The organism is uncultured Gimesia sp. (assembly GCF_963972345.1).
Classification (GTDB): domain Bacteria; phylum Planctomycetota; class Planctomycetia; order Planctomycetales; family Planctomycetaceae; genus Gimesia.
In genome coordinates this window covers 1-57,671 of record NZ_CAXAVM010000013.1, presented here as the reverse complement: position 1 = coordinate 57,671, position 57,671 = coordinate 1, and the positions used below count along the sequence as shown (strand labels likewise).

Annotated in this window: 38 protein-coding genes (1 of these 38 running past the window's edge); 13 read left to right on the top strand and 25 right to left on the bottom strand. The window is 51.7% G+C overall.

Going from position 1 to position 57,671, the window contains the following annotated elements:
* On the bottom strand, positions 1-258 hold the 5' portion of the coding sequence (gene rnk / locus AACZ40_RS03935; RefSeq protein ID WP_291174653.1) for a nucleoside diphosphate kinase regulator. It extends 156 nt beyond the left edge of the window; the window shows 258 of its 414 coding nt (coding positions 1-258); its start codon is at positions 256-258; the stop codon falls past the left edge of the window.
* A 189-nt stretch (positions 259-447) separates the two neighbouring features.
* Here rnk and AACZ40_RS03930 point away from each other — a divergent pair, with 189 nt between their 5' ends.
* A complete protein-coding gene (locus AACZ40_RS03930) occupies positions 448-576 on the top strand; it encodes a hypothetical protein (protein WP_291174651.1) in 129 nt (42 codons plus the stop codon).
* A gap of 49 nt (positions 577-625) precedes the next feature.
* Here AACZ40_RS03930 and AACZ40_RS03925 read toward each other — a convergent pair whose 3' ends face one another.
* The 4 genes from AACZ40_RS03925 to AACZ40_RS03910 all read right to left on the bottom strand — a co-directional run bounded on the left by AACZ40_RS03925 (position 626) and on the right by AACZ40_RS03910 (position 3,500).
* Positions 626-2,026 carry a sigma-54 dependent transcriptional regulator gene (locus AACZ40_RS03925; RefSeq protein ID WP_291174649.1) on the bottom strand — a complete coding sequence of 467 codons (1,401 nt, stop codon included), beginning with the start codon at positions 2,024-2,026 and terminating at the stop codon, positions 626-628.
* Between the two features lie 17 nt (positions 2,027-2,043).
* Complete coding sequence (locus AACZ40_RS03920) at positions 2,044-2,688, bottom strand: HAMP domain-containing sensor histidine kinase (RefSeq protein WP_339673356.1); 645 nt, start codon at positions 2,686-2,688, stop codon at positions 2,044-2,046.
* 9 nt (positions 2,689-2,697) lie between these two features.
* Positions 2,698-3,219: a PAS domain-containing protein gene (locus AACZ40_RS03915; RefSeq protein WP_339673354.1), complete on the bottom strand. Its 522-nt coding sequence runs from the start codon at positions 3,217-3,219 to the stop codon at positions 2,698-2,700.
* A gap of 134 nt (positions 3,220-3,353) precedes the next feature.
* Complete coding sequence (locus AACZ40_RS03910) at positions 3,354-3,500, bottom strand: hypothetical protein (protein ID WP_291174645.1); 147 nt, start codon at positions 3,498-3,500, stop codon at positions 3,354-3,356.
* A gap of 523 nt (positions 3,501-4,023) precedes the next feature.
* Here AACZ40_RS03910 and AACZ40_RS03905 point away from each other — a divergent pair.
* From AACZ40_RS03905 to AACZ40_RS03895, 3 genes are all read left to right on the top strand, one after another.
* Positions 4,024-4,326 carry a hypothetical protein gene (locus tag AACZ40_RS03905; RefSeq protein ID WP_291174643.1) on the top strand — a complete coding sequence of 101 codons (303 nt, stop codon included), beginning with the start codon at positions 4,024-4,026 and terminating at the stop codon, positions 4,324-4,326.
* The gene (locus AACZ40_RS03900) at positions 4,323-4,841 is read left to right on the top strand and encodes a hemerythrin domain-containing protein (RefSeq protein WP_291174641.1); all 519 of its coding nucleotides are present in this window, start codon (positions 4,323-4,325) and stop codon (positions 4,839-4,841) included. The genes AACZ40_RS03905 and AACZ40_RS03900 overlap by 4 nt, the downstream gene beginning before the upstream one ends.
* Before the next feature lie 205 nt (positions 4,842-5,046).
* Positions 5,047-5,421, top strand: a complete 375-nt coding sequence (locus AACZ40_RS03895) for an HPF/RaiA family ribosome-associated protein (protein ID WP_291174639.1) — start codon at positions 5,047-5,049, stop codon at positions 5,419-5,421.
* A gap of 204 nt (positions 5,422-5,625) precedes the next feature.
* On the opposite strand, the gene AACZ40_RS03890 is transcribed toward AACZ40_RS03895, so the two are convergent.
* Positions 5,626-6,543 carry a DUF1559 domain-containing protein gene (locus tag AACZ40_RS03890; protein ID WP_291174637.1) on the bottom strand — a complete coding sequence of 306 codons (918 nt, stop codon included), beginning with the start codon at positions 6,541-6,543 and terminating at the stop codon, positions 5,626-5,628.
* A 253-nt stretch (positions 6,544-6,796) separates the two neighbouring features.
* Between AACZ40_RS03890 and AACZ40_RS03885 the strand changes: the two genes are divergently transcribed.
* Positions 6,797-6,919 carry a hypothetical protein gene (locus tag AACZ40_RS03885; protein ID WP_291174636.1) on the top strand — a complete coding sequence of 41 codons (123 nt, stop codon included), beginning with the start codon at positions 6,797-6,799 and terminating at the stop codon, positions 6,917-6,919.
* 354 nt (positions 6,920-7,273) lie between these two features.
* A complete protein-coding gene (locus tag AACZ40_RS03880) occupies positions 7,274-7,576 on the top strand; it encodes a hypothetical protein (protein ID WP_291174634.1) in 303 nt (100 codons plus the stop codon).
* Between the two features lie 93 nt (positions 7,577-7,669).
* On the opposite strand, the gene AACZ40_RS03875 is transcribed toward AACZ40_RS03880, so the two are convergent.
* The 3 genes from AACZ40_RS03875 to AACZ40_RS03865 form a co-directional block, all read right to left on the bottom strand.
* On the bottom strand, positions 7,670-13,282 hold the full coding sequence (locus AACZ40_RS03875) for a protein kinase (RefSeq protein ID WP_291174632.1): 5,613 nt from the start codon (positions 13,280-13,282) through the stop codon (positions 7,670-7,672).
* A gap of 334 nt (positions 13,283-13,616) precedes the next feature.
* The gene (locus tag AACZ40_RS03870; protein WP_291174630.1) at positions 13,617-14,048 is read right to left on the bottom strand and encodes a hypothetical protein; all 432 of its coding nucleotides are present in this window, start codon (positions 14,046-14,048) and stop codon (positions 13,617-13,619) included.
* A gap of 159 nt (positions 14,049-14,207) precedes the next feature.
* Positions 14,208-15,221 carry a DUF1559 domain-containing protein gene (locus AACZ40_RS03865; RefSeq protein ID WP_291174628.1) on the bottom strand — a complete coding sequence of 338 codons (1,014 nt, stop codon included), beginning with the start codon at positions 15,219-15,221 and terminating at the stop codon, positions 14,208-14,210.
* Positions 15,222-16,715: 1,494 nt separating this feature from the next.
* Between AACZ40_RS03865 and AACZ40_RS03860 the strand changes: the two genes are divergently transcribed.
* A complete protein-coding gene (locus AACZ40_RS03860; protein ID WP_291174626.1) occupies positions 16,716-22,043 on the top strand; it encodes a CheR family methyltransferase in 5,328 nt (1,775 codons plus the stop codon).
* Here AACZ40_RS03860 and AACZ40_RS03855 read toward each other — a convergent pair.
* From AACZ40_RS03855 to AACZ40_RS03840, 4 genes are all read right to left on the bottom strand, one after another.
* Positions 22,040-22,303, bottom strand: a complete 264-nt coding sequence (locus AACZ40_RS03855) for a BON domain-containing protein (RefSeq protein WP_291174624.1) — start codon at positions 22,301-22,303, stop codon at positions 22,040-22,042. The two genes, AACZ40_RS03860 and AACZ40_RS03855, sit on opposite strands and share 4 nt — an antisense overlap.
* A 420-nt stretch (positions 22,304-22,723) precedes the next feature.
* Positions 22,724-26,356 (bottom strand): EF-hand domain-containing protein, encoded by a 3,633-nt coding sequence (locus AACZ40_RS03850; RefSeq protein ID WP_339673346.1) that lies wholly within the window; start codon positions 26,354-26,356, stop codon positions 22,724-22,726.
* A 34-nt stretch (positions 26,357-26,390) separates the two neighbouring features.
* Positions 26,391-27,467, bottom strand: a complete 1,077-nt coding sequence (locus AACZ40_RS03845; RefSeq protein ID WP_291174620.1) for a DUF1559 domain-containing protein — start codon at positions 27,465-27,467, stop codon at positions 26,391-26,393.
* Complete coding sequence (locus tag AACZ40_RS03840) at positions 27,457-28,548, bottom strand: DUF4339 domain-containing protein (protein ID WP_291174618.1); 1,092 nt, start codon at positions 28,546-28,548, stop codon at positions 27,457-27,459. Before AACZ40_RS03840 ends, AACZ40_RS03845 begins: the two co-directional genes overlap by 11 nt.
* Positions 28,549-28,925: 377 nt before the next feature.
* Between AACZ40_RS03840 and AACZ40_RS03835 the strand changes: the two genes are divergently transcribed.
* Together AACZ40_RS03835 and AACZ40_RS03830 are read left to right on the top strand one after the other, a co-directional pair.
* Positions 28,926-31,346 (top strand): DUF1549 domain-containing protein, encoded by a 2,421-nt coding sequence (locus AACZ40_RS03835; protein ID WP_291174616.1) that lies wholly within the window; start codon positions 28,926-28,928, stop codon positions 31,344-31,346.
* Positions 31,347-31,410: 64 nt separating this feature from the next.
* Positions 31,411-32,868, top strand: coding sequence for a DUF1501 domain-containing protein (locus AACZ40_RS03830; RefSeq protein WP_291174614.1), 1,458 nt, complete (start codon positions 31,411-31,413; stop codon positions 32,866-32,868).
* Positions 32,869-32,974: 106 nt separating this feature from the next.
* On the opposite strand, the gene AACZ40_RS03825 is transcribed toward AACZ40_RS03830, so the two are convergent.
* Together AACZ40_RS03825 and AACZ40_RS03820 are read right to left on the bottom strand one after the other, a co-directional pair.
* Positions 32,975-40,336: a PAS domain S-box protein gene (locus AACZ40_RS03825; protein WP_291174612.1), complete on the bottom strand. Its 7,362-nt coding sequence runs from the start codon at positions 40,334-40,336 to the stop codon at positions 32,975-32,977.
* Between the two features lie 456 nt (positions 40,337-40,792).
* Complete coding sequence (locus tag AACZ40_RS03820) at positions 40,793-42,154, bottom strand: hypothetical protein (protein ID WP_291174610.1); 1,362 nt, start codon at positions 42,152-42,154, stop codon at positions 40,793-40,795.
* Positions 42,155-42,637: 483 nt separating this feature from the next.
* Between AACZ40_RS03820 and AACZ40_RS03815 the strand changes: the two genes are divergently transcribed.
* From AACZ40_RS03815 to AACZ40_RS03805, 3 genes are all read left to right on the top strand, one after another.
* Positions 42,638-43,888, top strand: coding sequence for a mandelate racemase/muconate lactonizing enzyme family protein (locus AACZ40_RS03815; RefSeq protein ID WP_291174608.1), 1,251 nt, complete (start codon positions 42,638-42,640; stop codon positions 43,886-43,888).
* Positions 43,889-44,280: 392 nt separating this feature from the next.
* The gene (locus AACZ40_RS03810; protein WP_291174606.1) at positions 44,281-45,243 is read left to right on the top strand and encodes a DUF1559 domain-containing protein; all 963 of its coding nucleotides are present in this window, start codon (positions 44,281-44,283) and stop codon (positions 45,241-45,243) included.
* Between the two features lie 56 nt (positions 45,244-45,299).
* Positions 45,300-45,758 (top strand): hypothetical protein, encoded by a 459-nt coding sequence (locus AACZ40_RS03805; RefSeq protein WP_291174604.1) that lies wholly within the window; start codon positions 45,300-45,302, stop codon positions 45,756-45,758.
* A 94-nt stretch (positions 45,759-45,852) separates the two neighbouring features.
* Here the strand turns inward: AACZ40_RS03805 and AACZ40_RS03800 are convergent, their stop codons facing one another.
* Positions 45,853-46,326: a HEAT repeat domain-containing protein gene (locus tag AACZ40_RS03800; protein WP_291174602.1), complete on the bottom strand. Its 474-nt coding sequence runs from the start codon at positions 46,324-46,326 to the stop codon at positions 45,853-45,855.
* A gap of 123 nt (positions 46,327-46,449) precedes the next feature.
* Entirely contained in the window at positions 46,450-47,385 is a 936-nt protein-coding gene (locus AACZ40_RS03795) for an SMP-30/gluconolactonase/LRE family protein (RefSeq protein WP_291174601.1), read from the bottom strand.
* Between the two features lie 330 nt (positions 47,386-47,715).
* Here AACZ40_RS03795 and AACZ40_RS03790 point away from each other — a divergent pair, with 330 nt between their 5' ends.
* Positions 47,716-50,337 carry a right-handed parallel beta-helix repeat-containing protein gene (locus AACZ40_RS03790; protein WP_291174599.1) on the top strand — a complete coding sequence of 874 codons (2,622 nt, stop codon included), beginning with the start codon at positions 47,716-47,718 and terminating at the stop codon, positions 50,335-50,337.
* A 158-nt stretch (positions 50,338-50,495) separates the two neighbouring features.
* Here AACZ40_RS03790 and AACZ40_RS03785 read toward each other — a convergent pair whose 3' ends face one another.
* The 8 genes from AACZ40_RS03785 to AACZ40_RS03750 all read right to left on the bottom strand — a co-directional run bounded on the left by AACZ40_RS03785 (position 50,496) and on the right by AACZ40_RS03750 (position 56,250).
* Positions 50,496-51,458, bottom strand: a complete 963-nt coding sequence (locus AACZ40_RS03785; RefSeq protein ID WP_291174597.1) for a cation diffusion facilitator family transporter — start codon at positions 51,456-51,458, stop codon at positions 50,496-50,498.
* Positions 51,455-51,874 carry a transporter substrate-binding domain-containing protein gene (locus AACZ40_RS03780; protein WP_291174595.1) on the bottom strand — a complete coding sequence of 140 codons (420 nt, stop codon included), beginning with the start codon at positions 51,872-51,874 and terminating at the stop codon, positions 51,455-51,457. The genes AACZ40_RS03785 and AACZ40_RS03780 overlap by 4 nt, the downstream gene beginning before the upstream one ends.
* A 373-nt stretch (positions 51,875-52,247) precedes the next feature.
* Entirely contained in the window at positions 52,248-52,805 is a 558-nt protein-coding gene (locus tag AACZ40_RS03775) for a YeeE/YedE thiosulfate transporter family protein (protein WP_291174593.1), read from the bottom strand.
* Entirely contained in the window at positions 52,798-53,331 is a 534-nt protein-coding gene (locus tag AACZ40_RS03770) for a YeeE/YedE thiosulfate transporter family protein (protein WP_291174591.1), read from the bottom strand. Before AACZ40_RS03770 ends, AACZ40_RS03775 begins: the two co-directional genes overlap by 8 nt.
* A 46-nt stretch (positions 53,332-53,377) precedes the next feature.
* Positions 53,378-53,887 carry a DUF2243 domain-containing protein gene (locus AACZ40_RS03765; protein WP_291174589.1) on the bottom strand — a complete coding sequence of 170 codons (510 nt, stop codon included), beginning with the start codon at positions 53,885-53,887 and terminating at the stop codon, positions 53,378-53,380.
* A complete protein-coding gene (locus AACZ40_RS03760) occupies positions 53,880-54,176 on the bottom strand; it encodes a hypothetical protein (RefSeq protein ID WP_291174588.1) in 297 nt (98 codons plus the stop codon). The genes AACZ40_RS03765 and AACZ40_RS03760 overlap by 8 nt, the downstream gene beginning before the upstream one ends.
* A gap of 40 nt (positions 54,177-54,216) precedes the next feature.
* Positions 54,217-55,623 carry an MBL fold metallo-hydrolase gene (locus AACZ40_RS03755; protein WP_291174586.1) on the bottom strand — a complete coding sequence of 469 codons (1,407 nt, stop codon included), beginning with the start codon at positions 55,621-55,623 and terminating at the stop codon, positions 54,217-54,219.
* Positions 55,624-55,656: 33 nt separating this feature from the next.
* Entirely contained in the window at positions 55,657-56,250 is a 594-nt protein-coding gene (locus AACZ40_RS03750; protein WP_291174584.1) for a protein tyrosine phosphatase family protein, read from the bottom strand.
* Positions 56,251-57,671 lie beyond the last annotated feature (1,421 nt).

The window sequence follows — 57,671 nt, the reverse complement described above, 5'->3', positions numbered from 1 at the left end:
GATATTTGCATCATCCGGATACACGAGCGTGTACGTTTCCAGTTCGTCGGTCTCCAGATCGCGCAGACGCACGGTTGAGTTCATGGTGACGACATCGGGGGGGATCTCTTCGGATTCGACAATTTGGGCCACAGCAAGTTCCGCATGCAGACCACTTAAATAGGGTTTGTTTCCGATCGCCTGTGTGAAGTCGCTGAGCAGCAGATTCTGCAGCCGCTGGTAATCATGTCTGGTGATGAATATTTTCTGCTGATTCATCGCTGGTCTCCTCTAATAATAGGGATCGTCGAATTGACGTGTATTGTTGACGTGTGCTGGGTCGGGATCTTCAGACTGTGTCCAGTTTTACAGTAGCGTCTCCAAGGCCTTTTGGATCGAGTATCATAGATCGGGAGACGCTATGGTTAAATGTGACGCGCTCTAGAATCTGTCTGTAGAAGCTGACAGATGACATTGCAAATAGCAGACCATTTTGGCAGCAATCGACAGAATCTTTCAGTCGGAGAGAAAGATGCTGCTTACAGCGGGAATGCAGGGACAGCCAGGGAAGGAATGGCTCTGAAGAAAGTCGTGTGATGAGGCGTGACTGTGAACTGTCGTTGACGGTCAGTGGAAACGAGAGGTGTCAGTTGCGATAGTCGGCGGCTGAGAGACCATGTTTTTTTAACAGTTTATGCATTCCCTGGCGGGAGAGACCGGCCTGCTGCGCTGCCTGCGAAATATTGCCGCCATGTTTTTCCAGCAGGGAAGCAAGGTAAGAATGCTCAGCCGTTTCGACGGCTTGGTTGCGTGAGGCATCCTGTAAATCCATGGACGGGGATTCCCCGTCGTGCTGAGTCCGCCTGAGTTGTTCCGGCAGGTCGGCGAGTTCAATACAGTCAGAACGCGAGAGGGTGGCGGCTCGCTCAATCACATTTCGCAGTTCGCGGATGTTCCCCGGCCAGCCATACTGTTGAAAACACTCTTTTGTCTCAGCAGAGAAGCCATTCACCGGCGACCTGGCGGGTTTGAGTTGGGGGAGAAAGTGTTCGGCCAGCAACAGGACATCGGCGCCCCGTTCACGCAGGGGCGGCAGTTCAATGTGGATCACGCCCAGTCGATAAAACAGGTCCTGTCGAAATCGGCCCTCTTTGACTTCGGTTTCCAGATCACGGTTCGTGGCGCTGATGAAGCGGGTATCGACTTCGACCTGGGTATTCTTTCCGACCGGAGTAAACTTTGATTCCTGTATTGCCCGCAGGAGTTTTGCCTGGGAGGTCAGGGGGAGTTCCCCCAGTTCATCAAAAAACGCGGTCCCCTGGTGGCAGAGACTGAGCAGCCCGGCCTGATCTTTCACCGCGCCGGTAAAGGAGCCTTTGACATGGCCGTACAGGACAGACTCGAACAGCGACTCGGGAATTGCCGTACAGTCGATGACCTGGAAGTTGTGTTTTCGTCGATGACTGTGTTGGTGAATGGCGCGGGCGACAACTTCTTTCCCGGTGCCGCTTTCCCCCGTGATCAGAACATTGGCATCACTTTCGGCCAGGCGATCAATGATTTCGAGCAGTTCCATGACCGGGGCGCTGCGTCCGAGGATTTCCGGGTACCGTTCGGAGAGTTCGCTTTGTTCAAGGCTCTCAGAAGCGGGGGTAGGGGCGGTCTTCACCGGGCTGGAAATAGCGCGGCGGACACTGCTGAGTAAGTCTTCAAATTTGACCGGTTTCAGCAGGTAGTCGGTAATACCCAGGCGGATGCTCTCTATGGCAGAAGGAATCGATGGGACTCCGGTAACGACGATCAGCGGTATGTGAGACCAGTTGCGTCGCCCTGCACGCAGCAATTCGAGCTTTAAATTTCCGGGCATATTCAAATCAGAGAGAATCAGATCGAAAGGCTGGGTCTGCAGTGCTTCGAGTGCCTGTTGCGCATCGGGAACGCAGACGCATTCATAACCGGATTTGCGCAGGAGTTCGCCCGTCGTTCTCAGGTAGAGCGGTTCATCGTCGGCGATTAAAATGCGGCGGGCGGGGGTGTTTGTCGTCATGGTTCTGTTCTGCTACCTCAGGAAGCCTGGATCGATCTGGGAAAACTGGCTGTAAAGCGGGTCCCTGATCCGGGGGAACTTACGACATCAATGCTGCCTCCCAGCGCTTCGATCAGGCTGCGCGAAACAGAGAGTCCCAGCCCCATGCCCTGGCGGGGCATACCCGTTTTGGTGCTGAAAAACGGATCGAAAATGCGGGGAAGATGTTCTTCAGCGATCCCCGATCCCTGATCGACGACCTGCACTTTGACTGTTTCGCCGTGCAGGCTGAGCTGGAGGGAAACGGTGTCGCCGGCTGCGGAGGCCTGGATTGCATTCTGAATCAGGTTCAGCAGGATCTGTTTGACTTCGCCTTCCGGCAATGTGACCTGGATGTCGGTTTCAGCGGCTTCCCGTTCCACATGCACCTGTGCCTTGCGCGCTGCCGGTTCCAGCAGGCGGATGACCTCCTCCACGATGTTGCCGATCGAGAAGGAAGTAGAACGTTGTGCGGTCGGACGATATAGTTGATACATCAGATGGGTGATCGAACTGATTCTTTCAATCTCCCGGTCGATTAATTCCAGCAGTTCGAAGTGCTCGTGATCGGCCGGCACGTCTGCCTTGAACAGGGCGAATGCATTCCGAATGCCAGCCAGCGGATTATTGACCTCATGCGCCACGCCGGCTGCCTATTGTCCGAGTGCCGCTAGTTTTTCCATTTTGCGTCGGTTTTTTTCCAGCTGGGTGATTTGCGCGGTCCGTTCCTGCACCAGCTGTTCGAGGTGGGCTGCATGCAGACGTAACTGCTCGCGCAGCTGATTGCGTTCGGTGATGTCGCGAATACTGGTCCGAAAGCCGAGGTGTTTTCCGTTTCCGTGAAACATCGGCTGCCAGGAGACGGCCATCCAGAGTTCGTGGCCAGCGCGGTGCAGCACGCGGAACTCGACATCGTTTCCGATTTCATCTGCCTGTGCCCGCTGCAGAACCTGGGTGATTTTCTCCTGATCTTCCGGCGCTACCAGGGGCAGCGGGTAATCGGGCATCTCCAGGCATTCCTCCGGGGAATAGCCGGTCATCCGTTCTACCGCGGCGTTGACCCATAACAGTCGGCCGGCGCTGGTATGCCAGCTCTCCCAGTCATACGTACAATTGGCAATCGCACGAAAGCAGTCGTTGTTGAATACATCATCGGTGGAAAGAGTTGTTTTCATGATATTGATTATACGCGCCCCGCATCGTTCCTGATAGAAAATATGAGGAAAAACAGAAGCCAGCCTGCAGTCTGCGGATCTGGATGCCGCCTGCAGACTGGCTTGAACGGGTTACGTTGAATGGGAAACAAGGATCAGAGTAACGATCGCATCAGGAGTGCGATGATCGTAACCAGGATCAGGATGAATTGTCCCAGCAGAATTTCTCGGCTGGTCATGAGATTGACGACTGGTTCACGGTGCTGATCTGGCTTGAACGAGAAGTGAGATTTGTGTGTCATTGCTGGGGTCCTTTCTAAGGAGATTGATTCTGGTATCCCCGCTGAAGTGCGTGATACCTGGCCCCGAGTCCTGCAGCATCTTACTCCTCCCCGGGATTCGCAGGAAGCTGCAGCGAATCGAGGCACAGGTCAGGAGACTATAATGCAATCGCTGTGCCACTTGCAGGACGATCGGCTCGCTTTCCGGTTCTGAAACGGTAGCGCGGGTTGCGGAGTTAAGCCTCTGCGCAGCTACCAGGAACTGATTGTGTGGCTGCTAAGCCGGTTCGGCACATGGTTTGCGAATCCAGTCAGGTGGCCCGCTCACTGTTGAGGTCAGAAGGGCTTATTGGCGCGAGCCTGATTGTTCTGCTGGAAGCATTATTTTGATTTTTTCAGCAGAACGGCGACAGTTTTTTCAGGTTGCTATCAATCAGGGTGTCAACGTGAGTTGCCTGTCCTGATTGAAGACCGTCAACCACGGTTGACAGCAACGGGCAGTATTTAAGGAATCCAATTCAGCTCATTGAGGAGCCACGTTCTCATGTCGAAAATCTCTCAGAACTTTCAGCAGGAGTTTTTCAAACTTTTCCTTTCCCGGCTCGTTTCGACGAACCAGAAAATGCAGTTCCAGGAGTTGAAGCTTGAACTGGAAGGGGGGCGATTATGTGTGCGGGGCAGAACGCAAACCTATTCCGCGTTACAGCGGTTGTTATGCATGGTGCGGCAAATGATTGCGGGACAAAGCAGCAGCATGACCTGTCCGGTTCATCTCTGGATTCAGGTTGGTAAAGAACAGAGGTTATTCGAAGCTCACTTCAAGCAAAGGGAAGGAACAATATCATGATCAGTGCGCATCCGAAGCTGACAATCAATGCCGCCTTTCTGCAGGAGATCAAAGATGACAATCTGAGATTGTACGGACTGCTGGATCAGCTGCGTGCCTGCTGGCTGGTGAATGATCCCGATGTCTTTCGGCCGGAATGGTTCACGGAACTCATCTGTGATTTACGGGATCAGATCGCGATGCATTTTGCGCTGGAAAACGCGTTTGGATATTTTGAAAAACCGTTGACTTCCGATCCACTGCTCTCAGCCGAAGCACAGCGTCTGCTTGATCAGCATGAGGAACTGTATCTGCAAATCTGTTCAATCGCAGAAGGAGCCGAAGCACTGTTGTATCCTGAAATTGATGAAGCAGGCTATTCCAGACAAGTGGATCTGTTTAGAGAATTCTACAAAGCCTTTCAGGCACACGAATCGGCGGAATTTGATTTGATGATGAATGTGTGTTTAAAGCAGCAGAAAGAGAACCGTCCCCTGGTTTCTTCGGATCAGGAAGCCGGGTTTTGCGGGAGGTGAACAGAAAATTAGAAGATATTTCCCGGATCCGTTATTTCCAATTATCTTATTGTCTGCTCATCCGCGTTAGATAAAATGGATTTAGACCGTGTCCAGTTTGGCTGTCACGTCTGCAGGTTCCCTGGGACCGACAATTGAGATGCGATAGTTGAATGCGATACGCTCTATGACCCGAGTGACTTAATTTTTCACAGAGGAGAGTTAGATGCGAAACTATGACTTCGAATGTGTGGCTTTGCAGACCGATTGCAGTGCTCAAACAAAAGAATTTGTCGAAACACAGTGGGATCAGGCAATCGACCGGATTGATAACTGGATACGCACTGTCAGCATTTATCTAACCGACATCAACGGCCCGCGCGGTGGGATCAGTAAACGCTGCCGTATCGTCGTGCATACGCAATCGGGTGCCCCTGTGATTGTGCAGGATACCCAGGAGCGGATCTCCACGGCGATTACCCATGCCATCAAACGTGCCGCTCATACTCTGAAAAGACAGGTGGCGAAAAAACGAAGCAAAAAACGTCAACCATTACATTCCGTGATCGAAACGTTGCCAGAACTTGAAGCGGAAGTGTAACCGGTAATCTCTCAACAAGTCAGATTCTTCGGGTGCGTCAGTCTGTTGTGGGCTGGCGCACTTTTTTTGTCCCGGCATTGCTTCAAGACGTGGTTGCCGGATCGCCGTTGTTTTCTTCCGGGCGTAAAAAAACGGCTGCTCACAGGGAACAGCCGTTTTGTCATTTGCAGGAATCCGATTCGACGAACCGGAACTCGCTGTTGTTTAATATTCGCCAATGACTTTGCCGTCATTGATCAGTCCCAGGTACTCGTAGGTTTCTGAGCTGATGTTTTCACTCAGGAAGCTGACGCGTCCATCGCCGAACAGGAAGTGGCAACCGCCGACGTGAGTACTGCTGGCGGCTCCATCGGTCGCGCCTGCATTGTTGATCAGGAAGTTACCAGCAGCGGATGTTCGCAGACCATTGTCAGAGCGGGTTCCGCGGGCACCAATCCAGATACCCCCGTTGGCAGCGCCTTCGGTGGTGCGTTCTCCGGCGAGAAACGAGTTGCTGGCACCGTCGGTAAAATCGCGGAGACTGTTGCGTGAGTTTCCGTAGAAGGCACCTTCGTAGGTTGGTGTTGTCGTGCCGGTGATGAGGCCATCGCCGTCCCAGTCGGTACCGACTGTCGCCAGGTAGTTTGATTTTCCGTACGAACCGCGGTCAGTGTTGACGCCGCCCATCGGGTCAGAAGGACAGATGAAAGCGGGCAGAATGGTTTTTGCCAGGGTGGTTGTGCCCACGGTGGCGGTGGTGTCGTCCAGCCAGTGCAGGCCGGCACCGTTGCCGGTGGCTCCGAACATGCGGGTCGAAATGTTGTTGTATAAGTTAGCCTGATCCATGAAGGGCAGGATATAGGTTCCCCAGGCGATGCCCAGGCCGTTAGTGGCTCCCGCGTTGGGGGCACCACTGCGTACTCCCTGGTACATAAGGGGGAAGACACGGTGCGTATCATGGTAGTTATGCAGCGCCAGGCCGAGCTGTTTCATGTTGTTTTTGCAGGTGCTGCGACGTGCTGCTTCACGTGCCTGCTGCACTGCGGGTAGAAGTAATGCGATGAGGATGGCAATAATGGCGATCACTACTAAAAGTTCGATCAAAGTAAAACCGCGTTTCTCGTTCCGTTGAGTCGTTCTCATAATAAGTACACGTTCCTTTAAAATGGAGGTTAGACAGCACAACCCTGGTGCTCAAACTGTGCTCAGAATGGGTTAAAAAAAGGGGGCTGAATCATCGGCCGTGCTTCTGACGTACCCCGGAAATGTGTAATGCTAAAACGATATCAGTCTGAAATAATCAACAAAACTCTCAGCGGCTGTGGGAATGCAACCCGTGCGACTTGAACCTGGGGGCCTCCCCACCTGACCAGAACAGCCCGCAGGATTTTGCACGATGGCAGATCAGTTCCTGGTGGCAGCCTGTAGTGGCTGGCAGACATCGCCCTGTGCCGAATACTGTTTCCAGCAGGGCAAGAAAGACAATCGCTCCGGCTCTCAACGAGCCGTAGTAAAATAAAGTGTTGTTAAGTACATGTCAGAGAGGAGGTTAGCTCTCTGCATTAATAAGAAATCGTACAGAAAGGAGATTACTTACCGATAAATTAATATTTTGATCAAAATATCTTAAAGATAGTATGAAGGAAGGGGAAAGGCGTGGCAACGGGTTCAGTGGTGGGGCAGTGTAGATGCTGGGTGTGGCGGGTTTGGGGGGTGTGACTTTAGCTGGTGCGGAGAGGAAGCAGAGGGGAAAATTGATAAACTGGACGCCTCATCAGTTCTCTGATAGTCTAGTTTGGTAAAGTATGACTAAATTTGTGAAACTCCTGACGTTCCAATCAGAGCGAGTTTCTATTATTGGGGAGTTCCTTCAATGCAATTTTCCATTGATGCAGGTCACGACAAACAGATCTCTGTAGAATTCAGGCGAAACAGCTTTACCGGTAGGACCACAATCACAATTAATGGAAATGAACAAACATTAAAAAGTCCGTATCGCCTGTCTACTCATTTTGATCTTGAATTCACCAAACGATGGGAGTTTTTTACAGATCCACCACAACAGTCAAAAGTGGTGGTCGAAGAAATTCGCCCTTTCTGGTTTGGAGGATTCCGCCCACACCAGTACAACCTGTATGTTGACGATTTACTGGTCTTGGAAAATTGTGGCTACTAATCACTACCTTGCTATGATTTCCAATTCAGCAATTTCCGCCAATTAAAAATGCCTGCATCCACTTGATGAAAGCAGTCTTGCTGCAGTTCGACGCTACGGGGCTTCTGTAGCTGTTGGCTTCGTTTCGAAATCGCTTAGGATTTTGCAGTTCGGCAGGGCCTTTTGCAGTTCGGCGATGCCCTGGGGGGTGACTTTTGTCTCCTGGAGTTCAAGTGATTCCAACTGCTTCATGCTGTGCAGATGTTGTAAACTGAGATCAGTGACGGGGGTCAGTTGAAGCCCCAATTTCTTTAGATTCTTCAAGTCTTTCAAATGCTCAACCCCAGAGTCAGTTATCTTGCAGTTGGTAATGTCCAGGCTTTTGAGGTTCTCATGCTTCGCCAGTTGTGCCAGCCCCGCATCCGTGATTCCTGTGCTTCCTAATCCCAGAGTTTCTAATTGCTTCATTCCTTGCAGGTGCTTCAGTCCTGAATCTGTTATTCGTGTTAAGTAAATCAAAAGAGTTTTGAGGTTTGTCAAATTGGCCAGGTATCCGAGGCTAAGATCATCGATTTGTGTTGTACCTAGATTTAAAACCACAAGCTGTTTCATGCCTTTTAATCGCTCTACACCGGAATTGGAAATTGCGGGGTTGTTAACATAAAGATGTGTCAAACCTGGCATGTTTGTGAGGTACTCGAGTCCTTCATCCGTAATTTTGGTATTCCCTAAAACAAGAAAATAGAGCGGGATGTCTTTCAGGTATTGAAGACCCGTATCACTGACGAGAGTTTTTTGAAGGTCCACGCTCGTTAGACTGTTCAATCCAGCCAGGCGTTTCAGATCGTCGTCTTTCACGCTTGTACCCGCCAGTTTTATATTATTGATCACAAACGGTAATGACGGTAATTGTTTGGTATTAGTGAATTCCCTGACACCGATATTTACCAAACCACCCATCCCAATCACCCACTCTGCAACCTCACGGTCAGTCATGGGTGAGTCGCCTGTCGTGGCTGGCTTAATCACCTGCAAGTCATCATCCACTTTCACCCATCTGGCTCCGACAATCTTGCCGTCATGTCCGTTGCCGGAAGAGTCTTTCAGCACATCGCCGCTGCCTTCATCGAAGTGGTACAGGGCCATTGTGTGCTCATCGCTTTCAAAGCGACTGGCGGGAGTGAATTCTTTAGAGTAGCGTGCGGTATTAGAGATGCGGACTTCGTCGATGATGCCGTGAAAGAAGCCGCTAATCTTTTCTTTTATGAGTTTTTCTTTTACATAGTATTTAGAAGAACTTGCACCAATGGAGAACGGTGCTGTCAAAACGTCACTTTCTGCAAGTGATACCGATGGATCACCAAATGTCAACGGCGTACTGCACTCCTTCCCATCAACATAGAGACGCAACTTGTCGCTATTTCGAACACCTGCAATATGAACTCGTTGAAGGAGTGTGATTTTTTTATCGCAATAACTAAGGTATCCCTTTGCAATTTTATCTCCTATCTGGCTGGTCGTTGCGTGAAGTTGCCAGTATTGAATATTGTTGCGATTTTGAAACTGCAAGCCATAGTATAATGTCCCTAAAGGTCTGCTCTCTGATGTCGGAAACGAATATGGTCTGATATAAAATTCGTACGTAATGGGCAGTTTTCCACCATAAGAGACGGGCAAATCAACGTAGCTCGTCTTTCCATCAAACTCCAAAGCATGGTTTCCATGTACCTGCTCCTCGACCACCTGTAACTTATCATCCATTTTCACCCATCTGGCTCCGACAATCTTGCCGTCATGCCCGTTGCCGGAAGAGTCTTTCAGCACATCGCCGCTGCCTTCATCGAAGTGATACAACGCCATTGTGTGTTCGTCGTTTACAAAGCGACTGGCGGGAGTGAAGTCTTTAGAGTAGCGGGCGATGTTGGAGATGCGGACTTCGTCGATGGTGCCTTTGAAGAAACGTTTGTAATTCAGTTTTGCAGACAGATCGTTACCTGCACCAATTCCCGTTGGTTGCTTTATCCGATTTGCGTCTGTAGATAATGATATCTTTTCGGTTGTTTTGGATGTTGATCCGTTTTGAGTTTTATAAAGCAGGTGTTCCTGTTTTTTTCCATTGATATAAATCTCCTGCACTCCATCCGAAAACAAGAGTGCTATATGGTAACTTCTTCCTTCAGTCAGTTGAGTGTGACTGCCTGATCCATAAGCAATCACACTTTTAGCATCTCCCCCATGAATAGCAGTATTCACTTTATTTCCACCCAGACCGACCGTGAAAGGAAACGAGGCAACACAATAGCTGACAGGGTTAGAACTGTCAGGCAGGTCTGGAGTGATCGAAAATTCAATTGTGAATTGATCCGTTTTTTGCTTTAAATATGTTTCACCAGTTAATGACTTAATTTCAACAAAAGAAGATTCACCATTGAATTCAAGTGCATGGTTTACTGAGGAGTGTTGCTTTGTTTCGAAATCGCTCACAATCTTGCAGTGCGGCAGGGCCTTTTGCAGTTCGCTAATGCCCTGGGGGGTGACTTTTGTCTCCTGGAGATCGAGACTTTCCAAATTCTTCAAACCATGAAGATGTTGCAAGCCGAGATCAGTGACGGGGGTGAGTCCTAGCCCCAATTTCTTTAGATTCTTCAAGTCTTTCAAATGCAAAAGCCCGGAGTCGGTTATCTTACAGTTGATAATATCCAGCTCACTAAGATTCTCAAACGCAGCTAGTTGTTCCAGCCCTGCATCCGTGATGCCTGTGCTTGATAATGTGAGAGTTTCTAATTGCTTCATGCCTTGCAGGTGTTTCAATCCCTCGTCCGTGATTTTGGGGACAAGATGAGCATAAAGTTCCTCCAGTTTTGACAGTCCTGCGATGTATCCCAGACCTGTATCATCGATTTGTGAATTGAAAGATATATTCAGTGAGGTTACCTGTTTCAAATCACCAATGGCTTTCATGCCCGAATTGGTAATTGCCGCACGGTTCATATCAAGGGTTTTCAGACTCGGCAGATCCTTAAGGTGACCAAGTTCTTCTCCCTTGATCTTTGTGCGCTGCAAACTTACAGTTCTTAACTGCTGAAGCTCCCTGAGATGCACAAGTCCCTCATCCGTGATCTTTGTTCGATCCAGATATACTGAATTTAAATTTGGCATCTCCCTGAGATATTGAAGTCCTGCATTACTAATTGAGGCAGAGTCAAGTTTTAAAGACACAAGAGTTTTCAGTTTTGCCAGACGCTGCAGATCGTGGTCTTCGAAACTCGCAGTTTTCAAGTTTATTATAATGAATTTGACAGGCTTGGTTGGCAACTCGTCAATCCTGGAATAGAAAGTTTTACCGTCGACGCTAATGTCTCCCCCCATCCCGATTACCCACTCGGCAATCTCACGGTCAGTCATGGGCTTTTCGCCTGTCGTGGCTGGCTCAATCACCTGCAACTCATCATCCACCTTTACCCACTTCGCACCGACAATCTTGCCGTCATGTCCGTTACCGGAAGCGTCTTTCAGCAGATCGCCGCTGCCCTCATCGAAGTGATAGAGGACGATGGTATTTTCGTCAGACTGAAAACGTTTAGCAGGTGTGAAGTCTGTAGTGTACCGGGCGACATTGGAAATGCGGACTTCGTCGACGATGCCTTTCATAGTTTTATTAGACGAGGACGACATGTGAGGTGAACTACCGAAACACATGTAGCTTTTAGCTCGATTTCGACCTTTCTCCACTTTTAACCTGATTGGCTCATTACCTGTCAGCCGAGAAATACCGTCTTCCACTTTGGAAATGCCACCGTCCTGTAGACGTCCGTTAACAAAAAATAACAGCGACGTCGTGTCGTAGACAATCGCGATGTGCATTTGACGGCTGCTGTTAACCTTTAGATTCTTGTAGTAATAAGAGTCCAGAGTGTCTTGTGAAGTGAATGTGAGAGTATCGGGTAGATTAGGATGCCAGTTCAGCCTGAATGTATCGCCATAGCCGGTAATAACGTTCATTTTTTCTTTATGCGGTTGGGAATTGAGTTTCAATTCAACAGTAAATGACTTCTTCAAATCAATAATATTCAGCGACGAAATAATAAGGTAACTCGTATTTCCATCAAGCTCCAACGCATAGTTCTCTTTTTTAGGGGGTGGTATCTTCTCAGCCACTTCCAATGGCACCAAGCGAACTTTGATCACCTCTTTGCCACCGGCTTTCACTGTGAACTGTTTCGTGAATGTCTCAAAACCACCTTTGGTCACTTGTAATGTATGTGTCTTTTCATCAGCCACCACTTCAATCGGCTCTTTGCCTTCACCCGTTTTGATGGTGATTTTTTTTTGTTCATCGACAGAAACCACAGCACCCGCCAGTTCAGGCTGGTCGACTTCCAGAATGATTGTCCCTGCGGGAGTGTCTATCTTGAAAACAATTCCAGCCATGAAAATGAGTGGAGCTAACACAGCCCCCATAAGAACCCAGCCTCGTTTCCCGATGGACTTCTTTCGCTTTGCTAACGGTTGATAGCTGGTGCCGCCCAGCGTGTGATTCAGAAAACCAGAAGTGAGGCTCTCATTTTGAGTATCAGTCAACGGTTTTTCTGCCGTCATGGCATCCGCTGACATGACAACGGTCGGACTGGATGCGATCTTTTGTGACTGCAGGAACTTTTGCAACTCTGGATCTGACGAGACGCTGGTTACAGTCGAGGAAGTTTTCATCTGAATACAATTTTCAAGAGCGACGATGACTTCACTCATCGACTGAAATCGGTCTTCAGGCTTCTTGGCAACCATCTTCTGAAACACGGCGTCGACATCCTGGGAAATGAGAATGTGCTTGCCTGTCAGTGAAGGAATGGGGTCGTTCTGGTGAGCCATGATCCGATTGACCATGGTGCTGCCACGGTAAACCGATTCCCCGGTGAGCAGATAATACAGCGAACACCCCAGACTGTAGATATCGGAACGGGCATCGGCGGTATGCGTGTCTTTGGCCTGTTCCGGTGCCATGTAGTCGACGGTGCCCATCACGGAGCCATCTTGTGTCAGCTGTGTGGCCGGGATCTCGTGGGCTTCGTCTTCGATTCGAGCCAGCCCCATGTCCAGAATTTTGATCGTGCCTGCGTTGTCCAGCAACAGATTAGCGGGTTTGATGTCACGGTGAATGACACCTTTGTTGTGGGCAAACTCCAGGCCCTTCGCCGCCTGCAGAATATAATCGACGGCGACATCAACATTCAGCACACCCCGTTTTTTTACAACCGCGGAAAGATCAATGCCTTCCACATACTCCATCACAAAGTAATGGACGCCATTGGCTTCATCGGCATCGTAGGCTGTCACGATATTTGGGTGGGTCAGCTTGGCGGCTGCTTTGACCTCTCGCTGAAATCGCAGGATAGACTGTGTGTCTCTGGTCATCGCAGCGGGCAGAGTTTTGAGAGCCACCCGCCTTTCCATCCGGCGGTGTTCGGCCAGATAAACATCGCCCATTCCGCCCGCACCGATTTTATCCAGAATGAGATAGTTGCCCAGCAGCAGCCGGTCTCCTTTGCCCTGATAAACCAGCTGGGCTTGAAGTTTGGTGACTTTTTTATGCTTCACCAGCAGCTTACCCAGATCTTCGGCAGACTCCGCAGGTGGAGATAGAGAATTCTGAAATGCAGCGATATCCGCAGCTGAGATGACTCCGCTATCCTCAAGCTGGGATGCAAATTGTTCCAGGGTCATTGCCATGAGTGGTGTATCAGCCTGATAGTAATCTGAACAAATGAGGACAGCGTTCCCACTTTACAGAACTTGTTGATTAAAACAAAGCTCTATTTGCGGCATTATTGGGGAGTTAAGGGACCCGATACGCGATACCGGGAGGGTTACGTATGTATATACGTGCCGGGTTACCGTATTGTCTATCATAACCTGAGGATGAGTGCTCGAATCCAGTTGTCGCTGGTCGGGCCTCTCACCAGACACTGCGAAACAAAAAACGCCTGAGTCCTCCTGGTAGAAGGATTCAGGCGTTTGTTAGTTTAACACTTACCGCACAATCGGTAATGCGAAGGTGCCCGTCTCACTCTTTCGACTTAAGCAGGAAATCAATCGTATTGGAACCGGGTTTGACTTCTGCGGTGAGGGTGGTCTGGGCGTTGTATTTCGCGGGCAGGATTTCGGGGCGGGCTTCGCGGTCGTTGCCGCCGCCGGTTTCGTCGGAGAAGGCTTCGACGGCGGTGGTGATGATGACCTGGTGCGGGCCGATCAGGGCGCCGTTTTCATTGACGGTGTAGGCCAGCGTGTAGTTTCCCTCGCTGTCGGTTTTTCCCAGCGACGGGCGGCCCTTTTCCGGCTGGAAGGTGACTTCCGCGTCCGCCAGTGGTTTCTCATCCAGCGTCACGACTCCGGAGACCGTGCCCAGCGGGGGGGTATCACTGCCTCCGCCACAACCTGACAGGAATACGAATGAGAGGCTGAGGAGAGTCATATTTAAAAGGGCAACGGGTTTCATCAATCTGCTTTCTTCAATGGATGTGTGACAGTGATATGTGTGACAGGTAATACAGGACAGGGCAAACAGAGCGGGGATCTGCTGCGGCTGCATGCGAGAGTGAATCAATCTCCGCCGCGATTCGGTGTGAGGTGAATCGCGGGGAGATGCTGGCGTACTTTAATACTCGCCGATGACGTCACCGTCCTGGATGGAGGCGAGGCGTTCGAAGGTACTGTCGACCACGCCGCCAGAGGCGATGCTGTTGTCGATGTTTTCGCTGATGAACTGCACGCGACCGTCACCCATTAAGAAGTGGGCACCGCCGGTATGCAGACTGCTGTAGCCGCCGTTGGCCTGGTCTGCCGTCGAAGTCGGGTTGATTCCGAAATGAGTCGTGCCCGAGACGCTCAGCAGTCCCTGGTTTGCTGCGGTGTTGCCGGTGCAGTTGGCGCAGGTGGGGCCCTGTCCGAGGTTGTCCCTGACGGCGAACAGCATGCCGGCAATCATTTTATTGCCGGGAATCTGGTAGGCCCGCTCGCCCATGAGAATGGTATTGCTCAGTCCGTCGGTGATATCGCGGATGCGGCAGTTGCTGTTGCCCCAGAAAGCGCCGGTGCCGCCGGTCGTTCCATCCTTGTAGTTGCTGGCCTTGTTGGCGCGATGATAGGCATTGTTATTGGATGCGACATAGTTGGTGAGGGCGACACCCACGTTGGAAGTTCGGCCTCCCGAGGAATCGAAGTAGTCGATCGTGTAACCGGCGTCGGTGTGTTTGGCGGGACCGGTATCGGAGGGGCAGCGGAACACGGCGTAGGTCTGCTGCATGGCTTGAATGTTACGACCGAAGGCATAGCTGGCGGGCGTGTTTCCCACATCGAAACTGTTGTAGACCGTACCCAGTTCGACGTAAGGCGCGATGAAGGCGGACCAGGTCCAGTGGCCTTCGTCATCGCCGACATTGGGATCGATGACGTAGACGGGGGGCAGCATGCCGAACGTGGAATTGTAATTGTGAACGGCCAGGCCGATCTGCTTGAGGTTGTTTTTGCAACTGCTGCGACGGGCGGCTTCACGCGCCTGTTGCACAGCCGGGAGCAGGAGCGCAATCAGGATGGCGATGATGGCGATAACGACGAGCAGTTCGATCAGGGTGAATCCCCGCTGACGCAGTGAGCGCGATCTGGATGTCATGATTTTCACACTTTCTAATTAACAAAATGAATCAGGATAAAAATGAATGGATGAAATCAATTGAGAGGGATCACGGTGTGACCACACACGTTGCCGGGGGACGGCTCCATTCAAACTGTTATCAGCAGCAGATTCCGGTCTGCTGTGCGAAAAATTGCCGAGGCAATCCAAACGACGATCAAAATAACCTTGCTCTAATGTTCATGTGTTGATGGGTTTAGCCCACCACTTAGTAGACGTATAGAAACGAATTCATTTACCGGGTCAAAATTCAAATAAATCAAAATATCTGGATGTTTGCATTAATGATGCAGGAATCGGTGCGGGAACGCAGTTTGGGCATGACTTTATGTTCATGTTTGTTGTGGCTGTTCATTTGGGTGTGGACTGGTGGAATCTGATAGGATGCGGGAGCCGTTGATGTAGCTCTGGGGATGTAATTACTCCCGTCTTTCAGGGGGCGTTCTGCATTCGAAATTTATGAATCATTGCTGGCATTCACCGAGACCTTCTGCTCGCTGTGCCTGGCTTAAATGTCATCCGGACCTGCCCGATATTTTGTGGTCTGGTTAGGCTGGCACTGTCGCGCCAGCCGACCGATGGTACCCGGAGTGATTGATGATAATCGAAGGAAAAGAATTCCTGTTTTATTTCTGCGATCCATTTCATAGTGCATATTGTGGAGAGGGGCGTGGGGGCGTCAAGGGGGGAGGAACAGAATCGTGTGGCGATGCGTGTTGATGTGTGCTGGTGCTGGTCCGAACCCGGGTGAGAGCCGGGCGAGAGTGAGGCGATGTGTGGCGATCCACAGAACTCGTTTGAGCAGGCTTTCAGAAAAACGATGGGAAATGAGGGCGTTTCATAGTGCCGGTCTCTGTAGTGGTTCCCATTGTTCAACTGAAAAAATACTGGATCGCGCGCGACTTTGTTAGACGCATATTCGCTGGCGGCGCGGCGGGGTCAAGTCGAACTTGATCAGGGAAGATGCGGATCTGCTGATCACTCAGAGGGTGAAAAAACAGAATGACTCAGCAGCGGTTGAGTTTGTTCTGACGGGATACCATCAACGGAGTGCGTCAGAGTGTCAGAGTTGTTGGAATGTCTGATTGATGGCAGGACGAGCTGAATTCATTCTGAGCGGATTCATACATCAATAATGTTGCCTGTTTTCATGAAGAAACTACCCTTTGCCGTTGAAACTGCGGGTTGTTGTTGTGCCATTTCAACGGGATGCATTTTATGATTGAGCGGAGAAAATCGGCTCTTCATTCTGTCTTGGTGAGCAGAGAATTCCTTGTATATTTCGCAATACGAATGTAGAGTAGGACGAGATGAAGTTCTACAGAGCATATCTGGCATTTCTCTTGCGGCCTTCCTCGATGACAGATTCAAAATTCCTGCAGGATCTTCAGGTTACCTGCTCACAGGTAAAAATTTCGTTTTATGGATAGCTGAATCATGTGTGAAGTCACTGCTAATTGAGGCGGGCCATGTATGCCAAAATCTGCGGACAAAAAACACATTCAGAACTCTTCGGCGTTAATCGTTGTAGGAATCGGCGCTTCTGCTGGAGGACTGGATGCTGTTAAGAATTTCTTTTCGACGATCAAAGCCAAACCGGGCTATGCGATCATTATCATTCAGCACATGCTGCCGGAAGGCGCAGAGGTTTTACTGAAAACGATGGAACAAGTCTGTCCGTTGCCTGTCTCAGGCATCGATCAGAATACGCGGCTCAAAAAGAATCACGTTTATATTGTTCCCCCGCACTGCAGCGTCCGGTTTGACGACGATCCTCATTTTTCCGCAAGTGCAGTGACGCAGGAAGGGCAGGGAACCCCGGTGATCAATCCCTCCTTTCGTTCCCTGGCTGAGATTGTCGGCCCGAATGCAGTCGGTATTGTATTGTCGGGAATGGGCAGTGATGGCAGCCACGGTTTGAATGCGATCCGGGAAGCCGGCGGAATGACGATGGTCCAGGATCCGGAATCGTCTGAGTATGACAACATGCCTGAGAATGCGATTCGAACCGATCACGTCGACTATACCCTGCAGCCAGAGCAGATGCCTGCAGAACTGGATGCTTACCTGTTGTTTCTGAAACAGACCAGTGAGCAGAAGGACGATGAGCGGGACTTATTGATCGAGGTTGAAAACCATCTGCCGCGCATCTGCGATAAATTGCTGGAAGTGACCGGCCACGATTTCCGACATTACAAAACGGGGACGTTAATTCGCCGGATAATGCGCCGCATGCAGGTATTGCGGCTGAGCGATGTGCAGGAATACCTGTCGCAGCTTGCAACCAATCTGGAAGAAACACAGTGTCTGTTTCGCGAACTGTTGATCAGCGTGACAGCCTTTTTTCGCGATCCGGAGACCTTCGCGATCCTGGCAGAGCAATATCTTCCCAGACTGTTTGAGGACCGGGCGCGGGATCAACCGATACGAATCTGGGTTCCCGCTTGTGCCAGTGGAGAAGAAGCTTATTCACTGGCGATGTTGCTGTATGAAGCCCGGGAACAGGCTGGACTTGAAGTGGAAATGCATGTTTTTGCGACCGACATTGATGAGCGGGCGCTGGCGATCGCGCGGGAAGCCGTCTATCCTCCTTCCCTTGAAGAGCATGTTTCGCAGGAGAGGCTAAAACGTTTTTTCGTCAAAAAAGGGAAGCAGTACCGTGTGAGCAAAGAGATTCGGGAGCTGTGTGTTTTCTCGACCCATAATCTCATCAGCGATCCGCCTTTCTCTCAACAGGATCTGATTTCGTGCCGCAACCTGCTGATTTATCTGGATGCGCCATTGCAGCAGCGCATTGTGCCCGTACTTCACTTTGCCTTGAAGCAGAACGGCTTTCTGCTGCTGGGGCCTTCTGAAAATATGATGATGCACACGGAAATGTTTCGTCCCCTGGATAAGAAACATTGTATTTCCCAGCGTAAATCAGTTCCCATTCAAACCTCTGCATTGCGTTACCCTTCGAATCGATCACGAAATCAACTGGCTGGTATAGAGAGTCCGGAAATGCAGACGGCAGATATTCCCGGGATTGCCGAACGCATCCTGCTGACAGAGTATGCTCCCCGTTATGCTGTTGTCAGCGAGGAAGCACATATTCTGATTACGTCAGCCGGGATTGAGCGGTTCCTGGAATTTCCAGAAGGGAGTTTTCATAATAATCTCATTAAAATGACGCGCACCGGTCTGCGGAACGGCTTACGGACTGCATTAACCGAAGCCTGTAAGACGAAAGAGAAGGTGGAAGCCGAGGATCTGTCCTATAAGACAGGTGACTACCTGCGCCGCGCACGAATGGTGGTTCAGCCGCTGCCCGAAATCAGTCAGGATGCCGAATTGTTCCTGGTGATTTTTGAAGATCAGGGACCGATCGTGCATCATGCTGCGGTTTCAGAAAGGTCGAACGCCGATACGACAGAAACCGACACTGTCATTGAACAACTGGAATCAGAACTGGAGCGGGCTCGCACGGAACTGGAAAACAGCGTACAGGAACTGGAAGGTTCCAATGAAGAGTTGAAATCCTCAAATGAAGAACTGTTATCCATCAATGAGGAACTGCAGTCGGCCAATGAAGAACTGGAAACGTCCAAAGAGGAAATTCAGTCAAGTATGGAAGCGCTGACCCGCGCCCAGTCTGATCTGGAAAACCTGTTGAACGGGACGAAAATTGCAACGATCTATCTGGATCGGCAGATGCAGATCAAAAGTTTCACATCCTCTGCGAAAGAGATCTACAATCTGAATGCGACTGATGTGGGCCGTCCGCTTTCGGATATCACTCATAACGTCAAACGAATGCCGAGGATCCCCTCGCTTGAAAACACCAGGAGACAAAACGGTCAGTTCGAAGATGAGATGCAGCTGAAAAACGGGACCTGGCTGTTGCGACGCATTCTGCCTTATGAAAGGGATGGTGCATTTGACGGCATGATTCTGACTTTCATGGATGTCACGGAATTCAAACTGGCAGAGATTCGCCTGGAGACCGAACACGCGATTACTCAAGTCCTGGCCGAAGCGAACTCATTAAAAGAAATTGATCAGACAATTCTGCAGACCATTCGCAAATGTCTACAGGCCAGTGTGGGTCTGCTCTGGCTCCCCGACAAAACACATGAGCGACTTGTTCTGGAAACCAGTGTGGCAACCAATGTCGCTAAGAACCGTAAATTTCTGAAGAGTAATGCCTCCATTCAGTTTGCCCGTGGTGAAGGTCTGCCGGGAAGAACCTGGGAGACCAGGCAGATCGAGTGGTGCGAGGATGTTCAATCGCTCGTCTGGTATAATCGCGCTGAAGCAGCCAGAAAGAGTGGGCTGGTCAGTGGAATTGCGATCCCCATTATTTCCGACAGGCAATGCCAGGGGATCATGGAGTTTTATACCAGGGAAGAATTGACGCGGGATCCTCTGCTGGCGAACATGTTCTCGTCCATCGGGCATGAGATCGGTTCCTTTCTCATTCGCTGCCGGATCCAGGATCAGTTGTACGAAGAAGTCGCCCGGAAAAATGCCATCCTGTCGTCAGCCATCGATTGCATCATTACCACCGATGCCGCCGGGAAAATCATCGATTTCAACCCGGCAGCAGAACAGACTTTTGGATACATCGGGCAGGAGGTCATCGGGAAGTCACTTTATAATCTGATCCTTCTGGAGGAATACCATCAGCTTTACCACAACGCACTGGAAAAGTTTCTGGAAACCGGTGAATCTGATTTAATCGGACGGCACATTGAATTGCCGGTAATGCACAAGGATGGCAGTCACTTTCCTGTAGAACTGGCAATCAGTGTCACTCATCTGGACGATGGTCTGCCGTTTTTCACTCTCTGTTTGAGAGACATCAGCTTACGCAAAGAGCAGGAAGCGGCGCTCCGGGACAGTGAAGGTCGCGCCAAGGCGCTGGTGGAAGCTTCCGCGCACATGGTCTGGACGATGACTCCCGATGCACGGACCGTAGAAGATTCTCCCACCTGGCGCGAATTTACCGGCCAGACATATGAAGAGTGGAAAGACAAAGGCTGGATGGATGCGATCCATCCCGATGATCGTGAGCAGACACTGCGGAACTGGCAGAAAGCATTTGAATCTGTAACCCCGCTTGATTGTGAGTACCGCCTGCGAAACCGAGAAGGGGAATGGTGCTGGACGTCGGTACGTGCGGTGCCCCAGCTCAATTCGGAAGGGGCTGTGTTGCGCTGGGTGGGCATGAACCTGGATATCTCCCGACAGAAACAGCTTCAGCAGGAAGTCGAAGCAAATGAAAAACGACTGTTCATGGCATTGAAAGCCGGGGGGATGGCAGCCTGGGAGTGGCAGCCTCACGCCAGTTTCTGGTCCAATGAATTATATGAACTGCTGGGAATTCCGAATACAACGCCAGCTTCACCCGAGACATTCTTTTCCTGTGTTCACCAGGAAGATCTTCCCGGCCTGGCCAAAGCATGGGAAAAGGCGATTCAGGGGGAGAACGAATACGATCAGATCTTTCGTGTCGTGCGTGCGGATGGAGAAATCCGCTGGTTAGCCGGCGTTGGCGAAATCGTACGTGATCAGCAGGGCAATGTGACCCAGATTTTCGGACTGAACTGGGATTTTACCCAGGAACGGGAAGGGGAAGAAGCACTTCGAAAAAGCGAGAAACAGGCACAGCAGGCCAATATTGCCAAGAGCGCGTTTTTAGCGAATATGAGCCATGAAATTCGTACGCCGATGACAGCAGTTCTGGGGTATACCGATCTGTTGATTGGAATGGAACAGCAGCAGGAGAAGGCTGAGTATCTCCAGAATATCAAACGCAATGGCAATTTCCTGCTGGACATCATAAATGACATTCTGGACTTATCAAAAATTGAAGCGGGTAAGCTGGAGATCAACCAGGAATCATTTTCGCTGAACGAGATGCTTGCGGATTTACGATCCATGATGCGTGTGCGTGCCGAAGAAAAGAACCTGGAATTTGGGATTGAATTTATCAGCGAACTACCGGAATGGATTGAAACGGATCCCAAACGCTTACGCCAGATCCTCTTGAATCTGATCAGTAATGCGATCAAATTCACGGAGACGGGCAGCGTGCGAGTCGTGATTAATTATCTCAGGGAGAAAACAGAAGCCACTTTGAAATTTGATGTCATTGATACCGGAATCGGAATCACCCCAAAGCAGCAGTCTCGATTATTTCAGACGTTTTCGCAGGGAGATGTCTCCGTTACCCGCAATTACGGCGGGACAGGACTGGGGCTGGCCATCAGTCAACGGCTGGCGCATATGTTGAATGGAAACATCTCTGTTTTCAGCAAGCCGGGAGCAGGCAGTACATTCAGCTGCTCCATTAAGCTACCAGTCAGAGAAAATGTCAAAATGACAAATCCCGTTCTGGAAGCAGTACCGATGAAAACCGAAACCAGCATGCAGGAGTATCAGCTGCAATGTCGTGTGCTGATTGTCGATGATCAACGGGATGTCCGCCATCTGACGAATCTCCTGCTGCAACGGGCAGGAGTCGAAACCGAATTCGCAGAAGACGGCATCCAGGCAGTGGAACTGATTGAGAACCAGATCCAGAGCGGCTCCCCTGTCGATTTAATCTTGCTCGACATGCAAATGCCGCGGATGGACGGATATCAGACGGCGGCCCGCCTGCGCGAAATCGGATTTCGCCGGGCGATTATCGCACTGACCGCTGATGCGATGCAGGGTGATATGAACCGCTGTCTGGAACTGGGCTGCGATGACTACCTGAGCAAGCCAATCGACTCCAGCGAACTGCTGGAGATGGTCTCCCGCTATACCAGTTAGTAAACCAGATTCATGTCGGGGCAATCTGGGACGATGCGGATGTGGTTGTCCACCTGGTCGATCCAGGGCTCTTTGACAGCAACTCTCAATGCCAGTTGCATCTGGTAATAAGAAGGCAACTCCCCTCTGAGAATCAGCGTGGAACCGTTGGATTCGCAGCTTATGTTCTTCAACTGAGGGTATCCTGACTGATGAATGGAGCTTTCGATTCGACGGCTGATAAAGTCATTCGACAGTGTCGCTTCTTGCAGGTTCTGCATGGGGTCGTCCTGGATCTAATTGAGGGTAAATAGAGATCGTAATCCTGAATGGAGAGACCTCGCAGTTTCGCATTTGTTGTGCCAATTCATGGGAGATTCACTGCGAAAAATGTCCAGTTCCGGCTGGAAATGGGGATCGGAAATTCGCTGTACATAGGCAAGGTTCTGGAGCCCACTGCCCGGCGTGAAAAACAGCAGAGGCCCGGCGCAGTATGACTGTCTCGAAAGCAACCAGGGGGGAGGTCGCTGAGCGATCTTTCTGGTTTCTCAGCGATCAGGCAGCGACCAGGAAAGCGCGGGATCTTTCCTTTGAACGACCTGGATTTAGGACAAAATGACCGACAGGAAGAGGTGGTCTTCCTTGTACTTAGGAACGCTATTCCAGGACCGCTGTGAGAGACAAAGTCAGAATGTCGCAGCTTACCTGCTGAATTTACGACGGACGACGAAGGAGATCACTCCCAGCAGCAGGACTCCATTCAAAGAGACGATCAGCGGGAACAACCAGGTAATATTGTCAGCCGGCGCCAGGCCTTTATCTCGACGTAGTTGTTCAGCCGCCTGCTGTTCTGCCTGATGAAACAGCTGGTATTCTTCCCGGTCCAGCAGCTGGTCCTGATTCCGATCGCTTTGCTGAAAATGCCTGTCTGCCTGCGTATAACGAATTTCGTAGTCGCGGGATTTGACGACATTGCTTTCCTCGGGTTTTTCTTCGGAAAAGATTTCAGAGAAGCTGATCGCTTTATTCTGGTCGAGGTCGATGACTGTGAAGTATTTATCTGCAGGGATTCTGGTCGCGTCGTAGCGAAATTCAATTTCCTCGAATTCCAGCCAGCCATTTTGGTTTCGATCAAATCTCTGAAACAGTTCCCAGGCCAGGCCGATGAGCGGAGGGGATTCTTCCAGGTAAAACTCTTCCCAGGAAATCTGACCATCATGGTCTTCATCCTGCCTGCCATACACGCGCATGGTGACATAGTTACAGCCCATGGGGGACAGACGGAATTCCTGCAGTGAGAAATAGCCGTCTCCGTCGCTGTCAAAGGCAGCCATCCCCTGGGGAACTCGTTCCTTTGTGGAATCGTTTGAGTTGACCTTTGCCAGTTCTTCCTTACTCAAGCGACCATCCAGGCTGGTATCGCTACGTTGAAAGAATTTCAGCTCATCAATATTAGACAGCGGTGACTTTGCCAGTTCCCGATAGCTCAGGTTCTGGCTTTGGTCCGTATCCAGTTCGCGAAAAATGGTAAAGACTTCCTGTGGAGGCTTATGGATCGAACGCAGGAATTCATTGACTGACAGCTGGTGGTCTCCATCCTTGTCTGCATGTGAAATATAGGAATGATACATCACGCGACCATTCGAACTCCGCAGCGGTGCCCCGGTGATGTGCCGCATTCCATAAGCAATCTCGATCAGTCTGTCTGCTTCTTTGCGATTCACTTTGCCGTTCTGATCGGCATCCCATACTCGGAATGCCACTTTTGACAGGGGAGGAAGTTTTTGTTCGAGTTCATCGTCGGGCCATTCCCAGTAGGTGAGCTGGCCGTCGGAATTGGAATCGGCGGTTTTGAAGATCTGCTGCCAGGTCCGCTGTGCTGTTGCAGCCAGGTCCGCGACAGGATCGGGGACAGGCCCTCTCTGCTCGATCGGTAATAAATCGGGGAGGGCGCGATATTCTTGCTTCGAGAGTTTGCCGTTCTGATCAAAATCAACAAGGTGGAAGTCGCGCCGCGCGGCTGCGGTGGAGGCAGGAGCCACTTTGGCGAGGTATTCTTTTTCCGTCAGTGATCCGTCCCGATCCAGGTCATTCATAGCAAAGGCTGCTGTGGGTTTCATTTTCGAAAAATCGGTCTGAAATTCAAATTCATCCGGCTCCAGCAGGCCATTCTGATTGCGGTCATATCGCTGAAACATTTCCCAGGCGATACCGATCAGCTGGGGTGAGGGTTCGGCATAAAATTCCTGCCAGGTAAGACTCGCATCATGCTCCTGCTCTTCGCGGTCAAAGACCCGCAGAGTGATATAGCTTGAGCCGATCGGGGCCAGTCGGAATTCCCGCAGCGATAACTTGCCATCGCTGTTGTCGTCAAATTCTGCCATTCCCTGGGGCAGCCGTCCTTTTGTGGAGTCATTGGAATTGATTTTTCCCAGTTCTTCCGCATCCAGGAAACCATCCAGGTTACGGTCTCGACTCAGAAATAAATTGAATTCGTCAATATTCGTTGAGGAAGCGGTGGACATTTCCCGGTAGGTCAAAAACCCATCCTGGTCGGCATCCATCTGTTGAAAGTTTTTCAGAACCTGTTCGGCAGGCAGTCTGATGGAAGGCAGGTATTCCGCCTGCGAGAGTCGATGATCTCCATCTTTGTCGGTCCGTTCGATATAAAAACGATAGAGCACCTTCCCATTGGAGGCTCGCAGGGGAAAACCATCAACGTGTTTCATGCCGTAGGCAATATCGATCAGCAGGCTGGCTTCAGCAGAAGAGACGAAACCATCCCGGTTGGCATCCCAGCTGGAAAAATCGAGTTTTGCCAGAGAGGGAATCTGCTTCTGTAGCGCAGAGTCAGGCCACTCGTTTTTTGTAATCTGACCATCGGCGTTCGTATCGGCGGCCTGTTGGATGTTTTCCCATGCCCGGTGCGCAGCTTGCGCCAGGTCCGCGAACGGGTCAGGTATCGTTCCGCGATCCCGGGGGGCGAACAGGTCGGGCAACGTCTGATATTCCTGCAGTGAGAGTGTCCCGTTTCCATCAAAATCCACAACCTGGAAGTTTCGTTTAGCCAGCTGAGGTTTCACGCTGGCAACCTGTGGCAGATGCTCTTCCCAGGTCAGTTGACCATCATTATTTTTATCATACGCCGTGAAAGCGTGTTCGGGTTTGATCTGCGACATGTCGATCTGAAATTCGTATTCATTCAACTCCAGCTGGCCACTCTTGTCACGGTCAAAACGTGTAAACAGCTCCCAGACCAGTCCGATTAACTGGGGGGCGGGTTCCGTATAAAATTCCTGCCAGGAAAGGCGTGCGTCGTGGTCCTGATCTTTCTGGTTATACATTCGCAGCGTGACATAAAAGCAGCCTACCGGCGCCAGTCGAAATTCACTCAACGAAAATTTGCCGTCCCCATCTTGATCAAACGCAGGGAACGCATGATTCAAGCGTGCTTCGGAGGCGCTGTTTAAACCGATCTTTAACAGTTCTTCTCTGCTGAGGAAGCCATCAAAGTCTTTGTCACTCCTGAGAAAAAATGTCACTTCATCAATATAGGATGTCGTCGATTTTGTCAGTTCGGAAACACTCAGCGAATCGTTCTGATCAACATCCAGCTCCTCAAACAGGGCGAGTACTTTTTCTTCGGGCCAGCGGATGGAAGGCAGGTATTCTGCTTTTGAAAGTTGGTTATCGTTGTTTTTATCCGTACGGGTCAGATAGGAACGATAGACGACCCAGCCATTGTCTGCCCGCAGGAGCGAGCCATCACTGTGTTTCATACCGTAGGCAATGTCGAGCAGGAGTTCTGCCTCTTCGGTGGTGACCTGTCCGTTCTGATCCTGATCCCAGACTGCGAATTTGAGATCGGCCAGCGGAGGAAGCTGTTGTTTGAGTTCGACTGTCGGCCATTCTGCCTGTGAGAGCTGTCCGTCCTGGCTGGCATCCGCGGCTTTCTGAATGACGGTCCATTTGCGTTTTGCAGCTTCAGCGAACAGGGCAACCGGGTCAGGGACGGCACCCCGGTTTGCTGGGGTGGTTATCCCGTTGACTGTCTGGAATTCTGCCAGCGTGAGTTTCCCGTTTCTGTCAAAATCACTTACTGTGAATGCCTGTCGGGCCAACTCCGGCTTGCTGAATGATTTGGCTTCCATGAACTCTGCTAACGTCAGACTTGCATCCGCATTGGTGTCCAGTTTTTGAAACTGTTCGTCTATTGTGTCGGCTGCCGCTGTGGGGGTAGCAGTCAGGATCAGCAGCAGGATCGGGTAGAAACAGCAGCAGAGCGTACGGTAGTTGACTTCAAACCGGACAGATGGAAACGAAGAGAAATTCATAGAAAAGTCACTATTTCAAATGGTTTTCAAATGGTTATTGTTCCAGCAGGGTTCCCGCCAGTGCCTGGCCCTGGGGGCTGGCGAGCGCCGCGTAGACTTTGCCGTCAATCTTTTCTGACAGGAAGGCAAAATGTCCGTCGCAATAACCGACGTTGACGCCCCCCGCATGCAGTGAACTGGGGAAGGGGGCTCTACCTTCGGCTTGTTTGATGCCGGCATTGATCGCAGAGGTTCCCGAATTAGCGAGGTTGTAGTCCACGTTGCCTGTCGTACATCGACCGTTCAGGCAGGGATCGCCGATATAAAAACTGGTGAGAAACGGGCTGGGCGACGACCAGTTCGCAGTCCAGCTTTCCGGGTCATATCCCGTGCGGAGATTTTCAGAAATCAACAGGGTGTTGGAGGCTCCGTCGGTAATTCCAGCCATCGTGTAGTGGCGATCCGCGCGGGTTTCTCCTTTCCAGGTCTCGTTATAAAAGAGACCCATGTAAAAAAAGAGGTCCCGGTCGGAGGGAACACCTTCATCAGCGGTAGAGGAATGGCAGATGATTCCATTGCCGTTCAGGTCTAGACGCCTGCCACGACCATCCACGGGACAGTTATGGACGCCGCCGATCTGGGCTGTGAATCCGATGCCACCATTGAGCACATACGAGAGATTTCCCTGTCCCGGTGTGACACTGAGATCATCGGGACAGGTAATGATGGGAATATGCTGACCGGCGAGGGGGATGTTGACCGGGTCCTTGCAGGATTTCTCAAAGTCCCAGTTGTTATAGATCTGGGCCTGGTCGAGGTAGGGAAGCAGATCGACGACCCAACTGCGATACTGACCAAAGGTGGCTGGTGTGCCATCCCCGAAATAGCCACATGCCGGAAACCGCTGGGCCGTGTCCGTGTTCTGCAGCAAGGCGATACCGACATTTCGCATATTGTTTAAGCATTGTAACTGCCGCGCTGAATTGCGGGCCGTCTGAATTGCCGGCAGCGTCAGTCCGATCAGCAGACCAATGACGGCAGTCGCGACGACCAGTTCAATAATCGTAAAACCCGCCGGAGAGACTGCTGCACGCTTCGTATTAGAATCTGAAATGATCCGCTTAGACTTCATCAGCACGAGACTCCAGAAACCAGGCCGTTAGATAGGTCAATACTGCAACAAAAATGACGACATCCGCAAAGTACATCCAGTAGGAGAATTCAGAACATTCTCCGATCAGGGGAAACAACAGTTTGGCTTCGGTCGGTTCCCGCGAGGGAAAGATCTGATTGTGCTGTTCTTTCCAGTTGAGCAGGAACCAGGCGGCCGCTGTGGTCATGACACCGGCGGTCAGCAGTTTATATCCCAGTCGCAGGTAAGATGCTGAGATCAAAAACAGCAGAGGTGTGATGATGGCAATCGTCAGCAGCGCACCGCTTGTATATAAGAGGAATAGAAGTGGTGAAACAGGGCCCACAAAGGGAAAATAGAATTGCCCCTCTCCCAGCCAGTTGACAACTCCCACAGTTCCCGCACTGACACACAGAATCAGTACCAACACAAACAGGGCTCGTTTCACCAGCGCGCCGGACAGAAAAGAGAAGCGGATATTCAGTACGTTCTGGCGGGGCGGCGGTAGCTCTTCCTGTTGGGGAGCCCGCTCATCAACCCGATCCACGGCAGCCTTGACGGTCGTGCTCCAGACTTCGTCAGAGTAGGCCCCCGTCTCGGCTTCGTCAGACTGTTCCTCTGCGGTTTCACCTGGGGGAAGATTCGGGTTTTCGGCCAGCACCGAGTCAGTTGCAGAAGCGGACATGCCGGCTTCCTGTTCGGAATGGATGGGAACCGGCGGGATTTTACTGTTTCGTAAGGAGAGGAGACGTCGTAACCAGCCTGGCTGGTCCGTACGTGGCTCGGAATCAGTGCCTGGCTCAACAGAATCAGACAGAAACGCATCCAGGTCTTCCAGGTCGGCTGTATCGCCGGGCGGTTCTGCATTGATCCCGGCAGAGACAGGGATGGTATCAGGATCACGCCGCGCCATGTAGTACAGGCCGACGACCGAGTCCGCTCGCTGCCAGTCATCCAGGTAGTGAGGACGCACCTGCGTTTCCGGAGCGAGCTGTTCCTCGCGGATCATTTCCACCAGTTCACGAAATGTATAAGGCCCCAGTTCTTCGTCGGACCGCTTGCAATACCACTCAGTTGCCATATGTCATCAATGTCAGCCGTGAGAAACTCAGGCTGCTGTTCTGTTATCGTAAATATTGTTAAAAAACTGTGACAGAGAAAGGGGCCAGTGTACAACAGGCATCTCCCGATAGTTAATATAAGTTCACAGGAAATGCAGAAAAAATGATAATTTTGTCTGCGCTGACTGGTGGATGGGGGGATCGCAGCCATTCCGTGTGCGGACAGGAAATGAGGCTGCTATGTTAGTCAGTCGCCTGAACCTGCTTCCGGATTTTGTGGGAGCCTGCCTGAAACGCATTTGAGAACCTCGAAAAGCAATTTGCGATTGCCGGTTGAGGTGTGATATAGTGAAGGCCTTGCCGAACATCTATTTCCGATCCTGCAACAGACTCGCCCATGATATCACGCTATATAATACCTGTTGTGATTGTCCTGCTGATCGACGTCACCTCATTCGTTCTCGCCAGCCCGGTTGACTTCGCTCACGAGGTCGTACCGATTCTGAAGAAACACTGCGCCGGATGTCACGGCGGTCGCGAGGCGAAAGGTTCCTTTTCCCTGAATACCCGCAAATTGTGGCTGGAATCCGGCTTTGTCGATCCCCAGAAGCCCGAGGCTTCTTATGTGCTCGAATTGGTCCAGTCCCGCGATCCAGAAATGCAGATGCCCCCCCGAGACAAGCCGCGTCTTTCAGCCAAAGAAGTAGCGACACTCAAACAGTGGATCTCCGCAGACCTGCCCTGGGAAGCCGGTTATTCATTTGGCATTGTTGCTTACGAACCACCTTTGAAACCGCGTCGCCCTGATCTTCCGCTGGCTGAAGACTGTCGCAACCATCCGATTGACCGGCTGATCGATCGATATCTGTCGCAGCATGAACTGCCGCGTCCTGCTCCCATAGATGATGCGACTTTTCTGCGGCGGGTGCATCTCGACCTGGTGGGGTTGCTTCCCACTCCGGAAGAGTTGAAAGCCTTTCTGGCAGACTGCTCTGTTGACAAACGGACGCTGAAAATCCGGGAGTTACTCGCAGATGATACGGCTTACGCTGATCACTGGCTGTCGTTCTTTAACGATCTGTTGAGAAACGATTACAGCGGGACGGGCTTCATTACCGGCGGGCGAAAACAGGTTTCCGGCTGGTTGTATGAATCGCTGTTATACAACAAACCATTCGATCAGCTGACCCAGGAATTAATTGCGCCCCCTTCGAAAGACAGTCGCGGGTTCATAGACGGGATCAAGTGGCGCGGCAATGTGTCTGCAGGACAGACCGTTGAGATTCAATTCGCCCAGAGCCTGGGGCAGGCGTTTCTGGGGATCAATCTGAAATGTGCTTCGTGCCACGACAGTTTTATTGACCGCTGGACACTGGAAGAGTCGTACGGACTGGCGGCGATCTATGCGGAACGCGACCTGGAGATTCATCGCTGCGACAAACCCATCGGCAAGACGGCACAGGCCAGCTGGCTCTTTCCGGAACTCGGTAAGATCGATGCCAGCGCCTCACGTGAGATCCGCCTGCAGCGACTGGCAGATCTGATGACTCATCCGGATAATGGGCGATTTACGCGTACGATTGTGAATCGGCTCTGGCATCGTCTACTGGGACGGGGCATCGTCCATCCGCTGGATGCGATGCAGACCAGGCCCTGGGACGAGGATCTGCTGGACTACCTGGCTGTGTCGTTAAGGGATCAAAAATACAATTTGAAGCAGATCCTGGAACTGATCGCCACTTCGGAAGCATATCAGTCTCAAGTGGAAGTCGTGGAAGGAGCGGAAAGCTCAGACTACCTGTACCGGGGACCTCGTGCCCGGCGCCTGACAGCAGAGCAGTTTCTGGATGGCGTCTGGCAGATGACGGGAGCCGCGCCTGACAAGTTTGATGCCCCGATCTTTCGCACAAAAGTGGAGCAGGCAGAGGTACCGGAACTTGAACTCCATGCCAGGTGGATCTGGGGCGATTCGGCTAAAGAAACGCCACCTCCCGACGAAACGATTGTCGTCAGGAGAATGATTGATCTGTCTGCTGGAGTCAAATGGGGGGGGGCGGTTCTGACCTGTGATAATTCCCATGTTCTGTATATTAATGGGCAGGAAGTCGACCGGGGGCAGAATCTGGCACAGATACGAAAATTGTCGCTGCACAAGTTTTTAAAGCCAGGCATTAATGAGATTACTGCCGTTATACAAAATGGGGGAACAAAACCGAATCCGGCGGGTTTCTTGTTTGAGGCCCGGATCGAACTGGAGAATGGTCAACAGTATTGGATTGCTTCGAATGAATCATGGGAATGGAACCCTGATGTACCTGCTGAGCGAAAAGGGCGTCTGGGTCGCATTTCAGAAAACTGGAAACCCGTGACAATAGTGAAACCGGCAGACAAGTGGACTGAGATCGTTGATGACCAGGTCCGAGAACGACTTGCTGAAGTCGCAACGGGAAAACAGCCAATGATCCGCGCGTCGCTCCTGAAAAATACGCCTTTAATGAAGTCTCTCGGGCGCCCGATGCGCGAGCAGATTGTCTCAATGCGTCCCAGCCAGTTAACGACCCTGGAAGCGATTGATCTTTCCAATGAAGCCTCCCTGGCGGAAGCTTTTACCGAGGGAGCGAAACGACTGATCGAGCATTCGGACGGTGATCCGCAACGTCTGACGGAGTACCTGTTTCTGTATGCCCTGTCGCGACCACCGACGCCAGAAGAATCTGATCTGGTGAGTCAGCTTCTGGGCGACTCACCGCAGCCCGCTGATGTGGAAGATCTGTTGTGGTCGGTCTGCATGTTGCCCGAGTTTTTTCTGATACGCTGATCTGTGGTATAATGGTTGAATGAATTCACCAGAGAACAATTTTCAAACTCTGTGAGAACAAGTGATGACATTTGAAATCGATCCCGAGGCCCCCGCACAAATTGTCCGACGTGAATTTCTCAGGCAGTTAAGTGCCGCCGGTGCTGCCGCTTTAATGGCGGGAACGCCGCGTTTGCTGAATGCCAGTGAACCCGGTTCCGTGAAACATCCGCAGGCGAGCGCCGACAGCTGCATACTGCTGTGGATGGCAGGAGGGATGGCGGCACCGGACACCTTCGATCCGAAACGCTATCTGCCGTTCAAGCAGGGGCTCAAAGTCGCCGACATGCTGAGCACCTTTCCCGCGATCCCGACAGCCGTCGATGGTTTACAGATTTGTGAAGGGCTGGAAGGAATTGCCTCAGTAATGGATCGCGCAACTCTGATTCGTTCCGCCGTCCAACCCGATCTCGGCAGTATCCTGCATTCCCGCCATCAATACCACTGGCATACCGGTTACGTCCCGCCCCAGACCGTGGCAACCCCGCATCTGGGATCGTGGATGGCACGGGTGGCAGGTCCCCGTAACCCGGTCATGCCGGCCTTCATCAATATCGGCCAACGACTGGAAGGGGTGGGTGAGAGTGAAGAACTCAAGGCTTTCACCACGGCCGGTTTTTTCGGCAGCGAATTCGGACCGCTGAATCTGCCTTATCCTGAAGAGGCTGCCCGCTCGGTGCGTCCGCCGCAGGGCATGACGGGACAGCGGTTCGTTAACCGTAACAAGCTGTATCGTCGTTTGATTGACAAAAGCCCGCAGCGCGAACTGATGAGTGACTATCAGCAGGAATCGATGTTGCGATCGATGGACAAGGCTTACCGCCTGCTCAGTTCCCAGGAACGGGATGCGTTTGACATTACTCTGGAGCCGGAAGCGAAACGTCAGAAATATGACACTGGTCGGTTCGGACGCGGTTGTCTGCTGGCGCGGCGACTGGTGGAATCGGGAGCCCGGTTTGTGGAAGTCACGACAGAGTACGTACCTTTTCTGCATTGGGATACGCACGCCGAGGGGCATACCACGGTGGATCGGATGCATAAAGAAATCGATGCACCGATAACCCAGTTGATTCTCGATCTTGAAGAACGCGGATTACTCGACCGGACGCTGGTGATTATCGCCTCAGAATTCAGTCGGGATGCGTTGATGGAAGGACAGCCGGGATCCAATGCGAAGGACCAGGCGCGCGAGAAGGTGGATGAAGTTTCCGAGATGAAGCATTACGGTCTGCATCGTCATTTCACCGGGGGAACGAGTGTGGTGATGTTCGGCGGTGGCATGAAACGCGGCTTTGTCTACGGCAAAACAGCCGAAGAACGACCGCTGATGGCAATTGAAAATCCCGTCTCCATTGAAAATCTGCACGCCACGATCATGACTGCCATGGGGATCAGCCCCCAAACCGGATTCGATATCGAAGGTCGCCCGTTTTATGTCACGAAGGATGCCAAAGGGGAAGCAGTTCAGGAACTCTTTGCCTGATCGAATTCCTTTCAGCCAGTGACGGCAGGCCCAGTGATGACAGACCCAGTGATGACAGGCCGATCGAACAGCGTCATCGTGATATGAAAGCGGGAATCGCGAGTAACTATGCGAGACCCGCATCAGAACCGACGTAGCGCTGAATCGTCTGGAGCAGCAGGTTTTTGTCGATGGGTTTACTTAAATAGTCGTTGCAGCCACATTCAATGCAGCGGCTCATATCTCCCTGCATGGCATCGGCGGTCAGTGCAATGATCGGACCGGTAAAACCCTGGTTGCGAAGTTGCCTGGCGGTTTCATATCCGTCCAGTTTTGGCATCTGCATATCAAGCAGGATCAGATCGAACTGTTCGCCTTGCTGCATGGTTTCGGTAACGATTGTCAGTGCCTGTTCTCCATCTACGGCCTCGGTAACGCTGGCACCCGCGAGTGTGAGAAAGCGTTTACTGAGAAATCGAATTTCACGCCGGTCATCGACTACCAGCACATGACAGTCGAGAGTGATTGCTTCTTCCTCGGGCGGTGGTTCATTGGATTCGGCAGTTGCCTGGGGTTGAATCATCTGGACTTTTGAAATGTCACCCGTGGCGATGGTCACCGTGAATCTGCTGCCTTTGCCTTTCGCACTTTCTACGCAGATTTCTCCACCAAGCATATTGGCCAGACGCTGGCTGATGGCCAGTCCCAGACCTGTACCGCCAAACTCACGATTGACAGTATGGTCTCCCTGCGAAAAAGGATGAAATAATCGTTTCTGCTGACGTTTTGTGATACCGATTCCGGTATCGACAATGACAAACTGCAAAATCCGGTTATTGCAGGAAACGAAGATTTTGACGCTGCCCTGCATCGTAAATTTGATCGCATTTCCGACGAGGTTAATCAGTATCTGTTTCAGCCGTTTCGGATCTGATTCGATTTCAGCAGGGATGGTTCCTTCATAGAAGATGTCCAGGTCCAGACGGCTTTCAGCCGCCCTGACATCCATGATGGAGCAGACATCTTCCAGCAGCAGATGCGGAGAAAAGCGTTCCCGGTTGATATCCAGTTTGCCCGCCTCAATCTTTGATAAATCCAGGATGTCATTAATGATATCCAGCAGGAAATCACCATTGCGGCGCACCGTATTCAGATAGGTGCTGGCAATTTTATGGTCGATCAGTTCATCGATCAGATCAATATAACCCATGATGGCGGTCATCGGTGTGCGGATTTCATGGCTCATATTCGCCAGGAATGCACTCTTGGATTCATTGGCTGCCTCGGCCATCTCCCGCGCTTCTTTGAGTGACTGCTCGAACTGTCGCTGACTGGTGATATCGAGCAGTGTGCCAATCAACTGAGTCGGTTTTCGACGAGAACCTTTGCCTGTATAAACAGGCCGGGCATGCAGACGCACCCAGCGTGTCTCTCCATCCGGACGGATGATGCGATGATCCAGGCTTTGATTCTGACCTTCCGGAAGGACGGCCGATTCCCGTAGATGTCTCTGGTAGGCACCGCGGTCTCTGGGATGAATCCAGTCCGGAACTCCTCCAAAGGGGATGTCTTTATCAGCGTCTTCCGGCAGTGCCAGCATGCGCTTCATTTCCGGTGAGTAGGATGTGGTTTCTTCCACCAGATCGATATGCAGCATGCCGAAGCCTGCAGATTCCGCTGCATTTCTTAATCGTTCTTCACTCAGTTTTATCGCCAGTTCCGATTTTTTCCGCTCGGTAATATCGAGATTGACTCCCACCATGAGAGTGGAATTATCTGCCGGGCCGGTCGTCAGATGGGCGGTGGAAAGCACCCAGGCATAATCATCGTTGGCTCGCCTGATGCGAAATTCCGAGCGAAACGGTTTTCCGTCTGAGAGACAGCTGCGCAGGTGGCTTTCCACATTCTGCCGGTCAGTCCTGTGGATCAGATCCAGGAACTGTTGCAATCCGCCTGCCGAATCCTCTGGTTCTCTGTTTGAGAATTCGTGTCTGTCGTGCGACCAGAAAAACTGATCGTTCACGATATCCCATTGCCAGATTGACAGATCTGCTGCCTGCATTGCCAGACGCAGTCGCGCTTCATTGGCACGGATGCGCTGTTCCTGTTCCCGGGTGCTGGTGATATCGGTATTGGTACCAAACCATCTCAGAATGTTGCCGTCGGTATCGCGAATCGGGACGGCACGGGAGAGGAACCAGCGGTATTCCCCGTGGCGGGAGCGAAGGGGGAAGGTGTCTTCCCAGGTTTCACCGGTATCCCAGGAATATTGGACACGCTTGACGACTCGATCCACATGGTCGGGGTGCTGCACTTTCATCCAACCCCAGCCCTGCATCTCTTCCAGTGTGGTACCCGTGTACTCAAACCAGCGTTGATTGTACCAGGTAATATAGCCTTTTTCGTCCGCCATCCATGCGAACTGCGACATGTTATCAGCCAGGTCCCGGAAGCGGGATTCGCTTTCCCGTAATGCTTCTTCCACACGCGCCCGTTCGAGACGGACTAAAATGCGTGGCGCGAGTTCCTGCAGCAGTTCCATTTCCCCGGTCTGCCAGTGAGAGGGTTCCTGTTTACTGACGGTAAATGCAAATTTCAATCGTTTCTCACTGATAAACGGGATCGAGAGCAATGATCCAATTTTCAGCGTGGCAAAGTTCTTTGCTGTTTTTTGTCTTCTGTGTGGATTCTGCGTGTCTTCGATTTGAACAGGCTGGCCTGCCAGGAACGCCTGCCGTTCTTCCTTTTCCAGGAAATTGACGATGGTATGTCTGCCTGAGATACTGGATAAACTCGATTCATGATATTCGTAGACCACTTTTGCGATCTCCGTTTTTTTATCCAGTTCGATCAGCAGGCACCGTGATAAGCCCAGGAAATCAGCGATGCTGGCACAGGTCTGCTGCATGATCGCTTCCACTTTCAAGGGACCACTGAGCAACTGCTGCAGTTGATCAATGAACGCCAGGTTCTGTTCCCGTTGTTTGCGCTCAGAGATATCACGCACCGTTCCCACAAACATGATTTCGCCGCGCAATGCTGCTTCACTCACTGCCAGTTCCATGGCAAACGTGCTGCCATCTTTGCGCAGCCCGCGGACTTCTCGCTTACTTCCTATGATTTTTGCATCTCCTGTGGCCAGGTATGCCTTGAGATACGAATCATGTGCGGAATGCCAGGGCTCGGGCATCAACATCCTGACATTCTGCCCGCGCAGTTCCTCCAGGTTATATCCAAACAGCTCCCGGGCTGCTGGATTAATGGAATCCATCTTTCCTGCTGCATCAATGGTAATCATTCCATCCACGGCGGAATTGAACATCGATTCCAGGCGTGCCGCTGTTTCTTTATGCAGGTTTTCCACGGCGACACGTTCACTGATATCAACGCCAGAAGGAATCAGGTACTCGACCTCGCCCTGTTGATTAAACACGGGGGCAATCATGAAATCGATCATCAGTCTGCGTTCCGGTCCACCCAGTCCGGCAGCGAACAGGGGCACATCGTAGCGGACGACCTCGCCGGCAAAACCTTTTGCCATTGATTCACGCATCTTCTGCGAGACGGCTGCATCGTAAGTCCACCAGGCACATTCCGCGAAATGTTTACCGATGACATCCTGGCGTGTCAAACCGGCAATCTTCAAGGAATCTTCGTCGACCTCCAGCAAGATGCCCTCCCGGTCAATCACGCCGACGAGTCCCAACTGGTTATTAATCACACGTCGCAGATGGGCTTCCCGGTCGGCCAGTTCCGCTTCAGCCCGAGCCCGTTCAATCCGGACGCAGAGCCGATTGGTGATTTCCTGCAACAGGTTTAATTCGTCGGGACGCCACTGGTATGCTTCACTCTTCAATGCGGAAACAGCAAATTTGATTCCCCTGGGAGTGATGTAGATTGAATTACAATAAGCGCCTACTCCGATCGACTGGAATATTTCGGCGATCTGATTTTCCTGCTCCGGATGTTGCGTGTCTGAGAGGGAGAATTGCTGGCCGTCCAACAGCTTTTGTATTTCCTTTTCTGTATGAAAATCGCGAACGCGATGTTTTCCTACAATTGACTGCAGTGGTTTGTCATGATGCTCAAACAGGATATCTGCAAATTCGGCAGTTTCATCGAACTCCACAATCAGGCAGCGGAATAATCCGAGATAATCGGCTGTTTCCCTGGTGGCCACATCCATCAGATCGTCCACGCTCGACAGCGGGATTAATTGGGCCTGTAGATCCGACAGGAAGGACAGATTCAATTCTTCCCGCTTGCTGACCGTAATATCCTGGGCGACCTGCGTCGCATAGACGGGAACTGCCGGCTCGACACTGCGATCAAAATAGATTTGCTTGCGGGTGCTGATCCAGCGGATTTCCCCTGAAGGTAAAATCAGCCGATGTTCCAGATCGCAGCGGCCATCCCCGCATGCCTCAATACATGCCTGAATCTGCTTCGCTGCAGGCTCTCGATCTTCCGGATGGTACAAGTCGAGCATTTCTTCCCGGGTGATCGAGATTTCTCCGTACCCCAGACCATAGATGGCAGCCGCTTCGGGGGTCAGCGTAATCCTGTCATCGGTATAATCCACACGGGCCAATCCCAGATTCGCAATTTCGACACCCAGTTGCAATTGACGGCTGGATTCCAGGATGACACGCTGAGCTTCTTTTTGCTCGTGGATATCGGTATTCATTCCGACCCAGCGTAAGATTGAACCATCGCGGTTCTTCTGGGGCACACCCCGCGCGTGGACCCAACGCCATTCTCCCTGCCGATGCCAGAGTCGATATTCCACGGAAAACGTCTCGACATTCGAAACCGCCTGCTGCCAGATCTGGATGGTTGCCTGCTGATCCTCTTCGTGCACGACATTCAGCCAGCCTTTGCCTTTCCATTCCTCGAAGGTCTGCCCGGTGAAGCTCCGCCAGCTGGGGGAGTCATCGACGACCATGCCTGTTGCATCAGTCATCCAGACAATCTGGGACGAGGCTTCGATGAGGATCTGGAATAACTCCTGGCTGTTATGCAGCTCTGAAACATCAATGAACGTAACGACGATTCCTTCATTCTCCCCCGAGTGGGACTGGTAAGGCAGTACCCGGCGGATAAAGATTTTCCCGGAATCAGAGATGACTGTGTGTTCTACAGGTTTGCCCTGCTGCAGCTGACGCGGATGGGGCAGGGGAGGCATTTCTTCGACGAGGGGCACAAACCGTTCCAGTGGCCTGCCGATATCTGTCTGGATGAGCCCATAAATTTCGGTGATCGCAGGTGTAAAGCTGCGGATGAGTAACTCATCATCCAGAAAAACGGTGGCAATCTGCGTGCTCCGCAGCAGGTTTTCCAGATCGCTGTTCGTCCGCGCCACGGAATTACTGACGGCGGTAATTTCTTCCTTGGATGTTTCCAGCTCTTCATTGGTCGACTGCAGCTCCTCATTCATCGACAGCAGTTCTTCGTTCGTCGACTTCAACTCCTCATGAGCCACATCCATTTCCTGCAGCGACTTTTCCAGCTCATCGCGAGTGTTCTGTAATTCGTGTTCCAGCTGAGCGATGATCAGGTCTGCATTCGGGACAGATCCAGGGGAAGACGCTTCACCGGACTCTCTTTTGACCGGCAGACCCACGTCATGAAAAACCACCATAAACAGGCCTTCGTCTTCACCCAGACTTGGCAGAGGCTGAACGGTTATCATCACCTGCTGAATCAGATCTCCTTTTCGGATCGTCAGATGTTCCTGCTGTACCTTGCGGCGGGATTTGATGGATTCATTGAGGGCGGAACGCAAGCCAACACGTAATCCCCGGGCTGCCATTTTCACGATGTTGTTCTGAAAATCTCCTTCGCCCAGTGTCAGGTATTTCTCCATGTCGGCATCGGCGTTGAGGATTTGTCCTGATTCATCGATCACACAGGATTTTGGCGCAAATTCATCCAGAAGAATCCGCTGCCTGAGATTCCGCAGATCAACTTTGGCATCGGGCTCCCGTTGCTCGCTGGATTTTAACTGTAACCGGTTCTGAATTTCAGGCAGAGACATGCCCGAGCCTACGGCGGTCGCTTTTCGTTGTGAAATACGGGATTTGCTGTCGACAGTGCGAAATAATTCGCCGTGAGAGGTGATGTTTTCACTGGGACCTAAAAACAGATATCCGGAAGGCCGCAGGGAATAGTGAAACAGGGGGATGAGTTTTTTCTGCAGATGCGGTCCCAGGTAAATGAGGAGGTTACGGCACGAAATCAGGTCCAGACGCGAAAAGGGGGGATCACTGATCAGATTATGTACCGAAAACAGAACCAGTTCACGGATTTCGCTGGTGACTTCATAGCGTTTTCCCCGCCTGATAAAAAACCGTTTCAGACGCTCGGGGGAAATCTGCTCTTCGATGCCCACCGGATAGATGCCCGCGCGTCCCAACTGGAGTGCGCGCTCATCAATGTCTGTGGCAAAGATCTGCAGTTGCGGCGGTGATTTTAACTGGTCCATGACTTCGCGGCACAAGATCGCCAGCGTGTAAGCTTCTGAGCCATTGGCGCAGCCTGCGACCCAGATCCGCACACAATCGTCGGTGTCGCGATTTTCAAACAGTCGGGGCAGTACTTCACGGGCCAGTCGTTCAAATGCCTGGGGATCGCGAAAAAACTCGGTCACTCCAATCAGCAGTTCACGAAATAAGGTCTGTGCTTCCTCTTCATTCTCCTGCAGGTAAGCGACATAATCATTGGCCTGACTGCATTTCAAGATTTGCATTCGCCGCTGAATTCGCCGCGTCAGCGTACTGATTTTGTAGTGCTGGAAATTATGACTGGTCTTTTTCAGCAGGGTCGCCGTGATATCGGGAATGGCATCCGCAATCTGATCCTGAATGCGTGATTGAGTTTCCGAGGTGTTCACTTTTTGCAGATGCTGTCCATATTGCAGCAGTTCCCGTGCGATGGCAGCAGGGGGAAGCGTATGATCCGCCACTCCCGTTGTGGCAGCACTTCGCGGCATACTGTCGTACCTGGCCGAACTGGGATCTTGTGCAAACGTCAGACCACCACTGTCGCTGATGGCTTTTAGTCCCAGGGTGCCATCACTGCCCGCTCCTGAGAGAATGATTCCTACGGCACGCTCCCCCTGATCGTCGGCAAGCGAATGAAAAAAGTGGTCGATGGTGTGAGAGGTATGTGTGTCTGTCTTCTCAGCTGCCAGGCTTACAAAACCATTTGTGATTTCCAGCAGTCCCTGCGGGGGACAAAGATAGAGTCGGCCTGCTTCCAGTTTCGTACGGGCTTTCAGTTCGGATACTTCCAGTGAAGTATATTTCTTGAGGAGATCCGGCAGCACCAGTCTGCTGTTTGGCTCGCGATGCTGGATGTAGACCAAAGCCAGATCTGGTGTATCACCAAGTGACTCCAGCAGCATTCCGAATGCATCCAGGCCTCCGGCGGACGCGCCCACACCAACAATAATCGGATGATTGTTGTTCTGTTGACGGTTCTGGTTCATCAAAATCCTTCGGCCCTGTAATTTCTAGTGACATGTATGGCAGGGAAGCACTAAAGATTCACTGAGGGGGTCAGCCTCGGCTGGTGGTTCGCCTGTTGAAGCGAGCAGCCAGTCTGCTGCACTCGTGTTTTTTTACCTGTTCAGGACTTAGTGCCATCAAGTCCGCAGCCCGGAACGTCTCACATTTATTGATTCAAGTCTGATTATTTCAAAAAGTATCCTATAGTCAATTGGATTAGAGAAACAATCATACCAAATCAGCATCGCAATAACAGAGATAAAGACCTGAATCAATCATCCAACATGCGACCTCAGGTATCATAATCATGATAATGAGGAAATGAAGAGTCATGCGGTACTTTTTGAGAATGACAACATTGATCAAAAGCAACCCACGCGGACAAATTGTCGGGCTGAGATCGCAGGAGACGATTGTTAGTCCGGGACAGACAAGCCTTACTGATTTTCTGCCCGGGCTTTTTCGATCTGTTCTCGTTTTTTGATGTCTTTGGGATGCTTGGAGAACGATTCGAAGACATCGCCGATAACACGGTCTGCCAGCAGACTCAATTCGGTGAGAATGATGGGTTCTGCTTCCGGCAGCAGTTTGGAGGTGTTGGGCTCGTATCCGCCGACACTGTAGGAATCCGTCGTGGCAATGTAACCGACGTGTCCGTTAGCGTAACCCACGATGATGGGAATGGCGCGATCGGCGATATCGTTTTCCAGTTTCAGCCCGTATTCCACCATGGGCTCGCCAGGCATCGTCAGCAGCAGGTAGGGACCGATCTTCATGGCCTGCAGTTCAGCTTCAATCCGACCTGCTTTACCGGGCAGCGAGATGACTGAGTTCGCGACGCGGATCGGATAGTATTCGGCCCGGGTGGCAAGTTGTTCCCGCGTCATGCTGTGGGCGAGGGTCCGCACAACGGCGCTGCCCAGATCCCGTCCGGCCCACTGGATGTCGGCTTCATCAGCACAGCGGTAAGGATAACCCGGCAGATTCGGACGAATGTCCCCCGCACAACCCTGCAGGAACAGTGAACTGGTCTGATTTCCATAACACATTTCCACAAACGTCTGGGCTTCGCCTGGAAAGTCCGCGCTCATCTTCGGAAAACCGTCAGGGTAGGGCAGCGAGCCTTTGTCGCCCCAGGTGAAAAAACAGGGGTGACAGACCGCGTGCATCAGGACGGCTACGGGCGTCAGTGATTTCCCGTCGTCGAAACGCAGCACTTTCACGCGGGGATCATTGGGTCCGTCTTCATTCAGCCGCACCACGGCTCGTCCATTGATGACTTTCCGTCGATTGACGCTGAACCCGATTTTGTCTTCTCCATAGCCGACGGTGACGGGCGTCATTTTCGAGGCGGCCTGTTTCGCTGCTGCGCCGAGTTTATTGATCAGTTCTTTCCCCCAACGGGAATCAGCATCAAAGCCCGGTCCGGAGTGATTATGCGAGGCTGCTACCATAATGTTGGCGGCCGGGATACCTGTTTCTTTTTCGATCTGTGCTCGAGCCGGTGTGACGATTTCCGAATACGCGCCAATCAGGTCCAGTGTCACAATGGCAACTTTGGTCTGACCATCATCCAGAACGAGCACACCCGCTCGCAGGGGATCTCGTACGCCGGTGACCTTGCGACGGTGGCCGACGACTTCCAACTGCTTGACTTCAGCCGGCGTAATATCAACTTTGGCAACCCCCGCCCGCAGGTTCGATTTCACGGCAGACTGGCCTTCTGCAACATTAGTGACAGAAGACAGGCAGGGAGTCAGCAGCAGGACAAGACAAAGATTTCGGAATATCTGGTGCATGGTACAGGTTTCATTTCATGATGAATGTTCTGGCAAGCCAACCGACAATGAACGCAGGGGGGCGGTTACTGTATTTGATTTTAATGTCTGGGGAAAACAGGCTGGTGATGGTGCAGGGCGCAACATCAGTATTTTCTCAATTCAGTTTAGACACCGCGATCACAAGTAGCAAGCAATTTCGCTGTGTTACGGGTCGGCAGTGGACCTCCCAATATCTTCCAGGGCTGAATTACAGGTAGCGCTGGATTACAGGGGAGCGCTTTTGTTAGAATGCCTGCTTCCACTCTTGTCTCTGATCGCTTCCAGATGCATACCTGCTGGTGCCAGTCGATGTCGCTAGACTGTGTCCAGTTTTAATGTAGCGTCTCCAGGTCCATTTGGATCGAGTATATTAGATTGACAGACGCTATCGTTAAATGTGATGCGCTCTAGATATTACTGTGGACCAGGAAATCTGAGAGTCAGCCAATAAGGAGTTGTGTGATGTCCGTTTTGCATACGAATCGGCGGGAATTGCTGCAGAAGGGGGCGCTGCTGGCGGCCGGTTGTCTGGCCGGGGGGTCTGCTGTCGTGCAGGCAGCTGATCCGGAACAACCGGTCGAATCACCGAAACTGAAGATTACCGGCGTCAAAACCTATCTCCTGCAACATAAACTGAAACGTCCGTTTGGGGTTTCGGTCTCGGTTCCCCTCGATCAATTCAGGAAGACACTGTTAGTCAAAATTGAGACTGACGCCGGGCTGACCGGCTGGGGGGAGACATCACCGGTCAACGGTGCCCGTGGGACGATCGATCATCACATTGGACCGCGGCTGATTGGTCAAAGTCCGCTGGACCAGCGGCGGTTGTGGCGAATGATGTGGGGGCCGAATTTCGGCAATGCGCTGGCAGTGGCCGCTCTGGATATGGCAATCAACGATGTGCGCGGACAGGCATTGAACCTGTCGGTCGCAGAATTATTTGGCGGAAGGCTTCGCGACCGCGTTCCCGCGTATGCTTCGGCGATGAACTACCTGGAAGATGAACAACCGGAAACGCAGTATCCTCGCGAGGCGGAACAACTGGTAAAGCAGGGTTTTAAAGCATTGAAAATGCGACTCGGGCGATATCCGGTCTTACGCGAAGCGGCGGTGGCTACTGCGGTTCGTCAAGCGGTGGGCCCCGATATCAAGTTAATGGCGGACGGGAATGCCGCCTATACTCTGTCATCGGCGCTGCAGATGGGGGAGAAATTACACGATTTGAATTTCGAGTATTTCGAAGAACCGCTGCCCCAATCTCCCCACTATGCCGGTTACGAAGAACTGAGACGCAAGCTCCCACTGCCGCTGGCGGCCGGTGAAGCCGTCGATTCGCGAGGCAGCGCCAAAGCACTGATCGACCGGCAATGCATGCACATCATCCAGCCGGACGTCAGTCTGTGTGGCGGGATCGGAGAAACCCTGTTTATCTCTGAACTGGCGGCGCTGTCGGGAATCCGGAGTATCCCGCATTGCTGGGGCGGTGCGATACTCATCGCGGCCACCGTGCAGACACTGTCGCTGATGCCCGATCCCCACTGGGGCTTTCCCACCGATACCCCGCTGCTGGAACTGGATCAGTCCGAAAATCCCTGGCGAACTGAAATCATCAAAGAACCATTCCTGTTAAAGGACGGATTTGTGAATGTCCCCACCCGACCCGGGCTTGGCATCGAAGTGAATGAAGAAATCGTCAAGCAGTATGCGATTTAATACGGAGTGAGACACCAGGTATAGTGAAGAGAATCCGTTTTCAGGAAAGAAACGAATTACTCACTGTCGATTTTAAAAGAGTCGATCAAGCTGACAGCCACTGATATGAGCCAGTAACGCATCTCCATATAAGCAGTCAGTGATGTGAAGTTCAGAGCAGGTCACGATTCGTGTCAGGTCCGGCTATTGATGTTTCCTGCGTCTTATTCGATTACAAGTAATAAACAGGAAAAATTCGCGCATCTCCGATAAAGCCAACTTTTGCCTGTAACTGCATTGAGCAGTCACCTGCCTGCCGCTTATAATTTTGACTGTACTGAGATTCATTTCATTTCTAATAAGATCTTGCTGTACTCGTTTTTTCAATTCTATCGAATAGTTCCCAGGGAGATATGATGCCGCCTCGCACGTCCAGATTAAATATACGCTCCGGTTTTACACTCATTGAACTCCTGGTCGTAATTGCAATCATTGCGATTCTGATTGCGTTGTTACTGCCGGCTGTGCAGCAGGCTCGCGAAGCAGCACGCCGCAGTACGTGTAAGAATAACATGAAACAACTGGGGCTGGCGCTTCACAATTACCATGACACGCACAAAACATTTCCTTCTGGATCCATCTCCTTAAGTGCTACATTCAATCCGAATACCACTGACTGGTGCTCTACTCCGTCAGCAAGCCCGCTGGCTCCCTGGACGGTCATGATCCTACCCTATCTCGACGAAGGACCTCGTTACAACCAGTTTAACTTTGAAGGCAGATTTACGATTTCGTCTAATGTGCCCGGGGTCACCGCAAATGATGATGAATTCAAGAAAAGCTTGAATAAATACCAGTGCCCCTCCGATCCTAACTCCGGATCAGGTGTGAATAATTTAAACTACTTTGGCGTCCAGGGAGGAGGCCCGACCATTGAGATTTCCTGCTCGAATGTTTCGGGACAACGTGTCTTTTATAGAAATGGTCTGCTGTTTCACAATTCCAAAGTTCAGATTCGTGACGTCATTGATGGAACGACCAATACGTTTCTGCTGGCAGAATCAAAGTATGGTTTAAACCCTCAGAGCCGGAGTGACGGCATCCACGCCGGCTGGGCATCGGGTACCGCCCTGAATACCAGCGGAAATCCTTATACGCTGGTTGCCGCCCTGTTACAGATCAATTCCATTACGGGACACGCCGGCACCCAGGATACCATCGGCAAGTTTTCACGTCTGTTTGGCAGCTTTCATGTAGGCGGTTGTCACGTCACACTCGCCGATGGTTCGGTTCGCTTTATCAGTGAAAATATTGACCTCAATACCTATCATATCCTGGCGCAACGCGCTGATGGACAGGTCGTTGGTGAATTCTGATTATTCGATTCACTGCCGTTTTCATCCAGATATCATTGCGAACCAGGAACGATTTTATGTTATCAAACAGTGCGTTTCATGTTTTTTTGAACGGGAAGCGGGAACTTCTCGCTGCCTGCTTTATGCTGTGCTGCCTGATTTTCACAGGCTGTGGAAGTCAAACGGAGGATGGTCCCACCCGTTACAAACTGGAAGGAACCGTCACCTATGATGGCAAGCCGGTCCCGAAAGGCGAAGTCTCGTTTCGGCCTGATTCCCAGGCGGGCAATAAAGGTCCAGGCGGGTATGCTGCAATAGAACAGGGAAAATTCCAGGTCGATGCCAGCAAGGGTGTCGTGGGAGGCCCCTACATTTTTACGTTGACAGGCTTTGATGGCATACCCATTCCTGCCTCGGACGTCGGCGAGCCCAGTCAGGATGGAAAGCCCCTGTTTACCGAGGTGGAAATCAAGAAAGATCTACCCCAGGGCGAATCCACTCTCGATTTTGAAATCCCGGCAAACAAGAAAAAATAAGCAGCCGAAACCTCGCCCGGAAGCATTCGTACTGTCGACTCTGAAAAGGCATCAATGCCTGATGCAGTGGTTAGCAATAGGCCATACCAGTATGCTATTGTATCGGCATGTCGTAGCAATAGAGTGGGATTGGCTCTCCTCTGCGAAAGATCGCGAGAGTTTCCTGGATTTGCCAGTCTTTTTCATCGTGAAACCGCTCATCAAGTTCTGGAAAACGTTCTGGCTCGTGTACCAGCAGATACTCAATGGCGTACAGTCGAAGCTCTGGCTCCAAATCTTCCAGTAGCTGTTCAATCAAAGGTTTGATCTGTCTTTTTAAGCCCAGCAGAGTCACGCACCGCATGCGGGCTTCCGGTACATCCCCCGATTCTGCAAATCGCAGCAGGGCATCTACAGCTTGTGTCAGATGCCCATAATCTTCGTCAAGGCAATTTGCAGCCGTGATCCTGCGATATTCGTCATCCAGACCAGAGGGCCAGGGGGGATTATTACTAGATTCCCCCGGAAGTTTCTCTCCCGTAAAGAGCGTAGAGATCAGGGATTCAAGAGACCATGATGGAATAGGCATAGTTTCGATCAAACCTTACTATAAGAGATGAAGCTTGAAAAAAACTTAAGGATTATAAAGATGTCAGGTCCATTAATAAATTAGACCTGACATCTTTGGTTTTGAATCGCCGATCACCGGCGCTTAATCTTCCAGCTTGAGAAACGCCACGGCGTTATTGTTGTTCATGGGAATGATCAACTGCTTTTGTTTTGAATCGTATCCCATCGACGCGGCACTGGGGATCCCCGAGGCGATGACCTGGGCGGGTTTACCGGGGCTGATTTTGGAAACGCTTCCGAAACGGACACTGCTGACGTACTTTGTTCCATCGGGGAGGATCACCAGTCCGTCGTTGCCCCCTTCCGCGGCGTGTTCGGTGCGGATCAGTTTTCCACTGGCAGGATCGAATGTCATCACATCGTTATTACCGACGTTGACGACCACGACGTTCCCGTCCTGATCGATGGCGACGCCGTTCGGGATGTTGAGAGGATCACCGTCCACAAAGAGCGAAACTTTACCGTCAGCGGTGATTTGATAGACGCGGAACTCGGGACGCGAATTGGAAACAAAGATCGTGCCTTCCTTGTTGACGGCGATGCCGTTCAGAAACGAGGCGCCCTCTACCGGGTAGGCTTTTCCCGGCTTGCCCGTCGCGAGATCGAACGTGCGGACCACGTCGATGTCGGCGGTATACAGGGTGCCGTTGTGGATTGCGCTGCCCAGTGGATGGTTGAGCGTTAAACCATCACGCGTTGCACCAATCCATTTCGTGGTGTGAACCGATCCGTCCGGGTTCAACAGCGAGACGTAGCCGTCATTTTCCTCCTGGGTTTGCGGAACCCCGGCATTCATGACGACAATCAGGTCGCGGGTCGCGTCATAAACACAGCTCTCAGCAAAACGAAAACTGCCATAGACCTTGACGTTGTCCGAGAGCGGAACAAACTTTCCGGCTTCGTTGACGGCTCCCAGGGGCTGGCCCGCCTGAAATGCTTTCGTCGAAGGTTTCTGTGCCAGTGCAATATTGCTCATCAAAGCCAGCGCGGCGAGGGTCAATACAAAGAACGCTTTCATCAGTCGTCACTCCTGTTGTTAATGGTAGGGGATAACAAAGATCCAGTTGAACACCAAGGTACCCGATTTCCATTTTCCAGGGAAGGATCAGGGCTCAGACACACTCCAGGATCGGACGGCGGCTTTTCAACGGATTGACTCCCAGGTGGGAATGGCGTTCAATGTGATCGGATGCATCTGTCAATAAAAAGTTGTGAGGTATCTCCTGTTTTGGGTCGTTGATTTCTTGAATAACAGGTTGAAAATGCCTTATGACTGGAGAAGGTATAAATTGAAACAGAAATCTTAACTACGGATGCAGATTATGAAACTGCATCAGATGGATATACTATGAAACGCACTCACTCATTCCTGTTTGCAGTCCTGATTGTGGGTTTTGCTCTGACTGGCTCGCAAGCCAATGCCGAACTCGTTCTGGAAGTTTCACCCGAGGGGCCGCTCCAATCACTGGCTGCTGCCCGCGATGAAATTCGGCAACGTCAGCCGAAAGAACCCGTGCGGGTGGTCTTCAAAGCGGGAAATTATTTCATTACCGAACCTCTCGTGTTTACTCCTGAAGATTCCGGCACCGCGGCTGCGCCCGTCACATATGAAGCGGCGCGCAGAAGTCGTCCTGTTATTTCCGGCGGGAAACGCATCACTGGTTTCAAACGGGAAGGGGATGGCACGTGGACCGCGAACGTCGATCCGGACTGGCAGTTCGAACAACTCTGGGTCAATGGAAAACGGGCGGTACGGGCCCGGGAGCCGGATGAATTCTTCTTCTACCTCCGCAACGGTCGGGAGACGATGGGGACAACCGATGGACCCAAGCCAAGGAAGATCGCCCGCCAGACACTGTACGCCGATCCCGCGGATCTGGCTTCTTTGGAGAAGGTCCCGGAAGCCGAACGGGAGGGAGTTCAGGCCCTCTTCTTTCACAAGTGGGACAATACACGGAAATTCCTGGACGGGTTTGACGTCAAGACGGGCAAACTCTTCACCTCTGGCAGGCAGATGAAACACTGGAATCCACTGACCCGGAATACGGCTTATATCCTGGAAAATTACCGGGCCGCCCTCGATTCGCCGGGGGAATGGTATCTGGCGCCGGAAGGCAAACTGCATTACGTTCCCCGACCGGGTGAGACTCTGGAAAAAGCAGAAGTATTTGCGCCTGTCGCCGAGCAGTTACTGCTTCTCAAGGGAGACCCGGCGGAAGGAAAATTCGTGGAACATCTCACGTTTCGCGGACTCAGTTTTCAACACACGGACTGGCGCACGCCGCCGCAAGGTTTCGAACCGTCTCAGGCAGCCTCGCCCATCGAGGCGGCAGTCATGGTCGACGGCGGACGTTCCATTCAGTTTACGGATTGTGAAATCGGTCATGTCGCGACCTACGGGCTCTGGTTTCGCAAGGGATGCCGGGACAGCGTCGTCACACACTGCGATCTGCACGATCTCGGAGCAGGGGGCGTGCGGATTGGTGAAACCCGCATCGCATCCAAAGAAGTGGAGCGAACGGAAAAGATTAAAGTCGACAACAACCTGATTCGGCACGGCGGCCGTCTGTTTCCCTGTGCGGTCGGCGTGTGGATTGGTCAGTCAGGCGACAACGCAGTGACTCACAATGAGATTGCTGACTTTTATTATACAGGCATCTCGGTGGGCTGGCGCTGGGGTTACAGTGACAGCCTCGCTGTTCGGAACAAGATCGAATTTAATCACATCCATCATCTGGGCTGGGGCTGGCTGAGTGATATGGGGGGCGTCTACACCCTCGGTCCTTCGCCGGGCACGACTGTCAGCAACAACGTAATTCACGATGTTCTCTCCTGGAGTTACGGCGGCTGGGGGCTCTACAATGACGAAGGCAGCACGGATATTCTGATGGAAAACAACCTTGTCTACCGCACTCGATCAGGCGGATATCATCAGCACTACGGGCGGAATAATCTGATCCGGAATAATATCTTCGCCTTCTCGCGCGAGTACCAGGTCAAACGCAGCCGGGTGGAAGACCATCTGTCTTTCACGTTCGAACGCAACATCGTCGCTTTCGATTCCGGCGACCTGTTTCACGGAAACTGGAAAGACAGGAATGTGAAGCTGAATCACAATCTGTATTGGCGCACCGACGGTAAGCCGATCGATTTCCAGGGAATGACGTTCGCCGAGTGGCAGGCTGCGGGAAAAGACCAGGGATCGCTCATCGCCGATCCCCGTTTCATCGATCCCGCGAATGATAATTTTCATCTGGCGCAAGATTCCCCCGCTTTCAAAATCGGTTTCAAACCGTTCGACTACGAGAAAGCAGGGCTCTACGGAGATCCGGAGTGGACCGCGCAGGCGCGTGCGCTGGATTTACCGGAGATGAAAGACCCGCCGCCAACACCGTTGCTCTCGTTCGTTGAAGACTTCGAAGCAGGCGCGCTGCCGCCGAGCACTTCGGTCAGTAAAGATGACAAGCTGGGTGGTGTCGAAGTCAGACAAGTCAAGGGGGCTCCGTCCGGTTCGCAGGCGTTGCTGCTGCTCGACACGCCGGGACAGAAGCGACGCTATCACCCGATGTTCGTCGTTTCGCCGCATCATAGTGAGGGCGTCAGTCGCTGTGCGTTTGCGATCAAACTGAGTTCCGCTGCCGTCTTTCAGCATGAGTGGCGCGATCAGTCCAACCCGTATCGGATCGGTCCCTCACTCTGGATTGAAAAAGGCAAACTCCGTGCAGCGAACCGGAAAGAACTGATCGATTTTCCCATCGATCAGTGGGTAAAGCTGGAGATCACGGCTCCCCTCGGCGCGCAGGCAGGTAAATGGAATCTGGCAGTGACACTGCCAGGACAGCAGCCACGGCATTTCAAAGATCTGCCCTGCGTACACTCCGAATGGAACACGCTCGACTGGCTGGGTTTCATCAGCCAGGGTGACACGAATGCCGAGATCTGGATTGACGATCTTGAATTGACGCAGTGAAGTGGGGCAGCGAATGGCGTTGATCTGTTTGTGTAATCTGGTTCTGCAGTCAGCGCAGGTGTCATAAATGGATAGGATTTCATTTCTGCTGCGTGTGTTCTGGTTCAATAAAAGGGGTCAGGATTCATATAAAAGAGACCTGACCCCTTATTATAAACTCAGTCTTTCTTATTCTCAACGTCCAGGGAAGGTACCGGGACCAGCACGAAATCGTGAACCCGCCAGTTCAGATTTGTGCATCCCCGTGTCGCCTGATAAAGTTGTTCCGGCGTCACGCTGGCTTCCCGGGGGACGATGAATGCTTCACCAAAATAGACGTGCCCCTCCTCGCGCATGCGTACCTGCACATCCTCTACCCACGGCAGGCTCCGCAGATAGGCGGCGACACGGTCGGGGAGTGGATCGAGTTTGGACCGCTCTACTGTGCGAGGCGCTTCCTGCATGAGATCGCACACGACTTCCCGCAGATGCCTGATTCCGTCGTGCAGAATGTCCAGGGAGATGAGGGCCGATGCAACCGCGTCGGCCCACCAGTACCCCAGTCCGATACCCACTACGCCGATCAGGGCCGCTAAGGCCGTCAGCCAGTCCGCCTTATTCATGTTCGCATCGGCAAACAGAACCTTGTCGTGCATTTTACGAGCCAAAGGCAGCTTGGCCCGCCCCAGAAACATCGCCGGCACCGCGCTGTAAACAAGTGCCGGGATCATCAGCCAGCCGAGCCAGAAGGTATGACCGAAGAGGTGTATCCCGCCGATTGTGGGATGTTCTGCTTTGAAAAGATGAATGAGTGCATTGGTTAACAGCCAGCCTCCCATAACAGACAGTGCGAGGGCTGCACACAGGAAAGCGATCGATACGATGCGATGATATCCGTAGGGAAATCTCTCATTGGGCTCCCAAATTGCGATGCGTGTGGCGGTCAGGAAAACAATGGGAGCAATCAGGCTTAACAGGTCGTCGATCCAGGCAGTCTTCATCGCCTGTGAAGATCCCAGTACGAGATACATGACGACTGAGACCGAGATTAAATAAATAATCGTGATCCATTCGAGACGACGTGCCCGATGCAGTGCTTCGTCCTGCTCGGGGGGAAACTCGAATGCCGGGCTGGCTTTCACGGCTGTTCCCCCTCATAGTAGCGTTCCGCCTCCCGCCGCTGGCTTTGTAAAAAGCGATCGAACTCCAGCAGCCAGCGGTTTTCTCCCTGGGGTACGGCGATCACGTGCTCGTCGTTTCCGATGGTAAGATACGGTCGCGAGAGCGCGGCCTGTTTCGACCACGGCGTGGAACTGGTAAGTCCGCCGATGACGACATCGAGCTGCCGGTGCTTCAGTGCGCGGAACAAGTCGCTTTCCGAATCCACAGTCCACTCGATCCTGGCATTGAGCTGTTCCGCGAATTTGTTCAGCAACTGCGGTTCTAACCCCACGGCTTCCCCGCTCGTGAAGTCAGTCCAGGGTGGATTCAGGGAAATCCCGGCACGGATGGTACCATTCTGCACCCGCTCCAGTGTGCCTTCAGGATCATACGGCATTTCACATCCGAGGCAGACACAAGCCAGAAGGCAGACGCTGATCGCTGATCTCACGACAGCCTCCCAGGCCCGAATTGAACTCAAGTTGTTGTGCATGTTATCTGTCCGCTATAGGCACAGACATCCGTGGTTTTTCGCGTGACGAGACGGTTTGACTGCTGGAGCCGTTTCCCTGCTTCCGAAAGTTTCCAGAAATATTCGCTACCAGTGGCATTCATTGCCGGAAAAAATATTTTCATACGGAGTCTGCTTATCTCAAAAGCTGTTATGATTTCTGAATCGAAAAAGAGCTGCTTATCGAATTGATTTGTTTCCGTCGGACCTCCGTGAATGGTAACGCTACTTTCAGATACATGCCTTACCACTCACGAGGCTACCTGTTCGTCCTCATTTCATGTCGGTTATGCCTGGTTAAAATAACAAACACTGCCGCCAGAACAATCAAAGTGATAACCCACAGCCAGGGGGTGGTACCGGTAATTTGAGGCAGAGTCACTTTCCCTTCACTGCCGAATTGCTTTATGAATGCATTAAGTGGTGGATAAGCGACTACATAAATACCCGCTCCCATCAACATTCCGATTACGCCTGCAAAAGCGTCTTTACGTCCTTCACCACAGGCAGCGACTCCTGTGCCCGGACAATAGCCAAAAATCGCCATTCCAAAACCAAAGAACAGGCCGCCGAAAATAATTCCCCCCCATGCCAGCGGCTTGAGATGCAGGGAGACCGTCTGTGTTGGTAACAGGGCATAAATCCCGGCGGCTCCCACAACCACTGCCATCCCCATTATCTTCACCACGGTCCAGTCTTTGAGCAGGAATTGCCCCAAGATCACCTGATATTTCGCTACGCGTCCCTTTTGCAGCAACACACCAAACAGAATCCCGGTAAATAATCCTAAAGCCAGTTTCCAAATGGGATCAAACATTTTTCCTGCCCTCCCGGCCGAAAAGTAAAAATGCAGTCCCGATGCTGGTGCTGAAGAATATCGCGGTAAATAACCAACTGGAAGCTGCAAGTTGCAGAGTTCCACTGATGCCATGCCCGCTGGTACATCCCTGAGCTATTCGCGCGCCAAACAACATCAACATTCCACCGATGAAAGCAGCTATATATCGTTTTGTCTCAGATGTTCCAAAACGTTGCTCCCACAGGGGGGGCACTGCGGGCGCATTCCGATCTCCGGAGATTTTGGAACTGATAAATGAACCAACGAAGACCCCCACTACCAGCATCCATTCCCATCCGATCTTTGGCGACTCTTGATCGAAGTAGCTGTTCCGTTCGGCGAAAGCAGGAGCGACCGATTTATCTAACAAGGCAGCTGTATGCTCAAATGCGGTTGTAATTCCTAAAGGATGATCGGCAGTCAGGAAGGCAAACCAGCTGAGAACACCAATTCCGGCACCGACGAGATAAGGGGGCCATGATTTCTTCTGTAGCAGGTTTTTCATAATGAAAACTCCTTCGCTTGTTAACGGCAAACAAAGGGGTCAGGAGTCATGATAAAGAGTCCTGACCCCTTATATGTCTATGGTCAAAATGAATCAGGCACCATCCCAACAGGATCAGTACAATACCGGCCGCCAAAAATGCAAGGTCCCAGATTAAGTGATTGCTGGTTTCAGTCACGTGGTGAATGTGCAGGATATGATGGTCGATCACTCCTTCGACCAGGTTAAACAACCCCCACCCCAGGCTGAGCGATCCCACAAATGTCCTGGTCGTCAACGGGACGTTCTGCAGACGGACCGCGTGCCATAACAGGGCGATTCCAATGGCAGTCATTACCCATGTGAAAACGTGAAACAGCCCGTCCCAGAACATGTTGATTTCGAGATGAACTGCAAGCTTTCTTGCCTCCAGGTCGCGCACGGGGAATTTCGCCGATAACATGTTATGCAGCTGGAGAAGCTGATGAAACAGAATCCCGTCCACGAAACCACCCATTCCAATTCCAAGTAATGTCCCCGCGGAAATCAACGGACGACGGTTGAGATGATCAGTCATGTTCTGCTCCTGAAGTACGCACAGGGGAAGTTCGTGAATCCGGCTGCTTTCTGGCATTTGTCTTTGTGTTATTTTTTGAGAATGGCATTCCGGAATACATCACATATACGATTGATAAAAAAATCGGAACAGGCAACAGGGTCAGCAGGGCATTGAGGGCAAAATCATCATTGAATATACCGGCGGCTACTTCTTTCCCGATTTCCGATTCACAATAGGGGCAGGCTTCAACTGGTAACACAGTCACGGTCAGCGCGATGAGTACTGTCAGGATAAAGAATATTCTCATTTCAGACCTCCTTGAATAAAGAGTTTGGTATGGCGAGACATCATGATACTGTCGGGAGTTCCGCCGCCTTCCAGGCAGACATGCCACCCATGATATTCGTCACATCCTCGAAGCCTTCCCGTTTCAAAAACGAAGAGGCGATGGACGCCCGATAACCCGATCCGCAGACAACAGCGACAGGCTTGTCTGAGGGCAACTCATCAACCCGCTCCTGCAAGCGGCCTCCGTGAATGTGGATGGCTCCCTCGATATGACCGTCATTCCATTCCTTGTCTGTACGGACATCTAAAATGGTCAGTTGCTTTTCCGTCTTACGTCTACTGGCCAGGTCATGCACGGACATCGTATTGAGAGTCGAGAGCGGAAAGCCAGACGTCTCCCAGGATCCGATGCCGCCTTCAAGGTATCCCTCGATATCATCGAAGCCCACGCGCAACAGGTGCGTTACCACTTGCTTGATCTGTGACGGGTCATCGGAAATCACCAATATCGGACGATCGTAAGGCAACACCCAGCCTGCCCACGTGGGCAGATTACTACCGAAGGGAATGTTGATCGCATTGGGAATGTGGGCGGCGGCGAATGATTCCTTCGAGCGAACATCGACGATGAGACAGTCGTCGCAGACTCTTTCGTGGACTTGCCTGGCATCCCAGCGTTTCTGATCAGAGAGCCTGTTCTCAATGATGGCCGGTCCCTGCGTGTTGACCTGCTTCATTCGCTTGAAATAGGGGGGCGAAAGCGGCATCTCGTTGAGCAGACTTTCGACCCACTGTGCTTCGGGCTGCTTTTGCAGTGCAGGATTGAACCGCCGCTCGTAGCCTACTGTGGAGGAACGGCGTGAGCCGATGGCCTTTCCGCAAAGCGAGCCTGCTCCATGAGCGGGATAGACTTCAGTAAAATCGGCGAATTCTTTGAGCCGCTCGAACACGCTCTCATAGAGCTGGTGGGCCAGTTCTTTCTGCGCTTCTTCTCCCAGGAGGTCGGGGCGTCCCACATCACCCACAAACAGAAAGTCCCCGCTGAACATGACCCAGGGGGTCTCTTTACTGCGGGTCATGTCGAACAGATTAATGGAAATGTGTTCCGGAGTATGGCCGGGCACATGTTTGAAGCCGAACTTCAAGTCCCCCATCGTGATCGTGTCGCCTTCTTTCACATGCTGATCGGCAAACGATTGCGTCCAGTCTTTGCCCCCGTAGCCTGAGCAGTGGATGGTCGGCTCGTCATTCAGCCGCGCTTTAAGTTCCCTCGAACCGCAGACGAAGTCGGCATGGACGTGCGTTTCAATAATGTGCTTAATGTGTAGATTGTTGTCTTTGGCAAAATCGATGTAATCATCGACATCTCTGGTGGGATCAATGACAGCGGCTTCGCTGCTTTTTTCATCACCCACAATATAAGATGCGATTGCCAGACCAGGTACGAAGCGTTGATGAAATTGCACAGTGTTCGACCTTTCCTGATTGAGTGTGTTCGATTACTGAGCGTGTTGATCTACATAATTTTTGACGAATTGCCGGAGTTCCTCCTGTTCGCATTCAAATCCCATCTCTTCCGCCTTGCGAAGCGTTTCCTCACCTCCCATGCCTTCTTCGACCGCCACATGCATCATAACCATTGCCCCAGCTCGCTTTCCGCTCTTGCAGTGAGCGAACACCGGTTTGGGAAGCTGCGGGTACTTCTCTCGAAACTCATCAACCAGTTCCGGTCCCATGGCTTTCATCGAGACCGGAATATGGAGATATTCCATTTCCGCACTCTTCACTTTCTCTCTTTCGTCAGTGGGAGACAGTGGTTGGTCATCTTCGTCCTCTGTGCGAAAATTGACAACTGATTTGAATCCCTGCTGGCTGAGCTGATTGATTTCTTCTTCAGAAGGCTGTGGTCCGACAGTCACCTGGTCATTGATTTTCATTTTGTCTGCCATGGGTTTCTCCCCGGGAAAAATAGGGTTATTAAAGTAAATCGTCTCGCCTTGTCTGGCAGCGCTGTACTGCTCCGTTGATCCGATGATGAAAAAACTCTGCAGTGCTGAGAAAGCGTCGTGTTGAATGTCGATTTCAGCAGTCATTTGAAGTTCCCTATGTCGCAAGACTGGTAGCGGGGCTACCTGGAACCCGTGCTTCTAATTCCAGACAAATCTGTTTTACAGCCGCAGCTGTATGTTGTAGAACACACTTGACAGTAGCGGGAAGCAAATAATATGCCGATCCTTTGTTGTTCACTTGAGAAATAAACGATGATCGAGAAGGCACCATCTATGGCCATGACATCTCAAATAAATATTCCATCCCACGGGACTGGGAGTTGTGACTGCAACACGGGAGCTAGTCTCGACTGGTTGATTGGCGACCAGTCTGTCTGGAGAAAAGACACTCGCGACAGCAGATTGCGCATACAGGAACCAGGTGGCAGGAGCAGCTGAGATGAGATGTCAATGATGGGCGAGAAATTTTACCACGCGTTAAAAAAAACATACTGGCTCGACCTTCTTTCATAGCTTCCCCTATTTTTTCTTATGGCTGTTTTCGAGCCTTTCGTGTTCGAAATTTCTGATTGAAATGTCTCATCTGTTCCCATTGGGCATGATGCCGGGTCGAACCTCGCCAGGCGGGCTGACACATGGGACAGCCCCTGAGGCGAACCGGTTGGCTTTGCTGTTCTGGATTGTGCGATTGCTCTGACAGTTTCCTGTTGTCTGCGACAACCTCGAATTGCATTCGAGGCTACCCGTTCTTTCTCGAAAAATTAGCCGCGGTTTTTAATCCTATGATGAATATCGATCACACTATTTTAATCATTCAATGGTTCGGGATTTTCATCTGCAGGGAGTGAGGGACTTCTTTTATAATGCTTTGTGAAGCGTGTGCGGGGACGTTAATACCAGCACTGTCGGGCAAGCCGACAGTGGCACGCGCCCGTCTGAGTTTGTAGGAAGCATTGCAATTAATAGAGAGGTTTCGGGGTGCCATGGCCGGCTTGTCCGGCCGTGTTCGGGGAAGTATGTGGGGCATTGGGGAGGTCAACTTGATTGTTCTTTGAACCATAAAAATCACACAAGAATCGAACAGGTGAGAAGTCAAATTCGGGGTTGTCGCAGACAACAGGAAACTGTCAGGGCATACGTTTGAAGCATGAGAATCATTTCGATACCAGTAGCAACAGGGGACGAACCGATGTGGCCGTTCGATTGGAGTTGCAATCCTGGAGCTGTATTGATCGCTTATTCTGACAGTTTCCTGCTCGCTGTGTTCGGCCCGAATTGCATTCGGGCGACTCTGTTTTGTTGGACGGTGGGCTGGTTTTTCGGGCACTGTCGGGCACGCCGACAGATGGCACCCGGACGGGGGAGAGGACATTGAAATATTGTTGTTTTTGTGGAGTTCATTCTTGTGTTCGATCTGTGGTCTGTGGTCGGTGTTTCGTTGCATGTTCGATTATTTTGTGGAAAGACATGGGGGCGTCAAGGGGGATGAACAAGATCATGTGGCG

What these genes read in the sequence shown, in the direction of transcription:
- AACZ40_RS03930 (WP_291174651.1), top strand. Translation starts at nt 448, where the DNA reads ATGACATTGCAAATAGCAGACCATTTTGGCAGCAATCGACAGAATCTT.
- AACZ40_RS03925 (WP_291174649.1), bottom strand. Translation starts at nt 2,026, where the DNA reads ATGACGACAAACACCCCCGCCCGCCGCATTTTAATCGCCGACGATGAA.
- AACZ40_RS03915 (WP_339673354.1), bottom strand. Translation starts at nt 3,219, where the DNA reads ATGAAAACAACTCTTTCCACCGATGATGTATTCAACAACGACTGCTTT.
- AACZ40_RS03910 (WP_291174645.1), bottom strand. Translation starts at nt 3,500, where the DNA reads ATGACACACAAATCTCACTTCTCGTTCAAGCCAGATCAGCACCGTGAA.
- AACZ40_RS03905 (WP_291174643.1), top strand. Translation starts at nt 4,024, where the DNA reads ATGTCGAAAATCTCTCAGAACTTTCAGCAGGAGTTTTTCAAACTTTTC.
- AACZ40_RS03900 (WP_291174641.1), top strand. Translation starts at nt 4,323, where the DNA reads ATGATCAGTGCGCATCCGAAGCTGACAATCAATGCCGCCTTTCTGCAG.
- AACZ40_RS03895 (WP_291174639.1), top strand. Translation starts at nt 5,047, where the DNA reads ATGCGAAACTATGACTTCGAATGTGTGGCTTTGCAGACCGATTGCAGT.
- AACZ40_RS03890 (WP_291174637.1), bottom strand. Translation starts at nt 6,543, where the DNA reads ATGAGAACGACTCAACGGAACGAGAAACGCGGTTTTACTTTGATCGAA.
- AACZ40_RS03885 (WP_291174636.1), top strand. Translation starts at nt 6,797, where the DNA reads ATGGCAGATCAGTTCCTGGTGGCAGCCTGTAGTGGCTGGCAGACATCG.
- AACZ40_RS03880 (WP_291174634.1), top strand. Translation starts at nt 7,274, where the DNA reads ATGCAATTTTCCATTGATGCAGGTCACGACAAACAGATCTCTGTAGAA.
- AACZ40_RS03875 (WP_291174632.1), bottom strand. Translation starts at nt 13,282, where the DNA reads ATGGCAATGACCCTGGAACAATTTGCATCCCAGCTTGAGGATAGCGGA.
- AACZ40_RS03870 (WP_291174630.1), bottom strand. Translation starts at nt 14,048, where the DNA reads ATGAAACCCGTTGCCCTTTTAAATATGACTCTCCTCAGCCTCTCATTC.
- AACZ40_RS03865 (WP_291174628.1), bottom strand. Translation starts at nt 15,221, where the DNA reads ATGACATCCAGATCGCGCTCACTGCGTCAGCGGGGATTCACCCTGATC.
- AACZ40_RS03860 (WP_291174626.1), top strand. Translation starts at nt 16,716, where the DNA reads ATGCCAAAATCTGCGGACAAAAAACACATTCAGAACTCTTCGGCGTTA.
- AACZ40_RS03855 (WP_291174624.1), bottom strand. Translation starts at nt 22,303, where the DNA reads ATGCAGAACCTGCAAGAAGCGACACTGTCGAATGACTTTATCAGCCGT.
- AACZ40_RS03850 (WP_339673346.1), bottom strand. Translation starts at nt 26,356, where the DNA reads ATGAATTTCTCTTCGTTTCCATCTGTCCGGTTTGAAGTCAACTACCGT.
- AACZ40_RS03845 (WP_291174620.1), bottom strand. Translation starts at nt 27,467, where the DNA reads ATGAAGTCTAAGCGGATCATTTCAGATTCTAATACGAAGCGTGCAGCA.
- AACZ40_RS03840 (WP_291174618.1), bottom strand. Translation starts at nt 28,548, where the DNA reads ATGGCAACTGAGTGGTATTGCAAGCGGTCCGACGAAGAACTGGGGCCT.
- AACZ40_RS03835 (WP_291174616.1), top strand. Translation starts at nt 28,926, where the DNA reads ATGATATCACGCTATATAATACCTGTTGTGATTGTCCTGCTGATCGAC.
- AACZ40_RS03830 (WP_291174614.1), top strand. Translation starts at nt 31,411, where the DNA reads ATGACATTTGAAATCGATCCCGAGGCCCCCGCACAAATTGTCCGACGT.
- AACZ40_RS03825 (WP_291174612.1), bottom strand. Translation starts at nt 40,336, where the DNA reads ATGAACCAGAACCGTCAACAGAACAACAATCATCCGATTATTGTTGGT.
- AACZ40_RS03820 (WP_291174610.1), bottom strand. Translation starts at nt 42,154, where the DNA reads ATGCACCAGATATTCCGAAATCTTTGTCTTGTCCTGCTGCTGACTCCC.
- AACZ40_RS03815 (WP_291174608.1), top strand. Translation starts at nt 42,638, where the DNA reads ATGTCCGTTTTGCATACGAATCGGCGGGAATTGCTGCAGAAGGGGGCG.
- AACZ40_RS03810 (WP_291174606.1), top strand. Translation starts at nt 44,281, where the DNA reads ATGATGCCGCCTCGCACGTCCAGATTAAATATACGCTCCGGTTTTACA.
- AACZ40_RS03805 (WP_291174604.1), top strand. Translation starts at nt 45,300, where the DNA reads ATGTTATCAAACAGTGCGTTTCATGTTTTTTTGAACGGGAAGCGGGAA.
- AACZ40_RS03800 (WP_291174602.1), bottom strand. Translation starts at nt 46,326, where the DNA reads ATGCCTATTCCATCATGGTCTCTTGAATCCCTGATCTCTACGCTCTTT.
- AACZ40_RS03795 (WP_291174601.1), bottom strand. Translation starts at nt 47,385, where the DNA reads ATGAAAGCGTTCTTTGTATTGACCCTCGCCGCGCTGGCTTTGATGAGC.
- AACZ40_RS03790 (WP_291174599.1), top strand. Translation starts at nt 47,716, where the DNA reads ATGAAACGCACTCACTCATTCCTGTTTGCAGTCCTGATTGTGGGTTTT.
- AACZ40_RS03780 (WP_291174595.1), bottom strand. Translation starts at nt 51,874, where the DNA reads ATGCCGTATGATCCTGAAGGCACACTGGAGCGGGTGCAGAATGGTACC.
- AACZ40_RS03775 (WP_291174593.1), bottom strand. Translation starts at nt 52,805, where the DNA reads ATGTTTGATCCCATTTGGAAACTGGCTTTAGGATTATTTACCGGGATT.
- AACZ40_RS03770 (WP_291174591.1), bottom strand. Translation starts at nt 53,331, where the DNA reads ATGAAAAACCTGCTACAGAAGAAATCATGGCCCCCTTATCTCGTCGGT.
- AACZ40_RS03765 (WP_291174589.1), bottom strand. Translation starts at nt 53,887, where the DNA reads ATGACTGATCATCTCAACCGTCGTCCGTTGATTTCCGCGGGGACATTA.
- AACZ40_RS03760 (WP_291174588.1), bottom strand. Translation starts at nt 54,176, where the DNA reads ATGAGAATATTCTTTATCCTGACAGTACTCATCGCGCTGACCGTGACT.
- AACZ40_RS03750 (WP_291174584.1), bottom strand. Translation starts at nt 56,250, where the DNA reads ATGACTGCTGAAATCGACATTCAACACGACGCTTTCTCAGCACTGCAG.